Origin of the sequence: Saccharothrix deserti (assembly GCF_009769385.1) — a bacterium.
GTDB lineage: Bacteria > Actinomycetota > Actinomycetes > Mycobacteriales > Pseudonocardiaceae > Actinosynnema > Actinosynnema deserti.
Genome location: NZ_VKAB01000016.1, coordinates 172,084 through 229,214, shown reverse-complemented (window position 1 = coordinate 229,214; position 57,131 = coordinate 172,084). Strand labels below are relative to the sequence as shown.

Below are 57,131 nucleotides of genomic sequence, written 5' to 3'. Positions count from 1 at the left end.
CAGTGCCGCGATGTCACGGCCGGTGATCACGCCGTCGTGCCGTTCACCGACCCCCTTCAGCTCACCGACCACGCCGGCCACCACCAGGAGACAGCCCAGCGCGGCGTCGACGACCAGCGGGTGGTGGCACATCCACCCGCGGATCCCCGACGTCTTCGTCGACTCCATGGCGGTCACCGTACGTGCATGGTGACCGGGACGCCGACGAGGACACCGGCGGACGTGTCGTCGTACCGGCGGTTCGGTTCCTCCCGGTAGGACGGTGACGCGGCGCCGGACCCGGCCGACGCGACGGACAGCAGGTGGACCCCGATCACGGCGGCGAGCGCGGCGACGAGGGCGAGCAGCACGCTGTTGACGTCGGTGCCCAACCGCTCACCGAGCAGCACCACGCCGATCGCCGCGGCGGACACCGGGTTGGCGATGTTGCTGATCGCCAGCGGAGCACCGAGGCCGCTGCGGTAGGAGCGCTGGGTGAAGAACACCCCCGCCGTGGCGAGCGCGGCGATGGCCACGACCGCCGCGAGGACGTCGAGCCGGAGCAGGGCGTCGAGGCCGTCGGTGGTCACGTGCACGGCGACGGTCTGGCTGACCGCCGACGAGACACCGAACGCCGTGCCGCCCGCCACCGCGGACCAGAGGCCGGACGCGCCGGCGGCTCGGCCGCGGTAGCCCAGGAGGATCAGCGCGGCAGCGGTCACCGACAGCAGACCGGACAACTGGCCGCCGGACAGCGCCACGGCGCCGTGCCCGGAACCGGTCGACAGCAGCAGCCCGAGCAGGCCAGCCACGACCAGCGTCGTGGCGACGGACTCGGTGCCGGTGATCCGACGCCGTTGTGCCACCGCACCCATCGGCACCGCCAGCGCCAGCGTCAGCACACCGAAGGACTGCACGAGCACCAGCGGGCCGTACGGCAGGGCGACGACGTGCAGGACCGCGCCCAGACCGTTGAGCCCGATCGCACCCCACCACAACGGCGTGCGGACCAGGGTCCGCGTCGGCCGGTCGGCCAACCTCTGCTGCACCACCGCGCCGAGCGCGTAGGCGAACGCCGAAGCCACGCACAGCGTCACGGCCAGTGCCGTCCCGGTCGGATCCATGCGGATCACGCTAGGCATTCGAGCCGGCGGACACGTCCTCCAGCGACGGTAAGCGCGGCACCGCCGACCTACCACGAACGCAGTACTCCGATTGTCGCAGCTGTCTGCCGCCGGACGACGCGGACGAGCCGCCCTGTCGAGCATCGTTGAGGCCGTCAAGCGCTACCGCGGCGGAACAACGCCGCCGGCACAACCGCGAGGACCAGGATGATCGAACTCCAGCAACTCACCAAGAAGTACGGCGACAAGGTGGCCGTGGACGGCATCAGCGCCACGGTCCGGCCCGGTGTCGTCACCGGCTTCCTCGGACCCAACGGGGCGGGCAAGTCCACCACCATGCGGATGATCGTCGGCCTCGACCGGCCGACCTCCGGCACCGCGCTGGTCAACGGGAGGCCCTATGCCGCGTCCCGCGCACCCCTCGCCGAGGTCGGCGCGCTGCTCGACGCCAAAGCGGCCGACGGCGGACGCACCGCCCGCAACCACCTGCTCGCGCTCGGCGCCACGGTGGGCATCGGCAAGCGACGGGTGGACGAGGTACTGGCCTCGGTCGGCCTTACCGAGGTCGCGCACAAGTCGGCGGGTTCGTTCTCGCTCGGCATGGGGCAGCGCCTCGGCATCGCCGCCGCGTTGCTGGCCGACCCGGAAGTCCTGATCCTCGACGAACCCGTCAACGGTCTCGACCTCGACGGCATCCAGTGGATCCGCGCCCTGCTCACCGAACTCGCGGACGAGGGCCGCACGGTGCTGCTGTCCTCCCACCTCATGAGCGAGATGCAGCTGGTCGCCGACCACCTGCTGGTCATCGGCCAGGGCCGCATCCTGGCCGACACCTCGATCGAGGGCTTCATCGAGGAGTCCTCGGGCGGCAGCAGGGTCGTCGTCGCCTCGCCGGACGCCGGCGCGCTGGCGCGGCTGCTCACCGGGGACGGGGTCGTCCTGACCACCCGGGAGCCGGGCCGGTTCGAGGTGCGGGACCTGACGGCGGCCGAGATCGGCGATGTCGCCGCCGAACACGGACTCAGGATCCACGAGCTGACCCCCGTCACGGCCTCGCTGGAGTCCGCGTACCTCGAACTCACCCGAGACCGGGTCGAGTTCACCGCGACCGCCCAGCACCCCGCTCGCACCGATCGCACCGCTCGCACCGCGCGCCCCGCCACCGACGACACCACGAAGGCCGCCTGATGACCACCACACTGGAGATGCCGCCCCGTCCGGCGGAGACGACTTCGACCGCCACCCCCACCACCGCGCACCGCCAGACCCTGGGCCGGGCGATCCACTCGGAGTGGATCAAGATCCGCAGCCTGCGCAGCACCTGGATCGGCATGGCCACCGTCGTCCTGGTGATGATCGGCCTCGGCTCGCTGTCCGCGGCCGTGTCGACCGGGTCCGTTGCGGCGCCGGGGGACGGCGGCGGCCCGCTCGGCGGCGGCGGTCCTCTCTCGACCGTCCTGGCCGGAGCCGACTTCGCGGTGCTCCTGATCGGTGTGCTGGGTTCCCTGGCCGGCGCCCGCGAGTACAGCTCGCGGATGATCTCCGCCACGGTGGCGGCCGTGCCACGGCGTTGGCAGGTCGTCGCGGCCAAGGCGATCGTCCTCGCGGCCGTGGTGATCCCGACGGCGCTGATCGGCGTCATGGGCGCGTTCGGCGCGGGCATGGGCATCCTGTCCGCCAGTGACGCCGCCACCGTGGCCCTCACCGACGACGGTGTGCTGAGGTCGGTGCTCGGCATGGCCGGGTACGTCACCGCGATCGCCCTGCTCGGCCTGGGCCTGGGCATCCTGCTGCGCAGCACGGCGGGCAGCATCGGCGCCGTGGTCGGCGGGATCATGGTCCTGCCCACCGTGGCCGGGGCGTTGTTGCCCGACAGTTGGGACACTGTCCTGCGGTTCCTCCCCAGTTCCGCCGCATCGTCGTTCACCACCGTGATGTCCGCGGGGGACAGCACCCTCAGCGCGGGCGCCGGAGTCGCGGTCCTCGCCGCGTGGGTCGCGGCGGCGCTCGGCGCGGCCGCCTTCGCCATCACCCGCCGCGACGTGTGACACACCCCCGAGTCGATCCGGACAGCACCGTGGAAGAGGAGCTCCATGCGCGGCGACGACCTGGACCGCTGGGTCTTCAGCGCCCTCTACAGCGACACCGGCATGGTGGTCGCCGCGCTCGAAATCCTGGTGCACGACGAGTACACCAAGGCGCCGTCGACCTCCGGGAAGGTCGGACTCGTCGCCGCTGCCCGGCGACACCGCGGTCCACCGGGTGCGCGGTCCCGTGAACGGCGGGGTCCACTCGTCGAACGGCGAGAAGGCGGCATCGAGCCGGTCCAGCGCTCTGGAACGGGTGTTCGAAGCGGCGGCGATCCTCGGCTGACGCTTTCCCGGATGTCCGCTCACCGGTGGACGGTAGGGTCGCCTCACGGTAGCGAACCGTGAGGGTTTTCCATGCGAATCGACCACATCATCTACGCCGCACCGGATCTCGAGGCCGCGGTGGCCGACCTCGGGACGCGCCTTGGTGTTCACGCGGCCGGCGGCGGACAGCACCCTGGCCAAGGCACTCACAACAAGCTGCTCGCCCTGGGGCCCGAGACGTATCTGGAGATCGTCGCCCCTGATCCCGACCAACCCGAACCCGCCGGTCCGCGGCCGTACGGCGTCGACGGCGTCACCCGCGGCGGCCTGGTGGGTTGGGCTCTCGGTTGCGACGACATCGCGGACGCTCTCGGCAAAGCCCGCGCCGACGGCTTCGACCCGGGCGACGTGATCGAGGGCCACCGATCCGCACCGACCGGCACCCTGCTGCGATGGCACCTCACGCGCAATGCGCTGACCGCCGGCGTCATCCCGTTCCTGATCAGCTGGGGCGACACCCCACACCCGGCGGCCTCGGCACCCGCGGGGCTCGTTCTGGAGTCCCTGCACGTAGAGCATCCGGACCCGGCGTCGGTCACGGGGCCGCTGCACGCCCTCGGCGCCCGGGTGGAGGTCCGTCCGGCGCCGAAGCCCGCGCTCGTCGTCCGAGTCCAGGGGCCGAGTGGCAGTACCGAGCTTCGATGAAGGACACCAACGCAGGGTGACGACTTCGCCACTCCGGCTAGTCCACTTCGGACCGACAGCGCGGCGGCCGGCCGGCGGTCACGTTCGCCGGGACGCGAGCCCGTTCGGGCGCCGTAGGTGCGACCTTGAGCCGGAAGGCGCACCCTGATGGGTCGAGGGGGTCCACCGCGGACGGGAGACGGTCATGAAGTTCATCCAGCTGATCGAGTACGAGACCCACAAGCCCGAGGAGATCAGCCGCCTGCTGGACCGCTGGCGCGAGGAGAGCGGCGACGAGTCGACCGTGACGAGGACGGTGCTGACCGCCGACCACGACCGCCCGAACCGCTACATCTCGATCGTCGAGTTCCCCTCCTACGAGGAGGCGATGCGCAACTCCAACCGGCCCGAGACCGACCGGTTCGCCAAGGAGATGGCCGCGCTCTGTGACGGCCCGGTCCAGTTCCGCAACCTGGACGTGAACCGGGAGGAACTGGTCTAGGCGGCCACCGGCACGCGCCGTCGGCCACCGAGCCGCAGCGCGGTCACCCACGGTGACCGCCCGCAGGGCCGGCGGCGCACCGCTCACACCTGGTGCGCGCCAGGCCTGCCCGACTCGACGACGAACGACGCGAAAACCGATTCCGGGGCGTCACGGCGGCTGACGGTCGAGACGGTCCTGAGATCGGCGCGCAGCTGCGAACCGTCCACCTGGCAGCGGACGTAACCTCGGCGGTCGCCGTCGAAGAACTTGATGTGGGGGTTGTGCTTGATCATCGGACCGTAGTACGGCCCGTACACCTCACCGTCCCCATTGGACGAGATCGACGTGCCGACGAACTCGGTGCCGACGACCGGCGACGAGGGCCGGTCGAAGTCCCGGTGGATGTCGTTGACGAACGTCGAGTGCCAGTCCCCGGTGACCACGACCGGGTTGTCGACCCGGTGCCGGACCCAGGTCTCGGTCAGCCGGTTGCGAGCGGCCGGGTAGCCGTCCCACGCGTCGTGCCACAACCGGTTGCCGGTCGCGCCGTCGTGGTCGAGGCGGCCCAGCATCACGTTGCTGCCCAGGATGTTCCACCGCGCGCGCGAAGCGGCCAGCCCGTCGAAGAGCCACTTCTCCTGCGGGAAGCCGAGCATCGTCACGTTCGGGTCGTAGCCGCCGGTGCACGCGTCGGCCTCACCCCAACCGCAGGGCGGCACGCTTCGGTACTGCCTGCCGTCGACGATGTCCAGCTGCGCGAGCCTGCCCCAGTGCAGACGTCGGTAGATCCGTGCCTCGTCGAACGCGGCCAGGCGAACGGGCTGGTGTTCGTACCACGCCTGATATGCCGCGGCCCGCAACGCGGTGATGTCGCCCGCGTGCTCCTGACGCGTGCCCGCGTAGTCGTTCTTGACCTCGTGGTCGTCCCACGTGACGGCCCACGGGAACCGGGCGTGCGCCAGCTGGAGATCCGGGTCGCTCTTGTAGAGGGCGTACTGCATCCGCCAGCGTTCCAGATCCTGCGGCGCCGACCTCAGCACGTCCGGCGTGCTGGTTCGCCGGTAGCCGCCGTCCGCGGGGATGCCGCCCTCGTAGACGTAGTCGCCCAGGTGCACCACGAGATCGAGGTCGTCGCGGGCCATGTGCTGGTACGACGGGTAGTAGCCGCTCGCCCAGTCCTGGCACGAGGCGAACGCGAAGGCCAGCGAGCCCCCGGAGGCGCCGGGAACGGGCGCGGTGCGCGTGCGCCCGACCGGTGAGACGTCGTCGCGGTACCGGAAGCGGTAGAACCACTCCCGGTCCGGCGCCAGGCCGTCGACCTCGACGTGGACGGAGTGCGCCAGCTCCGGCACCGCCCACGCGATGCCACTGGCGGCGATCCGGCGGAACCCCTCGTCCTTGGCGACCTGCCACTCGACCGGCACCTTGGTGCGCGGCATACCCCCGCCGGGCTCGAACGGCTCCGGTACGAGCCGCGTCCACAGCACGGCGCCCGTCGACGTCGGATCCCCGCTGGCGACGCCGAGCCGGAACGGGTGGTTCCCGCCGCCGGGCCGCGGTGACCCGGCCGCGCGGTCGGCGGGCACCTGGGACAACGCGGCCGCCCCGGCCACAGTCGAAACCGCGGCGAGGAACTGCCGCCTACCCATGGAGGTCGTCACGGCGCAATGTCTAACCTGCGCCAATGGACAACAGGGAAGCGCCAGGTGAACAGGTGCGATGAGGACACCGCGGAAGTGGTCAGCGACGTGCTTCCTCCAGCACGGCACGCTCCAGCACGGCAAGTCCCTCGTCCAGCAGCGCGTCCGGGATCACCAGCGGCGGCAGCAACCGGATGACGTTCCCGTAGGTCCCGCAGGTCAGCACGACCACCCCCGCCCGGTGGCACGCGGCGGCGACCCGTGCGGTGAGGTCCGCGTCGGGCTCCGTCGAGCCGGGCCGGACGAACTCGACGGCGAGCATGGCGCCACGACCGCGCACGTCGCCGATGACGTTCGTGACCTCGGCGAGCGCACGCAGCCGTGCCACGGCGAACGCCTCGATGCGTGCCGCCGCACCGGCCAGGTCGCGCGACCGCATGGTGTCGATCGCCGCCAGCGCGGCCACGGCGGCGACCGGGTTGCCCCCGTACGTGCCGCCCAGCCCACCGGCGTGCACCGCGTCCATCACGTCGGCCCGACCGGTCACCGCGGCCAGCGGCAGACCGCCCGCCATGCCCTTCGCGGTGGTGATCAGGTCCGGCACCACACCCTCGTGCTCGGCGGCGAACCACGCGCCGGTGCGGCAGAACCCGGTCTGGATCTCGTCGGCCACCAGCAGCACGTCGTTCGCGGCGCACCAGTCGGCCAGCGCGCGCAGGAAGCCCGGCGCGGGCACCACGAACCCGCCCTCGCCCTGGATCGGCTCGATCAGCACGGCCGCCACGTTCTCCGCGCCGACCTGCTGCTCGATCCGGCTCGTCGCGCGCTCCGCCGCCTGCGGCCCGGTCATCCCGGCCGGGTCGCGGAACGGGTAGGACATCGGCACCCGGTGGACCTCGCCCGCGAACGGGCCGAAGCGGTGCTTGTACGGCATGTTCTTCGCCGTCAGCGCCATCGTCAGGTTGGTGCGCCCGTGGTAGGCGTGGTCGAACACCACGACCGCGGGACGGCCGGTCGCGTGCCGGGCGATCTTCACCGCGTTCTCCACCGCCTCGGCGCCCGAGTTGAACAGCGCCGACTTCTTGGCGTGGTCGCCGGGGGTGAGGGCGTTGAGCTGCTCGCACACCGCCACGTACTCCTCGTACGGCGTCACCATGAAACACGTGTGGGTGAAGCGCTCCACCTGCCGCCGGACGGCGTCGGCCACCGCGGGCGCCGGGTTGCCGACGGAGGTGACGGCGATGCCCGACCCGAGGTCGATCAGCTCGTTGCCGTCCACGTCGACCAGCAGTCCGTCGGCGCCGTGGTCGACGAAGGCGGGCAACGTGCTGCCGACACCGGCGGCCACCGCGTCCGAGCGGCGGGATTGCAGGGCGCGCGAGACGGGCCCCGGGATCTCGGTGCGCAGCCGGTTCACAGCGGTTGTCGTGGTCATGGGCCCAGCATCGGCCCCGCCGGCCGGGTGGCCCAATGGCGTAATCGGCTAGATTGAGCCCTCAACCTGGCCGGATCGGCGGTGGTGCGGATGCCGATGACGCTCGGCGGGCTCGTGCGGGAACGGGCGCTCGGCCTGCGGGTGGTCGCGGGTCACGACCTGCTGGACCGCCCGGTCGGGTGGGTCCACGTCAGCGAGCTCGACGACCCGACGCCGTTCCTGGAGGGCGGCGAGCTGCTGCTCACCACCGGTCTGCGGGTCGACGCGGACACCGACTTCCCGACGTTCGTGGCACGGCTGGTCACCCGTGGTATCGCCGGGTTGGGCTTCGGGACGGGACTCGGCCACGACACCGTGCCGTCGCCGCTGGTCAAGGCCGCCGACGAGGCCGGGTTGCCGCTGCTCGACGTGCCGAGGCGCACGCCGTTCATCGCCATCAGCAAGGCCGTGTCCGCCGCCGTGGCCGCGGACGCGTACGCGACGGTCACGGCGACGAACGCGGCGCAGCGGGAGCTGACGACCGCGGCGCTGTCCGGTCCGGAACGGGTCGTGCGGCGCCTGTCCCGGCTCCTGGAGGGCTGGGTGCTGCTGCTGGAGCGGTCGGGGGCGGTGCTGGCCGCCGCACCCGCCGCCGCCACGAACCGGGTCACCGCGCTGTCGGCCGAGCTGGACCGGCTGGGCCGCGGCGTCGCCAGCGCCGGGTTCACGCTCGGCGAGGACCACGTCGCCGTCCACGTCCTGGGCAACCGCAGCGTTCTCGTCGCGGGGCGCGCGGCGCCGCTGGACCGGGTGGGGCAGCAGGTCCTGGCCGCCGCCGCGTCGGTGCTCACGCTGACGATCGCGCGGGCGGGCGACCTCGACACGGCCCGACGCCGGCTGCGCGGCGCGGTGCTGCGCCTGCTGGTGGCCGGTCACCGCGACCTCGCCGCCGACCTGCTGCCGCTGCCCGACGAGCCGGTCGTGGTGCAGGTGTTCACCGGTCAGGCGGAGCACCGCGCGCGTGGGCTGGAACTGCTGGAGGGCCGTGAGGTGTTCTGCGCCGAACTGGACGACCAGCTGGTCGTCGTGACCTCGGGCGAGACCGCCGAGGCGGTGACCGGTCTGCGCGGCGGCGTGTCGGGGCCCGTCGGCTACCGGGACTTCGATCACGCGCACCGGCAGGCCGTCCAGGCCGCGGAATCGGCGCACGCCGGCGGACTCGTCCGGTTCGGCGACGTGGTGGGCGCCGGGATGCTCGGCCTGCTGCGCCCCGAGGCCGCGCACGCGTACGCGCTGTCGCTGCTGGCCCCGGTCATCGAGCACGATCGCAACGGCCGCGGCGACCTCATCGTGTCGCTCACCGAGTGGCTGCGCCGGCACGGGCAGTGGGACCCGGCGGCGGCGCGGCTGGGGGTGCACCGGCACACCCTGCGCAACCGCATCGGCAGGATCGCCGAACTCACCGGCCGGGACCTGGACTCGCCGGGCACCCGGGCGGAGTTCTGGTTCGCCCTGCAACTCCTCGACGACCCGGCGGACCGGCCCGGTGACATGCCGGAAACACGGCCCTGACCTGCACCGAGCCGAACTGTCCGGTTCGGACAACGGCCCGGCGCGACTTCGACGGAATGTCCACTGTCACCCCGGCGACGGCCCTCCCAGACTGATCGGCAACCAACCGGTCGCTCTCAACGCGGGAAGGAGGGCCGATGTCGCAGGACCTGCAACCCTCGCTGCGCAAACGGCACCTCAGCATGATCGCCATCGCCGGGGTCATCGGCGCCGGGCTGTTCGTCGGCAGCGGTGCCGCGATCGGCACGGCGGGCCCCGGTGTGCTCGTCTCCTACGCCGCCGCCGGCCTGCTCGTCGTGCTCGTGATGCGGATGCTGGGGGAGATGTCCGCGGCCAACCCGGACACCGGCAGCTTCTCCGCCTACGCCGAACGCGCCATCGGCCCGTGGGCCGGGTTCACGATCGGCTGGCTGTACTGGTGGTTCTGGGTCGTCGTGGTCGGCATCGAGGCCACCGCGGGCGCGGCCATCGTGCACCGCTGGGTCCCCGCCGTCCCGCAGTGGACGTGGGCGCTCGCGTTGACGGTCGTGCTGACGTTGACCAACCTTTACTCGGTCCGGTCGTTCGGCGAGTTCGAGTTCTGGTTCGCCGGCATCAAGGTCGCCGCGATCACCGTGTTCCTCGTCCTGGGCGTGGCGGCGATCGTCGGCCTGATGCCGAACGTCGACTCGCCGGGTCTCGACAACCTCACCGGTCACGGCGGCTTCTTCCCCCACGGCACCGGTCCGGTCGCCGCCGCGATGCTCGTCGTGGTCTTCTCCTTCTTCGGCGCGGAGATCGCCACCGTCGCGGCGGGGGAGTCGGCCAACCCCGTGCAGGCCGTGCGCACCGCGGTGCGGTCGGTGGTGTGGCGCGTCCTCGTCTTCTACATCGGTTCCATCGCCGTCGTCGTCACGCTGATCCCGTGGAACGACGCCGGTGTCGCCAAGAGCCCGTACGTCGCGGTGCTGGACGCCATCGGTCTGCCCTCGGCCGCGGTGGTCATGGACGTCGTCGTGTTGACCTCGGTGCTGTCCTGCCTGAACTCCGGCCTGTTCACCGCCTCCCGGATGGTGTTCTCGCTCGCCCGCCGCGGTGAGGCCCCCACCGCGTTGGGCCGGGTCTCGCGGCGCGGGGTGCCGACCGCCGCGGTGCTGGCGTCCACTGTGGTCGGTTTCGTGACGGTGGTGCTGAACTACCTCTCGCCGGACACGGTGTTCCTGTTCCTGGTGAACTCCTCGGGCGCGGTGGCGGTGTTCGTGTGGCTGGCCATCGCGGTGTCCCAGCTGCGGATGCGGCGGCGCCTGGAGCAGGAGACGCCCGATCGGCTGACGTTGCGCATGTGGGGCTACCCGTACCTGACGTGGGCGACGATCGTCGGCATGGTGGGTCTGCTGGTGGGCATGCTGTTCGACGCCGGGACCCGTTCCCAGCTGTTGCTGAGCCTGCTCGTCGCGGCGGTCGTGGTGGTGGTCGGCGTCGTCCGCGGCCGTCGCGGCGCGCCACGGCCGGTGGAGGTGCCGGAAACCGTGTGACCACGGGTCCGACGGAAATCTCGTTCAGGGGTCGGCGGGCTCGGTGAGAACCAGGCCCGCCGGCCCCTGAAACGACGACCCTCCCGCCACGCTCGGCGGGCCACCCGCCAGGACAGTCCACTATGGACTTCCGGGGGATTCGAGCACAACGCTGTCCGAGGACCTCGGTTGAGCGCCCTGTGGCGACACGACCGGTCGGGTGGCGTCACGGGTGATCCCCCTGCCTGTCGACGTGAACGGGACGGGCAGAATCCGAGCATGATCCGTCGATCAAGAACGACCCCCCTGCTCCTCTCCCTGTCACTCGTTCTCGGTCTCGCCGCCGGAGCCGCCGCCGACGTCGCGGACCCGCTCACGACGGACCTCGACCGCATCCTCGGTGACCCCAGGCTCGCCGCCTCCGCGGTGGGCCTGGTGGTGCGCGACGCCGGCACCGGCGACCTGCTGTACAGCCGTTCGGGGCGCACGCGCTTCCAGCCGGCGTCGACCGCGAAGGTGGTCACCAGCGCGGTCGCGTTGGACGGTCTCGGGCCCGACTACCGCTGGAACACCTATCTCGCCACCACCGCGGCCGTGCAGGGCACGGAACTCACCGGCGACCTCTACCTGCGCGGCACCGGCGACCCCACCATGCTCGCCACCGACTACGACGACCTGGCCGCGCAGCTGGCCGCCACCGGCGTGCGGACCGTTCGCGGCGGGCTCGTCGCGGACGACAGCTGGTTCGACTCCGTCCCGTTGGGCACCGGCTGGGCCTGGGACGACGAGCCCTACTACTACAGCGCCCAGACCTCGGCGCTGACGATCGCGCCGGACACCGACTACGACTCCGGTTCCGTCATCGTCAACGTCTCGCCCGGTGTCGCGGGCGGCCCGGCGCAGGTGCGCGTCGACCCGCCGGTGGAACTCGACATCCGCAACACCGCCACCACGACGGCGGGCGGCGACGGCGTGTACGTGCAGCGCGCGCACGGCTCCAACGTCGTGTACGTGGGCGGCTCGATCGCGCCGGGCTCTTGGCCCCACGCCTCCTACATCTCCGTGGACGACCCGACCACGCTGGTCGCCGGCCTGTTCCGCAAGTCCTTGGCGGCCAAGGGCATCACGGTGACCGGCGGGACCGCGTTCCGGGCGACCCCCGCGTCGGCGCGGGTGCTGGCGACCCACCGGTCGATGACGCTGCGCGAGCTGCTGGTGCCGTTCTTGAAGCTCAGCAACAACATGCACGCCGAGGCGCTGATCAAGTCGCTGGGGCGTGAGATCAACGGGGAGGGCACGTGGCCGGCGGGCGTGCGGGCGCTGGAGTCCCTGCTGCCCGGTCTGGGTGCGGACCCGCTGACCATGAACATGTTCGACGGGTCCGGCATCTCCAGGATGGACGTCCTCTCACCTGACCTGTTCGTGGCGGTCCTGAGGTCGGCGCGCACCAAGCCGTGGTTCCAGAGCTGGTACGACGCCCTGCCGATCGCCGGCAAGTCGGCTCGGCTGGAAGGCGGCACCCTGCGCAACCGGATGGCGGGCACGGCGGCGGCGGGCAACGTGCACGCCAAGACCGGCTCGATGTCCGGGATATCCGGCCTCTCGGGCTACGTGACGAACGCCGACGGCCGCAAGCTGGTGTTCTCGCTGATGATGAACAACTTCGTGTCGTCCGTGCCGAGGGACATCGAGGACGCCATCGCGGTCCGCCTGGCCTCCGACCGCGCGGGTCAGGCGCAGCCGGGCGTCCAGGCCAGGCGTCTGAACACGGACAAAGCGGATCCGAGGCAGGACTTGGAGTGCTCTTGGACGAAGTCGTGCTGACCTGAGGTCCGACCGGCTCCACGTGGGGGCCCATCCGGGCGTCGACCGGATGGGCCACCGCGCAGAGCGGCGAACGCCGACCTGGTCAGCGACACCGTGGATTGGTACTTTCGACCTGCCATGCCGACGGTTCGGTCGATGCCCGGTAGCGGGGCGTTCCGGCGGTCCGCGGCCACTGCCGGCCCGATGAAGGACCGACATGACACCACGTTCGGCACGCGTCGCGGCGATCATCGCCTGCGTTCCACTGCTCACGAGTTGGGCGCTCGTCTCCCCGGGAGCCGTCGCCGCACCCGTGGCACCCGCCTTCCCGGGAGCGGTCGGGTTCGGCGCGCAGGCCACCGGAGGGCGCGGCGGGCAGGTTTACCACGTGACCAACCTCAACGACTCCGGCCCGGGGTCGCTGCGTGACGCGGTGAGCACCGGCCCCCGGATCGTCGTCTTCGACGTCGGCGGGTACATCGAGCTGCGGTCGCCGTTGGGCATCAAGAGCAACATCACGATCGCGGGGCAGACGGCGCCGGGCGAGGGCATCGCCACCCGCGGCTACCAGGTGTCGACGTCGAGCGCTACCAACGTCGTCATCCGGTACATGCGCTTCCGGCACGGCCTGACGCCCGAGCAGAACCGCGACGGCGTGACGATCAACGAGGGCCGCGACCAGATCTTCGACCACGTGTCCGTGTCGTGGGGGCGCGACGAGAACTTCTCCATCAACAACAGCAGCAACATCACGGTGCAGAACTCGATCATCTCGGAGGGCCTGGACCCGCACTCGTGCGGCGGCCTGGTGCAGAGCGACGGCGTGACGATCTACCGCAGCCTCTACGCCCACAACAAGACCCGCAACCCCAAGGTCAAGGGCCGCAACCAGTTCGTCAACAACGTCGTCTACAACTGGGGCTCCGACGCCTACATCGAGGGCGACTCCGCCGGACGCAGCGACGCGAACGTGGTGAACAACTACTTCGTCAAGGGCCCGTCGACCGGATCGGGCAGCCCGTTCACGCGGGGGAACCTCAACTTCCACATCTACGCGGCGGGCAACTACCACGACGGCAACAAGAACAAGGTGCTCGACGGCGTGCCGGTGACAACGGCGGACCTCGGCAACGTCGTGGTGGAACCCACCCCGTTCCCGTTCCCCGCGATCAAGGACGCGCCCGCCGCGGAGGCGTACCGCACCGTGCTCGCCCAATCCGGGGCGTCGCTGCGCCGGGACACCATCGACCGACGCGTCGTCGCCGGTGTGGCCAACGAGACCGGTGCGATCATCACCGACCCGGCGAGTGTCGGCGGGTTCGGCAGTCTCATCGGCGGCACAGCCCCGGCCGACACCGATCGCGACGGCATGGCGGACGCGTGGGAGCGGGTGAACGGCCTCGACCCCGCCGACGCGGGCGACGGCGACGACCTCGGCCCGGACGGCTACACCAACGTCGAGAAGTACCTCAACAGCCTGGCCCCGTGACCGCGAGCCGTCCGCGACGGTGCAGCGCGGCGCGCCGCACTACTGCGTGGGTGTAGGTCAGCTCTCCGTTGCCGACCTGGAGCATGTCGGGGTCGTTGAAAGCGCCGGGGCGGGCGTACCCGTCCAGGCCGACCTGCCCGGTCGAGGGTGGACAGCACGGACGCCCACGTGGGCACCAGGTCATCGGTGGTGCGCCACAGGTGCGCGATGCCGGGGCCCACTCCCAGGGCTTGAAGTGCCCGTACTCGGAGATCGAGTACACCACGGGCACGCCGGTCGCCCGCAGCGCCTGCCGCATACGGCGGAAGGCGGGTTCGGGGCGGAGCCCGTCGTTGATGTGGGCGCGGCACCAGTCGTACTTGAGGTAGTCCACGCCCCACTCCGCGAACGTCTCCGCGTCGGTGGTCTCGAAGCCCGGTGTCGCTCGTCCCAGCCCTTTCATCGGGTCGTCGTAGGAGTCCTGAATGGATTGTCTTCCGGCGATCGGTGTCACGAGAAGTTGCGCGAAAAGCCTCCGTGGGGCCTGCGGCGGCGTTTATCCACTCCACCGCCGGTGTGTGTCCGGCGTGAGGTCCTGCGGTCGGGATCGTGGTGAACCCACCCGCGTGCCGGGCCGTATGAATCGTTGCACGCCTTTCCAGTCGAGTCGAGGGGCCGGTGATCCGATGCCCGACGGAAAACCAGGTGTGATCATTAGCACACACCGGGTGGCGCCGGGTCGGATGGAGGGTTTCTCGACATCGGTAAAGGGCCTGCTCGGCGCCGCGTCCAGATCACCGGGTTATCTCGAAGGCAGAATGGAGAAAGCATCGGGCGATTCCGCGACGTGGCTGGTCATCTGCTGGTTCGACAGCGTGGAGAACGTCACCGCGTGGGGGCAGTCGCGGTTGCACGAGACCTGGCGCGAATACATCGGGCGCTTCGCGACCCCCGGCGGCGTGGGCGTGTCCACGACGGCACCCCCGGCGGACGTGCCGGCTCCACCCGTCCCACCGGCGGCGCCGAGCCCACCACCGCGGTGGAAGATGGCGCTGATGACGCTGACCGGGGTGTTCCCGGCGGTGCTCCTGGTCAACGTCACCGTCATCCCGCAGGTGGCCGGCCTGCCGCTCGTCGCGCGCACGTTCGTGCTGTGCGTGTGCGTGACGGTGCTGATGACCTGGGTGCTCATGCCGCAGGTGCAGAAGCTGCTCGGCCCGTGGCTGCGCCGGGGCACCGCTCCCGTGGCCCCGCCCAGTGGTGACGACCAGCCCGACCTCGACGTCGCACCCACCTCGACCTCACACGGACTCCGACCCGTGGCGGTGCCTGCCGACAACGGCGCCCGATCGGGTTCACGACCACCCAGAGCCGCGCGGGCACGGCACGCCGCCCCCGCGACCTCCCCTGGCGGACAGCAGTCCCGATCGCGTCGCCGCTGACGCGATCGCCGGACGACCCCGCCACCACGAACACCGGAGCGTGATCTGTGCGGACCCTCCTCATCGACAACCACGACTCGTACACGTACAACCTGTTCCACCTCGTCGCGGGCGTGAACGGGGAAGAACCCCTCGTGCTGCGCAACGACGACCCGGAGTTGTCCAGGCTGTCGTTCGACGAGGTGGACAACGTGGTGATCTCCCCGGGACCCGGTCGACCGGGCCGGGACCGGGACCTCGCCGGGGCGAACCGCTTCCTGGACCAGGACGTGTTGCCGGTGCTCGGGGTGTGCCTCGGCCACCAGGGGTTGGGGTTCCAGGCCGGCGCGCAGGTCGCGTTCGCGCCGCAGGCCCGCCACGGTCATCCGACCACCGTCACCCACGACGGGCGCGACCTGTTCGCGGGAATGCCCCAAGGGTTCACCGCGGTGCGCTACCACTCGTTGTGCGTGCGCGAACCGCTGCCACCGGAACTGGAGGCCACCGCCTGGGCGGAGGACGGCGTGCTGATGGGGCTGCGCCACCGCTCCCGTCCCCAGTGGGGGGTGCAGTTCCACCCCGAATCGATCCTCACCGAGTGGGGAACCCGGCTGGTCGCCAACTTCCGGGCGCTCTCCGAGGTGGCGAGACCGTCCATCACGGTGCCCGGTTCCCACCCCACACCTGCGGAAACGATGAACGACACGCCCGTCCGGCACACCGGCCACCGGCTGCACACCGCGGTGCACCGCGGAGTCGTCGACCCGGAGCAGGTGTTCGCGAAACTCCACTCTGCATCGCCACGCGCGTTCTGGCTGGACGGCGCCGGAGCGGGGGACCGGGGGGCGCGCTTCTCCTACCTGGGCGACGACACCGGTCCGCTCGCCGAGTACCTCAGCTACGACGTGGATGCCGGTGTGCTGACGGTGGAGCGCGCGGGTCGACCGGCGATCAGGCTGCGCGAAGACGTGTTCGCCTACCTGCGGCGTGGTCTCGAGCAACGCGCACACCCGCGGCCGGACCTCCCCTTCGACTTCACGTGCGGCTGGGTCGGGTACTTCGGGTACGAACTCAAGGCCGTCCTCGGTGGCCGGGCCGCGCACCGCAGCAGTACCCCCGACGCCGCCTGGTTGTTCGCCGACCGGGTCGTCGTCATCGACCACCACGAGCACACGGCGTACCTGCTCTGCCTCGCCGAGGACACACCGGCCGCCGCCGAGGAGGCCACCGCCTGGCTCGACGCGACACTCCGCGTCCTGTCCTCCCTGTCGTCGCACCAGACACCTCCCGCCAAAGCCCGGCTGTACTCGTCGACCCGGCAGGCCGACGACGCCGTGGAGATCACCGAACGCTGGCTGCTGCGCGAGGCGGAGGACTACCGCACGGATGTCGTTTCCTGCCAGGAGCAACTGCACGCGGGCGAGAGCTACGAGATCTGCCTGACCACGGCGGTGGAACTGCCCGCGACGTCCGGCTCCGCCGACTACTACCGGGTGCTGCGCCGGGTCAACCCCGCGCCGTTCTCCGCCTACCTGCGCTTCGGCGAGGTCGACGTGGCCAGTTCGTCACCCGAGCGGTTCCTCCGGGTCGGCGCGGACGGGGTCGTGCAGGCCGAACCGATCAAGGGCACGGCCGCACGCGGGGTGACCCCCGAACAGGACGCCGCGCTGCGCGACGGCCTGGCCGAGGACCCGAAGACGCGCGCGGAGAACCTGATGATCGTCGACCTGCTGCGCAACGACCTGGGCCGGGTGTGCCGGGTGGGCACGGTGGAAGTGCCGGAACTGATGGCGACCCGCTCCTACCAGACCGTGCACCAACTCGTCTCGACGGTGCGCGGCGAGCTGAGGCCGGGGCTGGACGCGCTGGACTGCGTGCGGGCCTGCTTCCCCGGCGGGTCCATGACCGGTGCGCCCAAGGAACGCACGATGGAGATCATCGACGAACTGGAGTCCGGCGCCCGCGGCGTGTACTCCGGCGCACTGGGCTTCCTGAGCTGCAACGGGTCCGCCGACCTCAGCATCGTCATCCGCACCGCGGTCTTCGCCTCCGGACGGGTGCGGATCGGAGCCGGCGGTGCGGTCGTGCTGGACTCCGATCCCGAGGCGGAATACCGGGAGATGCTGCTCAAGCTGGCCGCGCCGATGCGGGCGTACTGGGATTCCGGCGCGCACCAACCGGCCGCGGTGCTGCCCGCCGAGCCGCGCGTGTCCAGGGGCAGGCACGCCCGCCGCCGACGTGCCGCCGCACGGCGCACCGAGGTGGAGGCCGGCTGATGGGCGGGGTCGACAACGCGGCGCACGTGCTGGCCGCACGCGCCGAGCGGTTCGGCTGGTCGTCGCAGCCCGCCTACCTGGTGGGCGACGACGTGTGGACGCACGGTCGGGTGCACGACTGCGCCGCGCGGGCCGCGGGCGTGCTGCGCGACCGCGGCGTGAGCCGGGGTGACCACGTGCTGCTGGCCGCGCCGGACGGTGTCGCGTGGGTGGTCGCCTTCCTCGCGATCGCGCGGCTGGGTGCGGTGGCCGTCCTGGTGAACCCCGAGCTCACCCCGGCCGACCACGAACTGCTGCTGGAGGACTGCGGCGCACGTGCCTGCGTGACGGGTGCGGCGTTGGAGGACCGCTTCGCGGGCCGCACGTGGATCGACGTCGACCGCCTGATCGGCCGGGCCTGGGCGTCCGCGGTCGTGCCCGCGGCCGACGTCACCGCGACGAGCCCGCTCTACGTGCAGTACACGTCCGGGACCACGGGTCACCCGAAAGGCGTCGTGCACGCCCACAAGGACCTCGACCTGTACGGCACATCCGTGGCACGCGACGTGCTGCGCATCGGGCCCGACGACATCGCGCTGTCGGTGTCGAAGATGTTCTGGGCGTACGGCTTCGGCAACGCGCTGGTCTTCCCGCTGCACTCGGGTTCGGCCGCGGTCCTCGCACCGCACCGCCCCGGACCGGAGGAGATCGTCGACATGGTGGCCCGGCACCGGGTGAGCGTCCTGTACTCGGTGCCTTCCTCCTACGGGGCGCTGGCGTCCGCCGACACGCGCGGTGCGCTGACATCCCTGCGTGTCGCGGTGTCCGCCGGCGAACCACTGCCCGACTCGCTCGGCGCTCGGCTGAAGGACCTGGGCGTCGAGGTGTTGGAGCAGATCGGCTCCACCGAGGCCGGACACGCGTTCTGCGCCAACCGGATCGACGACAACACACCCGGCACGCTGGGCCGCCCGGTGCCCGGCTGGGACGTGCAGGTGCGTGATCGGCACGGCCGACCCGTAGACACCGGCGCCGAGGGCGAACTGTGGGTCCGCGGCCCGACGCTGTTCTCCCACTACCTCAACCAGCCGGAACTCAGCGGGAGAACACTCGTCGACGGCTGGCTGGCCACCCACGACCGGGTCCGCCACAACGCCGACGGCACGGTGAGCCACCTCGGCCGCACCGACGACATGGAGATGGTCGGCGGGATATCCCTGTCGCCACTGGAGGTCGAACGGGTGCTGGCCGCGCACCCCGTGGTCCGCGAGGCCGCGGTGGCCGCCGTGCTCGACCACCAGCACGCCTCACGGCTGCGGGCGTTCGTGGTCCCCGAAGGCGGGACCGAACCCACACCGGAGCTGGAGGCCGAACTGCTCGCCTGGACCCGGTCCCGGCTACCCGCGTTCAAGGTCCCTCGCACGGTGCGGCTCGTGCACCGGTTACCGAGGACCGCCACCGGCAAGTTGCGTCGGCACGTCGTGCGCACGGGTTCCTGGTGACCTGTCCGCCCACTATCCACAGAGGAGTTACCGTGCAGCAGAAGATCTTCTCCGGCAGTGGTTTCTACATCGGGCAGATGTTCCGCGAGGCGGCGGACCGCCACGGCGACGTGCCGGTCGTCCTGGACCGTCCGCTGGACGTGGCTCCCGAGGACGGGCTCCAGCACACGTACCGGTCCATGGCCGATCTGGTGGACCGGCTGGCGGACAAGCTGTGGGCGGCCGGGGTCAGGCCCGCGAGCCACGTCGCGGTCCACAAGAGCGACAACGCGGACATCGCGCTGCTCGCCTGTGCCGCGTCCCGCATCGGTGCGGTGCCCGTCCTGTTGTCGCCCGGTCTGGACGCCGTCGCGGCGGGCATCCTGCTCGGCAGGCTCGACCGGCCGTTGCTGGTCACCGACGAGACGACGTTGTCGCGGCTGATGGCGCACACCGACATCTCCGGGCTGACCAGCAGGCGGATCCTGGTGAGCGGGTCGAGCCGCGATGCCGTGGCACTCGCCGACATCCTCGTGACCAGACCGGCCAAGCCGGTTCGGCTGTACCCCGACGAGCCCGCGCTGATCACGCACAGCTCGGGCACCACCGACGTGCCCAAGCTCGCCGTGCACTGCCCCCGGGCGCTGTGGAACAGGTTGGTGCCGCAGAAGGTCATGGCGCTCCCCGTGCGCGGGGAGACGGCGGCCTTCTGCATGTCGTTCGTCCACTCGCGCTTCTACCACGCTCTCGGCACGTTCCTGTCCGGCGGCAGCCCGTTGCTCCTGCTCGTGAACCACGACCCCGCCTCGGTCGGCCCGCTGCTGACCCGGTGGAGGCCGGGTGTGGTGGAGACGCACCCCAACACGTTCGTGCTGTGGGAAGACCTGGTGGACGCCCCGGGAGAACCGTTGCGCGACGTCCGCTGCTTCAGCAGCACGTTCGACGCCATCCACCCGCGCACCGTGCAACGGCTGCTCGGCGCGTCCCAGCGGCGCGGGAAGTACCTCGTGCAGCTCTACGGGCAGAGCGAGACCGGGCCGGTGGCCGTGCGCGTCTTCACCGAGCGAGGCGCGTTGCGCGGCAACGGACGGCTGGTGGGCATGGGCATCCCCGGCTTCACCAAGGTCCGGATCACCGACGATTCCGGCGCCCCGGCGCCACGCGGAACGGTCGGGCACATCGAGGCGCGCACCCGTGGCCGGATCCTCACCTACCAGGGAGCGCAGGACAGGTTCGACGCGCAGCTCAACAGGCGCTGGTGGCGCATGGGCGACATGGGCACCCGCAGCTGGTGGGGCGGACTGCACCTGATCGACCGCGAGATCGACCGGATCGACGACGTGGACAGCAACCTGCGGATCGAGGACGTGCTGATGTCCCGGCTGGACGAGCTGCGCGAGGTGGTCGTGGTTCCCGGCGCGGGCGGGGTGGCGGTGCCGGTGGTGTGCACCCGCACCGGGGCGCCGCTGGGGCCGGCCCGGTGGCGGCGGGCGACGGCCGACCTGCCGAACCTGGGCGCACCGCAGCAGTGGGCGTTCGACGACCTGCCCAGGACGTCGACGTGGAAGATCAAGCGCGTGGCGCTCGCCCAGTTGATCGCCGCGGGGGACAGCGCGGTGGCCCGTGGCTGAGGCGGCGGGGCCGGTGATCGTCGTGGGCGCGGGCCCGGTGGGGCTCTTCGCGGCGCTGGCCCTGCGCGCCCGGCGGATTCCCGTGGTCCTGCTCGAAGCCGACCCCGCCGACCGGGTCCGCACCGGCAGCCGTGCCCTCTACGTGCACGGCGAGTCGCTGGCGCTGCTGGAAACCACCAGCCCGGGTCTGGGAGCCGAGGTCGCGGCACACGGCGTGCTCTGGAACGTCCGGCGCACCCTGTACCGAGGGCGGCAGGTGTACGCGCGGGAGTACCCGGCGCGCGACGCCTCCCGCGGCCTGCCGCCGTTCACCAGCCTGCGGCAGAGCGAGACCGAGCGCATCCTGCGCCACGCCTGTGAACGGGCAGGGGTGGAGATCCGGTGGAACCACCCGGTCACCGAGGTGTCCGCGGACTCCGACGGGGTCATCGTCACCACCGCCGGTGGTGAGACCTGCTGGGGCAGCCACGTCGTGGGAGCCGACGGTGCCAGGTCGACGGTGCGCAAGAGCACGGGCGTGCCGTTGACCGGCTCGGCCGCCTCGGACGGCTTCCACGTGGTCGTCGACGTCGCCGACGAGCCCGGCGGCACACCGAGCCTGGAGCGGGTGATGCACTACGAACACCCAGCCGCGGACGGCCGCGGCGTGCTGATCGTGCCCTACGCGTCGGGCTTCCAGGTCGACGTGCAGAGCCGTGCCGGTGACGACCCGGACGTCATCGCCTCGCCGGCGGAGGTGCGGCGGTGGCTGCCCGACCTGATCGGACCGACGCCGACCGCGCGCATCACCGCGATCTCGGTGTACCGGTTCCTCCAGCTCATCGCGGACGACTTCACCGACCCGCACCGGCGGGTGCTGCTCGTGGGGGAGGCCGCCCACCTGTTCCCGCCCTTCGGCGCACGCGGCATGAACAGCGGTTTCGTCGACGCACGGGCGGCGGCGGACGCCATCGCGACCGGCCGCCGTTCCCCCGGGGCGAACGCCGACGCCGTCTCCGAGTTCGTCACCGCCAGGCGTGCGGCGGCGCAGGTCAACAGCGCCGCCGCGGGTGCGGCACTGCGGCACCTGCGTCCGCCCAGCGCGGCGGCCCGGCTGCGGCGGACGGCGGCGGCACGCCTGGCACCGGTGGTGCCGAGGTTCGGTGAGTGGCTGGAGCGCGCACCCTACGGGCCGCGACCAGGGGTTTTGACGAGCGGGACGGGTATCTGAATGAGAATCGACGACGGGTCTCTGCTGGTGGCCGACTCCTGGCTGGTGCTGAACGGGGCGGTGCGGTCGCTGGATCGGCACGTCGTCAGGTTCACCCGGGCCTGTCTGGAGCTCGGTGCCGTCACACCGGACGAGTTGCACGCGTTCTGGCGCGATGCGATCGCCGTGCTGCCCCGCTCGGGCGCGTGGTTCCCGCGGGCGGAGCTCATCGGTGATCCGCCGGCGCTGCGCCTGCGGATCCGCCGGGCGCCCGCGCGCGGCGGATCCGTGCGGGTGTGGGTGCCGGACGCGGCCGATCACCGGCGCAGTCCGACCCGCAAGGGACCCGACCTCCTCGCGATGGGCCGACTGCGTGCCGAGGCGGCGAACCACCAGGCCCAGGAAGCGCTGCTGCGGACGGCGGACGGCATCGTGGTCGAAGCGGCGACGTCGTCGATCCTGTGGTGGGAGGACGACGTGCTGTGCTCGCCTCCCGAGGAGATCCCGGCGCTGGTCGGCACCACCGCCGAGCTGGTGAAGGACCTGGCCAGGGCGAACGGGATCCGGACGGATCGCCGTGCCCGCCGGGTCGAGGAGTTGGCCGACCGGGAGGTGTGGCTGCTCAACGCCCTGCACGGCATCCGGTTGGTGAGCGGGTGGGTCGGGTGCGACGTCCCGGCCGGCCGCGGCACGCGCGTGCGGCAGTGGCGGGAGCGGGTCGAACGGCTGCGCACGCCGCTGGACCCGCTCTCCGCCACGCTGCCGTGTCAGCTTGAGGTCGTCGTGGACGGCTGAGCGGCGGGGACCATGCGAGTGCTGATCGCGATGCGGTTGTAGGAGTTGATCACGGTGCTGACCCAGATGAGCGCGGCGAGCGCCTGCTCGTCGAACTCGCCGGCGGCGGCCCGGTACACCCCGTCCGGCACCCGTCCGTCGTGCACGAGGGTGATCGCCTCGGCCAGCGCGAGCGCGGCCTTCTCCCGCGCGTCGAACAGCGGCGACTCCGACCAGCCGCTCAGGGCGGCCAGCCGCTGCTCCGACTCGCCACCGGTCCGGGCGTCGCGGGCGTGCAGGTCGATGCAGAACTCGCACCCGTTGATCTGCGAGACGCGCAGGCGCACCAGCTCCAGCAGCGCGGCGGGCACCCCGGCACGCGCCGCGGCGTCCGCGGCCGAGAGGTGCAGCGCCCGCATGGCGGCGGACACGTCGGAGGTGACCGTCTTCAGGTTCACCCGCGGCTCACTCGAAATGGTTGACATGCCTCGATACTAGCGAAACCCGCCCGACATTTCCCTTAGCTGACAACAGGAATCCCCACTACGTCCACAATGGACGTAGTGGGTGGAAGGCTGCCTGTCGAGCCGAGCGATCAGCGGAAGTAGCCGTCGAACATGATCCTGCTGATCCCGGTCGTGGTTTCCATGCCCACGTCGTAACCGTTCTCGACCACCTGCGTGTTGTTCATGACCGCGAGGGTGTAGCGCTCGTCGGGGCCGACGAAGCCCACCGAGTTCATCAGCCACGAGCCGTCGTCGTTGTCGTCGGACCAGCCGTTCTTGTTGCCCGGTCGGGCCGCGGAGCCGGCTCCCCACACTCCCCACTGCTGGTTGACGTCGACCGAGCGCATCTCGTTGACGATGTAGTCGCGGTGGGCGGCCGGGAGTTTGGTCAACACGTAGTTCATCAGCCGGTCGAGGTCGTCGGCCGTGGTGAGGATCCAGCCCCAGTGGTGCGGGTGCTCATCGGTGAACCGCATGTCGGTCATCCCGTAGGAGGGGAAGCGGGCCGCGAACTCCTGCTCGCCGCCGTATCGGGTCCACAGCGCGTGCGCCGCGTTGTCGTCGCTGGAATTCAGCATCCGGTGCATCAGGTCGCGGTCCTCGGCCGTCAGCGTGATGGCACCGGCGTCGTTGCGCAGCAGCAGGTCGACGACCATGGCGAGTTTGGGGGTGGAACAGGCCCAGACCAGCGTGTCCGAGTCGGTGTTGCGCCAGACCGCACCGGTCTTCCGGTCCCGCACCACGATTCCGGCGAAACCGGGGCGGCTTTCCGCATAGGCGTTCGCCCGGAGGATCCGGCCCAGCAGCTTCGGGTCGAAGCGGCCTTTGTGCTCGCCCTGGCCGGCGTAGTCGTCCTGGCCTGCCGAAACCGCGGCGGCGGCAGCAGGCGCGGCACCGGCCACCGGAGCGGCTACCGGGACGGAACAGGCGGCCACGAGAAGCGCGGCCGTGATCCCTCGTTTGTTGATCACACTCATAGCGGCGAAACGTAGCAGGATCGCGCACATACCAGATGGAAAAGACGGGTGATGATGGTCATCATAACAAAACAAAGACGATGACAACCTTTTCTCGTGCACCCCTGGTTATCAGTGGATATATCGCGGAACCCGCCGCGCCGCGGTCCTCGACCGGTGCTCACCCCTTGACCGAGCCCATGGTGAAACCGGCGACGAACCGGTCCAGGAACAGGTTGAACACGAACGCGATGGGCACCGCGACCGCCACGGTGGCGGCCTGGAGCGACTGCCAGAAGAACACGTCGCCGCGCACCAACTGGGTGGGCACGCCCGTGCTCACCGGCATCTCCTCGGTAGGCGCCACGAACGCCAGCGCGTAGATGAACTCGCTGGCGGTCAACGTGAAGGCGAACACCACGACCGCCACGATCCCGGGGAACACGAGGGGGATCACCGCTCGCACGAACGCGCCCAGTCGGCTGTACCCGTCGACCATCGCCTGCTCCTCGATGTCGCGCGGAATCCCCTTGAGGAACCCCATCAGCAGCCAGACCGACACCGGGATGGTGATCGTCGGGTACACCAGCACCAACGACCACGTCGAGTCCTGCAGGCCGATCGCGACGACCACCCGCGACAGGGACAGGAACAGCAGGCTCGGCGGCACCAGGTAGACGAGGAAGATGGCGACGGCCAGCGGCCCGGACCACGGCCGGTCCAGGCGCGCGAGCGCGTACGCGGCGGGCAGGGCGAGCACCAGCGTGATCAGCACGACCAGGACGCCCACCCACAGCGTGTTCCAGGTGAAGGTGAGGAACGCGGTGTCGGTGAACAGGTAGGTCACGTGGTCGGGAGTGGCCGGGCGGTTGAACACGAACGGGTTGTTCGTCGGGTCGTAGAGGTCCCGGTTCTGCTTGAACGCCGTGACCAGGCTCCACAGGAACGGTCCGGCGCACAGCAGGGCCGCGACGATCGCGGCGACGTACACGCCGATCCGCGCCGAGACGCGCCGGACCGCGTACCTGTTCATCACCACACCTCGATCCGGCGCACCACGCGGAGGATCGCGATCGCGGCGGCCAACAGCAGTGGGAAGAGGAACAGCGCGATGGCCGCGCCCTGCCCCACGTCGCCGCCCTCGATGCCCCGGTAGAACGCCCAACTGGCCAGCACCTGCGTGGCGTCGTTGGGACCGCCCCTGGTCAGCACGCGCACCACCGCCATGTCGGTGAACGTGAAGACGGCGCCGAACAGCGCGGCGACCGCCGCCACCGGCAGCACGAGCGGGATCTTGATCTCGAACATCCGGCGCCAGTACCCCGCGCCGTCGACCATCGCCTGCTCTTCGATGTCACGGGGTATCGCGACCAGCCCCGCCATCATGATCACCGCCGCCAACGGGGTGAGCCGCCACACGTGCACGGCGATCACCGACGTCATCGCCAGACCCGGTTGGCCGAGCCAGTACAGGTTCTCGCCCGGACCGAGGAAACCGAAGAAGCGCAGTACCCAGTCGATCGGCGAGTAGATGGAGTCCAGCAGCCACAGCCAGGAGATCGACGACAGCGCGACCGGCGTGGTCCACGGCAGCAGGACCAGGAACCGCACCAGCCACTTGCCGCGGAAGTCGGCCACCAGGATGTTCGCCAGCACCTTGCCCAGCACCACGATCAGCACCATGGAGATCCCGGTGAAGACGAACGTGTTGCCCAGTGAGCGCCAGAACACCGGGTCGTCGAAGACCCGTTCGAAGTTGCGGCCGCCGACGTAGTCGTAGGACGGGTCGCCGGCGCTCACGTCGGACAGCGCGAACGCGATCGCCAGCGCGAACGGCACCGCGACCAGCGCGACGATGTAGAGCACGCTGGGCAGCAGGAAGAGCCAGGCGAGCAGCCCCGCCCGGTCCGCGAGCCTGGTCGCCACGTCAACCCTCCAACCGGACGGGTTCCGCGCGCAGTCCCGTTTCGGCGTCGAAGAACCGCAGTCGACGGGCGTCCACCGCGAAGTCGTGCGTCTCCCCGGCCGCGATCGGCGTGTCCACCGTGGCGGGCAGGCGGGCGACGACCCTGGTCTCCTCGCCGATCCGGGACGCCACGCCGTACACGTGCCGGTCGCCGGACAGGTACTCGATGCGGTCCACGGCCAGCGGCACGCTCACCCGATCCGGCGAGCGCACGTCCTCCACGGGCAGCAGGTGTTCGGGCCGGAACCCGACGAGCCGGCCTTCGCGGGTGACGAGGTTCATCGGCGGCGAGCCGATGAACGTCGCGACGAACGTGTCGGCCGGGTCGTCGTAGACCTCCACCGGCGGCCCGACCTGGCGCACCTTCCCCGCGGCCAGCACGACGATGCGGTCACCCAGGCCCATCGCCTCGACCTGGTCGTGGGTCACGTAGATCGTCGTGGTCCCGATCTCGGCCTGGAACCGCTTGAGCTCGTCCCGCGCGCTGGCGCGCAGCTTCGCGTCCAGGTTGGACAGCGGCTCGTCGAGCAGGAACACCTGCGGCTCGCGCACCAGCGCCCGCGCCAGCGCCACCCGCTGCCGCTCGCCGCCGGAGAGCTGTCTGGGCTTGCGGCCCAGCAGCGGCCCGATGTCCAGCAGCTCGGCCGCCCACCGCACCTTGCGGTGGCGCTCCTCGGGCGGCACGCCCTGGGCCCGCAGCGGGAAGATGATGTTCGCGAACACCGTCTTGTGCGGGTAGAGCGCGTAGCTCTGGAACACCATGGCGATCTTGCGGGCGCGCGGCGGCAGCCGGGTCACCACCCGGCCGCCGATCAGCACGTCGCCGCTCGTCGGCACCTCCAGGCCCGCGAGGGTGCGCAGCAGCGTGGTCTTGCCGCAGCCCGACGGCCCGAGCAGCACCAGGTACTCGCCGTCGCCGGCGGACAGGTCCACGCCGTCGATCGCGTGCACCCGTCCACCGTCGTAGTGCTTGACCAGCTCGCGCACCTCGACGACGGCCATCAGCCACCGACCAGTCCGGCGGCCCGCCACTTGTCGAAGATCGCGGTGACCTGCTTCTCGGCGTCGGCGACGGACTGCTGGGGTGTCGCCTCGCCCTTGACCGCCCTGGCGAACATGTTGGGGATCACGAACGTGTTGAACACCTCGCCGATCGCGGTGCTCGCCGGTCCCGGGTGCCCGATGTTCGCGCTCCACGGGATCGCGTCGGCCAGGAACGCCAGCTTGTCGGCCGGTTGGGCGCCGAACGGGTCGCTGGTGAGCCACGCGTTCCGGTTCGGGGTCAGGCCGTCCCACGCGCAGAAGTCGTACAGCTTCGAGTGGTAGGTCGCGGACGCGAAGTTCGCCGTGTAGTGCAGCAGGAACTCCTTGGCCGCGTCGACCGCCGTGACGTGCTTGGGGATGATCCAGTTGTAGAGCACGTGCTGGGCGGCGAGCGCGGTCTTCGGGCCGCGCAGCGCGGGCACGAAGAACACGTCGTCGGCCACGGCGGGGTTGGAGCCCTGGGCGGTGCGCCACGCCGAGATCGAGTTGACGATGTACGACAGCTTCCCGGACACCAGCCCCTGGTTGTTGCTCGCCGCGTTCCAGGAGAAGACCTCCGGTGTCATGGCCTGCTGGTAGAGCCTGGTCATGTACTCGACGGCCGCGACCGTCTCCGGGGAGTTGATCACCACCTTCTCGTTCTCGTCCTGCTCGGACGCCCCGTAGGACCACATCAGGGCGCGCAGCACCATGTTGGAGTCGATCTCCTGCGACATGCCGAGTCCGAGCTGGACGCCTTTGTCCGACTTGATCCGGGCCGCGCCTTCGAGCAGCTCGTCCCACGTCGTGGGGCCGTTGGGCAACCCGACCGGCTCCCACAGCGACTTGCGGAAGTTGCCCGGATCGGGCACCCACCCCGGCGAGTAGGCGTAGAACCGGTTGGTCGCCGGGTTGAAGCTGGACTTGCGGCACAGGTCGAGCTGCGCGCCCCAGCGGTCGTTCGCCTCGTCCACGAGGTCCTTCAGGTCGTGCACGCTGGGCTCGTACTGGGACAACGTCGCGATGTACTGGATGACGTCGTGGCCCTGGCCCGCCTGGACCTCGGCGGCGATGCGGGTCGGGATCTGCGCCTGGTCGATGTGGTCGACGGTCACCGCGACCCCGACCTTGCCGCCCCAGTCCTTGGCGAACTTGTCGAACCACTCGTCGTGGCTGGGCACGAAGTGGCTCCAGAGCAGGATCTTCAACTCACCCGAAAGCTTGGTCCGCGGGTCGCTGAACGTCTCCTGTGGTGCTCCGGTGGACGGTGGCTGGATCGGCCCGCCGCTCTCCTCCCGTGCACACGCTGTGCCCAACGACGCGGCCACCGCCGTCATCGCGGCGGCCCGCAGCACGTCTCTCCGGGTGCGAGGCGTGTCGAACAGCCCATCGTTCATCGCTCGCTCCTCCCGCGGGGGAACTCCATGAAAGGTATCCTCTTTGTGAGCTGAATCACAACTGGCGAGAGGGGTGGGCATGGTCGCCACCAGTACCCACTTCACCAGCGAAAAGGCACCTTGCGGGCGGTTGAAGGACGGGGAGCACCACCGCGAGGACGACGGCGACGGCTTCATCGTCGACCACGTCGACTACGCCTGCGGCTGCCGTCGTTCCCGGCACGAGTTCCACGACGGCAGCGTCCGGATCAGAGTCGTCCGGCACGACGGGAAGGTGCTGAGCGATGAGCGCAGCGCCGACCACGAAGCGTGACACATGAGCACATTTCACAATGTGGTCGTGGTCGGCGGTGGCGGTGCGGGTCTGCGCGCCGCCATCGCCGTCGCGGAGGCGAACCCGCGGCTGACCGTGGCGGTCGTGTCCAAGGTGTACCCGATGCGCAGCCACACCGTCTCCGCCGAGGGTGGCGCCGCCGCGGTCGCGGGCCCCGACGACAGCCTGGAGGAACACCTCTACGACACGATCTCCGGCGGCGACTGGCTGGTGGACCAGGACGCCGCCGAGGCGTTCGTGCAGGAGGCGCCCCGCGAGCTGCTGAGGCTGGAGCACTGGGGCTGCCCGTGGAGCCGGCAGCGCGACGGGCGCATCGCCGTGCGCGCGTTCGGCGGGATGAAGAAGAAGCGGACCTGGTTCGCCGCCGACAAGACCGGCTTCCACATGCTGCACACGCTGTTCCAGACCACGCTGTCCAACCCGGACGTCGTCCGGTACGACGAGTGGTTCGTCACCTCGCTGCTGGTCGACGACGGCCAGGTCTACGGCGTCGTGGCGATCGAGCTGGCCACCGGCCGGGTCGAGACGGTGATCGCCAACGCCGTCATCCTGTGCACCGGTGGCTGCGGGCGGGTCTTCCCGTTCACCACCAACGCCAACATCAAGACCGGCGACGGCATGGCGCTGGCCTACCGCGCGGGCGCGCCGCTCAAGGACATGGAGTTCGTCCAGTATCACCCGACCGGGTTGCCGTTCACCGGGATCCTGATCACCGAGGCCGCCCGCGCCGAGGGCGGTTGGCTGCTGAACAAGGACGGCTACCGCTACCTCCAGGACTACGACCTGGGCACACCCACACCGCACCCCGTCCTGCGCAGCATGGAACTGGGGCCGCGCGACCGGCTGTCGCAGGCGTTCGTCCACGAGCACGACAAGGGCCGCACGACCGACACGCCCTACGGGCCGATCGTCCACCTCGACCTGCGCCACCTCGGGGCCGAGGTGATCGACGCCAAGCTGCCCTTCGTGCGCGAGCTGTGCTCGAAGTACGAGAACATCGACCCCGTCAAGGAGCTGATCCCGGTCCGCCCGGTGGTCCACTACATGATGGGCGGCGTCCACACCGACATCCACGGCGCGACCTCGTTGACCGGGCTCTACGCGGCGGGCGAGGTCGCCTGCGTGAGCATCAACGGAGCCAACCGGCTGGGGTCGAACTCGCTGCCCGAGTGCCTGGTCTTCGGGGCACGGGCCGGACAGGCGGCGGCCGAGTTCGTCACCTCGACCCGGACCGCGCCCGGTGCCGCGGTCTACGCGCAGGCACGTGACGCGCAACGGCTGCTGGAGCGGGAGTTCGCCCGGCACGCCGAGGGCTCGCACATCGGGGGACGGGAGCGCATCGCCGACATCCGCACCGAGATGCAGACCGCGATGGAGAACGGCGCCGGCATCTACCGCGACGGCGAGTCGCTGGCCAAAGCCGCCGACCGGCTGCGGGACCTGCGCGAACGGTTCGGCCGCGCGACCGTCGACGACCGCAGCAGGACGTTCAACACCGAGGCGGTCGCCCTGCTCGAACTGTCGTTCATGCTCGACGTCGCCGAGAGCATCGTGGTGTCCGCGCTGCACCGCGGGGAATCGCGCGGCGCGCACCAGCGCACCGACTTCCCCGGCCGGGACGACGAGCGGTTCCTGGCGCACTCGCTGGTCCGCCGCACGCCCGACGGTGGCGGCCTCGTCGACTACATGCCGGTGAAGATCACCCAGTGGCCGCCGGGCGAGCGCGTGTACGGGAGGTAGCAGCCATGGCCGACACGATCACCATGCAGGTGGCGCGCTACCGGCCGGGGCAGGAGGCGGAGCCCGTCTTCCAGTCCTACGACGTGCCGCTGCGCAAGGAGTGGGCGGTGCTCGACGGGCTCAACCACATCAAGGACCACGTGGACGGGACGCTGTCCTACCGCTGGTCGTGCCGGATGGGCATCTGCGGCAGCTGCGGGATGACGGTGAACGGCTCGCCGGTGCTGTCGTGCGCCACGTTCCTGACCGACTACGCGCCCGGCCCCGTGCGCGTCGAGCCGCTGCGCAACTTCCCGGTGGTGCGGGACCTGGTCGTGGACATCGGCGATTTCATGGCCAAGCTGCCGTCGGTGAAGCCGTGGTTGATCCGTGACGACGAGCCGCCCGAGGGCGAGTACCTGCAGACACCGGACGAGTTGGACGACTACAAGAAGTTCAGCATGTGCATCAACTGCATGCTCTGCTACTCGGCGTGCCCCGTCTACGCCCTCGACCCGGCGTTCGTCGGGCCCGCGGCGATCGCGTTGGCCCAGCGCTACAACCTCGACTCACGCGACGAGGGGGCCGCGGACCGGAGGGACGTGCTGTCCTCCGCCGAGGGTGTGTGGGCGTGCACGTTCGTCGGCGAGTGCAGCACCGCGTGCCCGAAGGGCGTCGACCCCGCCGGCGCGATCCAGCGCTACAAGCTCACCGCGGCGACCCACGCTCTGAAGGACTTCCTCCTGCCGCGAGGCGCGCGATGACCTACGTGAAGCCGATCTCCACCTTGTGGTGGCTGCGGCGTCCGTCGTACTTCCTCTTCGCGCTGCGTGAGCTGAGCAGCGTCTTCGTCGCGTGGTTCGTCGTCTACCTGCTGATGCTCGTCTCCGCGATCAGTGCCGGACCCGAGGCGTACCACCGGTTCCTGGACTGGAGCACGGGCCGGGTGCTCGTGCTGAACGTGGTCGCGCTGCTGTTCGTCCTGCTGCACGCCGTCACGTGGTTCAACCTGGCGCCGCGGGCGATGGTCGTGCCGCACGTCCCGCCGGTCGTGGTCCTGGTGCTGCACTACCTGCTGTGGCTGGGACTGTCCGCTGCCCTGGCGTGGGTGGTGCTGCGATGAGGAGGCGATCGCCGGAACCGCTGGTGTGGCTGCTCTTCAGCGCGGGCGGGATGGCCGCGGCGCTGTCGGTGCCGGTGCTGCTGTTCCTGTTCGGCGTCGCGATCCCGCTCGGCTGGCTGCCCCGCCCAGACCACGCCCACCTGCTGACGGTGCTGCGCAGCCCGATCACGAAGCTCGTCCTGTTCGGACTGTGCGTGCTGGCGCTGTTCCACTGGGCGCACCGCTTCCGCTACACGCTCTACGACGGTCTGCGGCTCAAGAAGCTCAGCGGCCTGATCATCGTGTTCTGCTACGGCGGCGCGCTGGCCGGGTCGGCCGTTGCCGGCTACGTGCTGCTGCGCGCCTGAACGTCGGGACAGCGGTTCGACCGGCCGGTGGCGGGTGTCGCCGGACCGGGCGGCACCCGCCACCGCGGCGGGATCAGGTGCCGCGGGATCAGGCGCCTGCGACGGCCGCGCGGAGCCAGTCCGGGACGTGCTCGTCGGTGCGCGGGAAGATCTCCAGCTCCCGGGCGTGTGCCTGCGGGGGCGGCGGGGTGCGGAAGCGGGGCTCGTCCTGGCGGTTGTACTCGATCGAGTAGGAGTCCGGGTAGTCGAGCCAGTAGGTGGCGAGCAGCCACGTGCCGCGCTCCGGGCGGGCCATGCCGGCGCGCAGCCGGGAGAACAGGTCGACCACCTCGTCGGGCAGGTCCCAGCCGAACATGCCGCCGTTCGCCATGCGCAGCAGGCCACCCGCCTCGACGTGGTCGCCGAGGGCCTTGTGCTCGATCTGGAGGTGGTTCCACCCCGCCGGCAGGTCAAGCACGAGGCGTTGGGTGATCTGCTGGAGCAGTTCGTCCTGCTGGACCGGGTTGAGTGGTTCCGTCATGTCGTCAGTATCCCGCAGTCGGCTGGTCGTCGTTCGGCAGCTTGGCCCGCAGCCAGTCCGGGACGTGCTCCGGGGCGCGCGGGAAGTGCTCCAGGTCGAGCGCCCACTCGTGCGGGCTCAGGTCCGGGGACCACTTCGGGTCGAAGTCGTGGTTGTAGACCACGTGGTACTCGGCCGGCGGGTCCATTGTGTACCGCAGCGAGAACCACGTGCCGCGTCCCTCCGCGTACATCAGCTCGCGCAGTTCCCGCAGCGCCCGGCCCACCGACAGCGGCGGGTCCACCGGCGGGCTGGAGTGGTCGGGCATCAGCACGGTGAGCGCCATCCAGTCCGAGGTCACGGCCACCGACGCGCGCAGGTCCACCCGGAACCAGCCCTTCGGGCACGCCTCGACGAGGTCGCGGCCGATCTCCTGGAGCAGCTCCCGCTGCCGATCAAGGGGTTGGTGGTGGGAGGACGACACGGTTGTTCCTCGCTGGCTCGGGGACATTGTGGAAGCTCCTGATCTCCTGCACGGTCCTGGGCGGCGGCGGGTCGGACACCGTGAAGTGGTAGCGCACGTGCAGCTTGTCCGGCGTGTGCACGTCCGGCGTGGTGCGCTCGGCGTAGAAGTCCACCCGGTCGACGGTCGTGCCGTCGACCGCCGCGCGGCGCGCGATGTCCTCCTCCATCCTCCTCCACGTGTCGTCCGTCGACCCGCCGTCGATCCGCATGGGCCGGTTCTCGTAGGCCCACTGGGGGATGTGGTTGATCCGCTCACCGGGACCGCCGCCCTCGAACGGCGTGATGTGGCCGCCGTCGAACTTGAACAGCTCCGGCTTGTTCCCGTAGTAGTTGAACGGCGCGTACTCGCCCGCCGTCGGGTCCTTGTAGCCCTCCTTGCCGCCGCTGGCGATCCGACCGGTCTCGGGCTGGACACCCTCAGCGTAAGAGCCCGGCGTGACACCGCGCCGCGGACCCCAGAAGTCCTCCGCCGTGGTGCCGCTGGGCGGGTAGACCGGGCGCCCGCTGGCAACGATCGTGTCGCCGTGCACGTCGGTCCGGTACATCTGCTGCGGCACGGTCGGCTCCATGCCTTCCACGTACCGCGGTCCCACTGCGAACGTCGTGTTCGGCGCCGGGACCGGCATGCCCGCGTCCCACGTCTCCTTGGTGCCCAGTTCCGGGTTGAAGCCCTGGGTGCTGTTGCCCGACCACGTCTGGACGTGCGACACCCGGCCGTCGGCGTCGGTGTAGAACGTGCCGTGCCAGTCGCCGTTGTCGTTGTAGACGTCGTAGCGGGCGTGCGGCTCCAGCGGGTTGTCGGGGTCGTTGCCGCGCAACGAGAACGGGCCGTCGCCGTCCGGTGGGGGAGACGGGTTGTAGTTCTCGTGCGGCGGCATCGTCCGGTAGTTGCCGTCAGGGCCGCCGGGCGGGTTCCACTCCACGGCGGGGTCGGTCCCGGCCCGGTCGAACTCGTCGAAGCGGTCGGCGGGGCGGTGGTCCGGGCTCTGGTCCGGGGTTTGGTCCGCGCTCTGGTCCGGGCTTTGGCCTGGGCTTTGGTCCGGGCTTCGGTCCGGCGAGGTCTCCGGGGTGTTCGTCCGGTTCGCCGGGGTGTCCGCGTCGGTGGTGCTGCCGTCCGTCCGGGGCGGGGTGGTGTCGGGGATCTCCTGGCCGCGGAACGTGAGCGTGCTGACCCCGGTGTCCACCTGGTACACGACGCCCGGTTCGGGGTGGGCGGTGTCCGGGTTGACCGGCACGCCCGCGCTGTTGCGGGTGTTCGGCACGCTGGTGTCGACGTGCGTGACGTTGCGGTTCGCGTCGGTGTAGTACGTGCCGCGCACCGAGCCGTCCGGGTTGTGGACGACGACGCGCGAGTTCGGCTCCAGCGGCGGCCCGCCGTTGAAGTCGAGGACGCGCTGGTTCGGGTCGACCTCCACGTCCACCCGCGGCAGGTCCTGGGGCGGGTCCCAGGTCACGGCCCGCTGCGGCGTCGGGTCGCGGCCTTCCGGCGGGTCGGTGATCGAGTTGTCCCGCGCGGCGCGGTCGCGTGCGTCGTCCGGGGTGAGGTCGTGCTTGTCGGCGTCGTGCGTGCCGGGGACGAAGCCGTCTTCGCTCGCCTTGGTGCGGGTGCCGTCGGGTCGGTGGGTTTCCCATTCGCCGTTGGGCGGGATCTTGGGTTGGCGGTTGCCGTCGGGGCCGATTTCGGCGTCGCTGGTGTAGACGCGGCCTTGGGTGTCGGTCCAGGCGGGTTTGGTGGGGGCGAGGACGTCGGCGCCGGTGTGGGTGGAGAGGCGGTTGGCGAAGTTGTTGCTGCCGGCGTCGCAGCCGATCAGGCGGATGGGGGTTTTGCCGTCCCAGCCGTTGCGTCGGAGCAGGTCGCCGTATTCCTCGGGGCTGTAGGTGTGGTTGCCGATGCGCGCTCGGCCGTCGGGGGTGATGTGGACGTCGGCGGTGAAGTAGCGCGGGTCGTGGGGCACGCGCTGCGGCAAGTCGCCCATGTCCGAGTCACCCCGGTGGTGCGAGATGCCCGCCGGGGTCGTCTCGCCGTGGCGGGTGTGGGCCTCGTCGATGTTCGGCCGGTCCGCGTCCGGGCCGTCGGGGTCGCGGTGCGGCGGTGACCAGGCGTCCGAGTCAGGGCGCTGGTGGGGGACGGGGGGCTCGGCGTGCCGGGGAGGTGCGTTGTCCGGGGCGTGGCGCGGTGACGGGGTCTGCGCGTCCGGGTGGCGTTGGGGTGGCGGGCCGTCGAACGGCCTGTTCGGGGTGTGCGGGGGCGTGGGCTGGTGCGGTACGCCGGAAGGGGCCGTGTTGGAGGGGCCCCGGTTCGGCGGACCGCTGTTGGGCGGGCCGCCGTGGGACGGCCCTGCCTGCGACGGGCCGGTGTGGGACGGACCCGGGTTGCCCGGGCCGCTGTGGGGCTGGTTGCCGTGCGGCGGGCCGCCGTGGGACGGGTTCGCGTGGGACGGACTGGTGTGGGACGGCCCTGCCTGAGACGGGCTCGTGTGCGAAGGCCCAGCCTGGGACGGACTCGTGTGCGACGGCCCGTTGTGCGGCGGGCCGCTCTGCGTGGGGCCGGGGCCGCTGTGCGGGCGGTTGTTGGCGGGGTCGGTGTTGAACGGGCCGTTGTGCGCGGGACCGGGCTGGACCGGGCCGTTGCCGCGTGGGACAGGTCCGTTGCCGGGGTTCGCGTGGGACGGACCCGGACCCGCGTGCGGCGGACCGCCGTGGGGTGCGTTGCTGGGGGATGGGCCGCCGTGGGGTGTGTTGCCGGAGGGTGGACCGCCGTGGGGTGTGTTGCCGGAGGGTGGACCGCCGTGGGGCGTGTTGCCGGGGATCGGACCGCCGTGGGACGGACCGGGAGTGCCGGGTCCGCTGGGCGACGGGCCGTACGAGGAAGGTCGCGGGCCTTCCGGACCTCGGGCCGCCGGGATGCCGGAGCCGAGGTCGCCCCGGTTTCCGGGTGTTCCGGTCCAGCCGCCGCCCGAGCCGGGCCGTGCGCCGCCACCACCGGGAGCGCCACCACCAGGAGCGCCGCCGCCCGGCGCACCACCGGGTGCGCCACCGCCTGGCATGCCGCCACCGGCGGGAGGCGTGCCGCCCGGGTTGGGTTGGCCGCCCTGCGGGCCGGTGTTCGGGCCGCCGGTGTGGGGCTGGTCTGGGCGTGCGGGCGCGTCGGGCGTGGCCGCTGTGGCTGCGGAGGTCTGGTCGAACCGCGCAGGGGGTGGTGCCGAGTCCCCGCCGCCGCCCGTGCCGCCACCACCGCTGGGCGAACCGCCGCCGCTCGGCCCACCGGTGCCGCCACCACCGCCCGTGCCGCCACCACTGCCGCCGGTGTAGGAGCCGCCACCGGTGCCGCCGCCTCCTGGCTGGCCGCCCGGCCCGCCTCGGTGTTCGCCGAGCGGGGTGTTGCTGCTGGGTGCGGGTTGGCCGCCTGGTCCGCCTCGGTGTTCACCGACCGGCGTGTTGCCGCTGGGTGCGTTGCCGCCCGGTCCGCCCCGGTGCTCGCCCAGCGGGGTGTTGCCGCCGGGGGCGGGGCTGCTGGTGGGGGTGTTGCCGCCGGGGCCGCCTCGGTGTTCGCCCAGGGGCCTGTCGCCGGGGCTCGGGCTGTTGCCGGAGCCGGGCGGGGTGACGCCTCGGGGTGGGGCGTCGCTGTCCGGGCTGCTCGGGTCGCGGCCAGGGCGCGGGGACGGCGGGGGCACATCGGCCGGGTCGCCCCGGCCCGGCCTCGACGTCGGCGTGTCGGTGGGTGTGGTGCTGCTGGAGGTGGAGGTGGCGTCGTTGCCCGGGCGGGTCGACGACGGTGAATCCGAGGACGGTGAGTTCGAAGAGGGCGAGTCCGAAGAGGACGAAGAGGACGAAGAGGAAGGCGAGTTGCTGCTTCCGGTGCCGCCGGACGGCATGTCGACGTCGGTGTTCCCGGTCTGCAGGAACCCGCCCCGCTTGATGTTCTTCGGGTCCAGAACGTCCAGCCCGGTGGCCTTGCCGGCGAGTTTGCCGACCACCTTCATGATCTTCTCGAAGACCTCGACCAGGCGCTTCAGCATCGGCGAGACCCGCTTGATCGTGTTCAGCAGGTCCTGGATGATCTTCGCGATCTTCGCGGCCCACTTCGAGATCGCCGTCACCGCCTGCGCGACGATCACCGGCGTCCCGAAGCCCAGCGAGAACACCGCCTCCAGCACCCACGCGATCAGCTTGCCCACCAGGTCGGCGATCAGGTCGCGCACCATCTCGCGCACGAACCCGACGACCATCCCCATCAGGCCCACGACCGTGCCGACCGTGCCGGCGGCGGACGCCGCACCGGTCAGGGCGTCACCGTGCACAGTGGAGTTGGTCAGGTACGCCTCGGCCGCCGCACCCGTCCAGCCCTCGGTGCCGGATTTGACCGACGCGTTGTAGTCCTCGGCGATCTTCCCCAACTCGGTGGACACGTTGTTCCACGTCGTGGAATACGACTCGATCACCGGCGGGTTCCCGGCCAGCCAGTCGAGCATGTCCTTCAACGGCTGCATGTGTTCCATCAGGAACGACGCCGCCGACGACAACAACGTCCCGAACGGATCGATCGCCATGGCCGCCGCGTCCGCGGCCAACCCGACCATCCCCAGGCCGGCCTCGACCCAGTTGCCGTCCTTGATCCCGTTGAACGTGTCCATCGCCGACTCGGCGATGGAGATGCCCGTCGCCCACCCGTTGTCCCCGGTACCGGCGTTCATGAACCCGCCCGGCTCGGCGGGCGGCGCGGCGACCAGCGGGTTCTCGCCCGCCATCAGGCACCCACCCCGGTGGTGGACACGACTGCGCCTTGATCGACCGGCCCGACGGACACGGCGACACCTCCCCTGACTCGCCTGTCTCCTACAGATGATGACGCATTGATGTCCTGCGCGGTTCCGAAAGGACACATCACGGCGTTCAGCGCGTCACCGCGGAGAACACGCCGTCAGGCCGTCGCACCCGGGAACGCCCGCACGGCCGCCACCCGGCGGTGCGCCGGCTCCTCGGCCAGGCCCAGTTTGCCGAAGATCGCGTTGACGTGTTTCTCCACGGTCGACGCGGACAGGTACAGGGCCTGTTCGATACCGGCGTTCGTCTTGCCCCGGGCCATCTCACGCAGGACGTCCAGCTCACGGGAGGTCAACGTCGCCAAAGGGGAACGTGCGGTGCGGGTGCGTCGGCTCACCAGCGCCTCGACGCCGAGGGGCTTCGGCTGGTGACGCGTGACGGATTAGATTCGCGCACATCCTGAATCACCCGGGGAGCCGCATTGACACCCGACCCGCCGCCTACCCATGACGATCTGACCGGCTGGGCCGAGCACGTCACCCGGGCCACCCGCGACGTGGTGGCCACGTGGCGATTGCCCGAGGACCAGAAGTCGATGCTGGTGAGCGTCGGGGTGCCGGTCGTCGAGGGGCTGATCGAGTGTGCGGCCTTCCAAGCCGAACCGGACCCCGCACTTCGCACCGCATCGGGAATCCCGCTCTACCGGATGACGGTGAACCGCCAGGGCGATCCCGATTCCGGCCTGGAGTGGGTCTTCGGCGTCGTGCCGGACACCGGAACGGTGTACTACGTCCTGCCCGACGGGGAAGCGTGGTTCGCGAACTCCTCGGTCGAGCTCTGGCTCCGGGCACTGCACCACTACGGACTTTCCGTGAGCCGGTCCCCGGTGCTCGCCGATCCGGACGACTTCGAGGACGAGGCACTGGCCGAACTCGGCGAAATCGCGGCCGACTTGAAGCGGATCGACCCGCCGGCGTTCGACGGCCACCAGGGCTTGATCTGGCCGGAATTCCTCGATCGCTGGCTCTGGTGACCGGCGCCACCACGGCCGGAATCCATTCGGCCGTGGTGGCGGGTGCAATTCCTCCGATTACCCGGTCACCGGGTTCAGACGCAGACGTAGCCGCCGTTGATGATCGGCGTGTAGTTCGGCGGCGGACCGGTCATGATCTGCCCGTGGTAACAGCCGTTGACCAGCCACACGCGGCGCCAGATGTAACCGCGCACCTCGCCCGCCGAAATGGTGAACGCCCCCTCGTCGTAGCCGACGCGCGCCCCGCCGTAGCGCAGCCGGATCGTGGCCGGGGGGCCGGCGTGCTTGTCGTACCAGACCGTGATGTCGACGTTGAGACCCTCGTAGGGGTCGCTGATCCTGATGCAGACGTCGCCGTTGCCGATGTTCGCGCAGTTCTCACCGATCTGCGCGGTGCTGATCGGCGCCTCGGAGATCGGTTGCGCGACGGCCTGGCCGGCGCCGACCGCGGTGAGGGCGGCCAGCGCCAGGAAAATGGCGGATAGCATTCGGATGAATCGCACTGGTTTCCTTCCGGCGTTCGTTTCCACGGTTGATCGGGGAGGCGCGCGCCATCGACGTGGCGGTGTGATCGCCACGTCGATGTTCGTGGAGGAAGCCTCACCGCTGGTGGAAAGCGGTGAGGGCGCGTTGTCGGCGCGTCAGCCCGGGAAGCGCTCGCTCCGACGTTTGAAAGCGGCAGCGCCCGACGAAGAATTCATCAGACCCCCCTGATACCGGCGCTCCGCAGCGCCGGGTCGCCACAGTAAAACCGGGGGACCACCGTGTGTCAACGGATCGACATCGCCTGCTGTCGAAAGGCCCGACACCTTCGGGTGCGCGGCGACGTCCTGCGGCGGGACAGCCCTGCCTGCTTGTGCATTTCCGAGCACGGGCTCACGCCGGAGGATGTGCGGGAGTGAGGTTTCCAACTGCTCCAACTGCCGGCCAGTCGGTGGGCGCGGCCCCTGCCGTTGGGGAGGAGCCGCGCCCACCTCCGGGTCAGCCGGTTCCCCGCACGAACGCCCACGCGGTGCGGTTGACGGTGTCCTCGATCCCGGTGAAGCCCTCGGAGGGGCTCAGCTCCTCCTCGATGAAGTCGAGGTCCGGGTCGTCGGCCGTGCCGCCGACACCGTCGGGGCCCACCGCGAACATCACGGCCGGGTTGCCGCCCGGGTCCATGACGCCCTGGAGGTCGTTGAGCCTGTTCGTGTACCAGCTGCCCGACATGTGCCCGGCCTCGTGGCTGGTGATGTTGCCGACCGCGCGGCCGATGAACGCGATCCGGTCGCTCTCCGGCCTGATGTACGAGTTGAGCGACCACGCCGGTCCGGCCGGTGCGCTGATCTCGTCCAGCAGCACCAGCGCGGTCTCCTCACGGCCGAAGTTGCCGGCGTCGATGGACTGCGCGATGCCGATGGTCCCGATACCCGTCTCGGCTACGCTGCCGCCGACGACGACCCGGCTGACGTTCGGCTGTCCCCAGGGGTCGGCGTGGTCGCGGCTGTTGAGGATGCGCACCGCGAACCTCGGATTGGTGCCCTTGGCGACCATGTCCCGCTCGATGTTCTCACGCACGGTAGCGATGATCGCGGTGATCAACGCGCGTTCGTCACCCGCGGTGAGCCCCCACCTCGGCAGGAAGCTCGACAGCGGGGAGAGGTCGCGTATGCCACCACCGCTGCCGTAGATCGCCGTGTTCACCCTGGCGCCGTCGAAGTCCAGGAAGATCGTGTGCACGGAGCCGCGGGGAGCGGTCTCCGTGCCAGGGCGGAACGCTTCGAGCTTGATGTCGTACGGACCACCTTCGCCCGCCTCGACACCGAGTCGGTACCGGCCGTCCCGCGGGGCCACGAAGTCCACCACGGCGTTGCCCCCGCCGGGCATCGGTGAGTCGACGGCGAAGATGCTGGTGAGGTCCTGCATGGAGCCGAACACCTCGCGGCCGGCCGGGTCGTACACCGCGAGCCGCGTCCCACCTCCGGCGACGGACGCGCCGAGCACGTCGCCCGCGCGCAGGTCGAACGAGTAGTAGTCGAGGTCGCCGCGGCTCCGGCCGCTGGTGATCCCCAACTCGTACGGGCCTTCAGTGGCGACGCCGTCACCGGTGCCCGGTGTCTTCGGGTCACGCGGCACACCGAACGGGTCCGAGCCCACCATGAGGTAGAAGTCCCTGCCCGGTGGGATCGTGAACGTGATGGCGGAATCCGTCGAGCCACCCGCATCGCCGCTGACCGCCCACATGCCGCCGTCGGCGTCGAAGAGCGCGAGGAACGTGTTGAGGTCGCCGGTCGGGGTCGACGTCCGAGCCGTGAACGTCACCCCGGAGGCGCCGCCGGCAATCCGGTAGAAGTCGACGTCGCCGGTACCGTCGCCGGCGCTGCCGTGCGGGCCGTCGCCGATCGTGCCGCTGGTGCGGACGGCTTGACGGTCGCCCCCGACACCGGTGTCGCTCGCCAGGCCGATCGCGTCGTTGGTCTCGGCGAACGGCGGCAGGGTCGGGATCGTGTCGTCGGGCTTGAGGTCACCGGTCAGCACGACCTTCGGGTTGGCGTTCCCGCGGGTGCCGAAACCCGCGATGTGCTCGGCTGTCGCCGGGGTGTTGTTGGCGCCGCTGGTACCGGCCGCCTCCTTTTCCTGATACGGCAAGGCCGCCTGTGCGCCGACGCCCTGTTGTCGTGCCTGCGCCCGCACCTGCGCCTTGGCCTCGCGATCGCGGGCGACCGCGGCCCAGTCGGCCTGCGCCGGGTTCGACGGGAACATCAGCAGCGGATCGGGCTGGATCCGTTGGACGGCTTGCTGCTCCGGTGCGGCGACGGACTGCCCGCCCAGTAAGAGCGAGACAGCCACCCCCGCCGCCAGCACGCCGAGTACGCGCTTTTCCATGTGTTCTCCCCCTGATCTCCGGATCTCAAGGAAACCGCCGGAGAGGAGGTGGGGGTCGGTGTTCGACCGAGGTTGACCCGTTCACGCCAACCGGTGGCGCGGATCGCGCACCAGCGGATCCGACGTTCGGCTGCTGCGCCCGTGTTGATCAGGCCACCGAGTCGGCGCGGAACATCGCGCGGAACATTGCGCGGAAGATTGACTGGCGCGGAGGGCCTCGGACAGCCTGGGGACGTGCGGGGGTTGTGGAGGGGGTTGTTCGGCGGGCGCTCCGGGACACCGGCAGACGTCGTCGAAGAGCCGGCGGCGGAAGTGGTGCCGGAGGCCGTCGAGTGGAGGTCCGGCGAGGTGGTCGCCGGGCTGTACCGAGTCGAGGGCGTGCTCGGCACCGGGGGGATGGGACAGGTCCACCTCGTCCGCCACCTCGGGTGGAACCGGGACCTGGCGGTGAAGAGTCCTCGGCCTGAGCTGTGGGGCGGGGCCGAGGCGTTCTTCGACGAGGCGAGGGTGTGGGTCGACCTCGCGCCGCACCCGCACGTCTGCGCTTGTCACTACGTGCGCGTGCTCGGCGGTGTACCGCTGATCTTCACCGAGTTCGCCGAGAACGGCAGTGTCGCCGACGCCCTGCGCGACGGGCGTGTCGTGACGACGGCCGACGTGCTCGACATCGCCATCCAGATGGCTTGGGGGCTGCGGGCCGCGCACGAGGCCGGGGTCGTGCACCAGGACGTCAAGCCCGCCAACGTCCTGCTGTCCGCGGACGGGCGGGCGATGCTGACCGACTTCGGGCTGGCGCGGGCGCGGGCACGGGCTGCCGAAGGGCTCGACGTGCCGGGGGAGTCGATCCTCGTCACCCACGGGGGCATGACGCCCGCCTACGCCTCCCCCGAGCAGGTGGCGGGGCAGCGGGTCGGCCGCCGCAGCGACATCTACTCGTGGGCGGTGTCGGTACTGGAGTTGTTCATCGGCGAGGTGGTGTGGCTGTCGGGTCCCTCGGCCGCCAAGGTGCTGCGGGCGGCGGTCGGCGGTGCGGACGGGACCGGGCTCGCGATCCCCGGCCCGGTCGCCGACCTGCTGGCCGAGTGCCTGTCCGCCGACCCTGATGACCGGCCCCCGGGCATGGCCGACGTCGCCGCCCGGTTGATCGACGCCTACCCGAGCGTCATCGGCAGGCCCTACCCGCGGTCGGCCGCGACCACGGCCACGCTCATGGCCGACGGCTGGAACAACAAGGCGTTGTCCATGCTGGACCTCGACCGGCGGTCGGAGGCCGAGCTGTGCTGGCAGCGTGCGCTGGAGAACGACCCCCGGCACCCCGACGCCACCTTCAACCGGGGCCTCGCGCGGTGGCGCGCCGGCGCCGTCAGCGACGCCGGGCTGCTCGGTGAACTGGCGGTGGTCCGGGCGGCGCACCCCGGCGACGACCGGCCCGCGTACCTGCAAGGGCTCGTGCACCTGGAACGAGGTGACGTGCGCTCGGCGGCCGAGGTGCTCGCCGAGGCCGCGCGGCAGGCACCGCACGATCCCGCCATCACCGACGCGGTGCGTGCCGCGGAAGCGCAGCCCGTCCCGCCTGGCCTGACGCTGGCCGGGCACGGCAGCAGAGGGGTGCTGTCGCTGGCGGTCACGCCCGACGGGCGGTACGCCGTGTCGGGTGGCTGGGACGGCAAGCTGCGCAAGTGGGACCTGGCCACGGGTGACTGCCTCGCGACGATCGACAGCGGCAACGAGAACGTGGTGTTCGCCGCGATCACGCCGGATGCCCGGTTCACGCTGTGCAGCGGTGGACTGGGGCGCGAGCCCGGCTGGTGGGACCTGCGCGGCGGGCGCCTGGTCAGCCGGCTGCGCGGTCACACCGAGATGATCGACGCCGCGGCGGTGACCTCGGACGGTCGGCACGCCGTCACCACGTCGCGGGACAAGACGCTGCGGTTGTGGAGGTTGCCGCGCGGCCGTTGCCGCCGCGTCCTCACCGGCCACACCGAGTGGGTCCTGTCGGTTGCCGTCACCGCCGACGGCAGGTTCGCGCTGAGCGGCAGTCGTGACACCACACTGCGGTGGTGGGACCTCGCCACCGGGCGGTGCCTGGACGTCCTGACCGGTCACACCGGGTGGGTGCAGGCGGTCGCGGTGTCCGCGGACGGACGGCTCGGCCTGTCCGGTGGCACCGACGGCACCGTGCGGCTGTGGGACCTGACCACCGGCCGCTGCCTGCGCGTGCTCGAAGGCGGTCACGGCGACAGCGTCCAGTCGGTGGCCATCAGCGCCGACGGCCGTTACGGGCTCAGCGGGGCGGTGGGGCACACGGTGTGCTGGTGGGACCTGACCGCCGGTCGCTGCCTGCGCACTTTCACCACCCCTCGGCGCGATGTCCGCGTCGTGGCCCTGGCGGGCTCCGACCGCGCTCTCGTCGGCTACGGCGATGGAGCGACCGACGTCTTCGGGCTCGCAGCGGGGGAGGCGGCGCCGTGGAGCTACAGCGTGCCCAGCGCGGCCGACGTGCTCGCCGCCCGGCAGGCGACGTTCCGCGAGCACCTGTCGCGGGCCCGGCGGTCGGTGGAATCGCGCGACTTCGCCGGCACCGCGGCGGCGCTGCGCGCGGCGGAGGCGGTGCCGGGGTTCGCCCGCAACGCCGACGTCGTCGACCTGTGGCGGCGGATCGGCCCGTCCGGCACCCGGACCGGTATCCGCGACACCCGCCTGCTGCTGACGCTGGGCGGTGACGAGATCGGCCACCTGACCGGTGCCGCCCTCACCGCCGACGGCCGGTTCGCGTTGTCGGCGGGTTGGGACAACCGGGTGCGCCTGTGGGACCTCACCACCCGCGAGTGCGTGCGCGAGTTCGCGGGACGGGGCCCCGTCCTCGACCGACCGTCGGAAGCGCTGGGCGGGCGTCGCAACCTCTACACCGTCGAGGCGGTGGCGATCACCCCGGACGGCCGCTTCGGCGTCGCGGCCAGCAGGGAAGGCGCCATCCAGACCTGGGACCTCACCAGCGGCGAGGAGTTGCCGCCGCTCATCGGCCACAACAGCGCCGACGCGGTGGCGATCACCCCGGATGGACGTCGTGTCCTCAGCGGCGGCCTGGACCGGAGCGTGCGGCTGTGGGATCCCACCACCGGTCGGTGCCTGCACGTGCTCACCGGCCACACCAGCACGGTCCAAGGGGTCGCGATCACCCCGGACGGCCGAGTCGGGGTGTCCGGTGGGTGGGACCACGAGATCAGGGTGTGGGAGCTCGCCTCCGGTCGTTGCCGGCACGTCCTCACCGGTCCCGAGGAGCCCGTCACCGCGGTGGCGGTCACCCCGGACGGGCGTGGAGCGCTCGTCGGTGGCTGGGAACGCGAAGCGCGGTGGTACGACCTGTCCAGTGGCCGTTGCGTGCACGTCCTCGCCGGGCACACCCGGCAGATCACCTCGGTCGCCGTGACCCCGGACGGTCGCCACGGGCTCACCGCCGCGGGGGACGGCACCATGCGGTGGTGGGACCTGAACACCGGCACGTGCCTGCGCGACATCCCGCTCACCGGCCACGTCGGACCCGTCTCGACCGTCAGCCCCACCCCGGACGCCGGACTGGCCCTGTCCGCCGGGTGGGACGGCACCCTGCGGCTGTGGCAGTTCGACTGGGACTTCGACTTCCGCCGTGCCTAGCTCGCGGTTCCGACCCGACAGCTGATCAGTCGAGCAGGGCGACGAACAGGGGAGTCGCCAGCGTCGCCGGGCGGCTCTTGTGCTTGGCGGTGCGCAGGCGCTTGGCCAGGAACTCGCACTCGCCGAGCCGGACCGGGGGCGAGACGCGGAAGCCCAGCGTCCGGGGCGGCTCGGCGGGTCGTCCGTCGTTCGCCCTGATCCACTCCGCCAGCCCGGCGATCACGCGCCCGTGACCGGCATCGTCGGATGAGGCCGGTATCTCCAGGTCGTCGGCGAGGGCGGCGAGCGTGGCCGACATGGAGACCGGCGAGGAGTGGGACCGCAACTGGGGCGGCAGCGGCATGTCCGGGTAGGCGCGGCTCGACGACGAGTTCCGCGACGATCCGCCCATCAGCAGGTCCGTGCCCTCGCCTGCGGACGGGGTGAACAGCACGGGGCCGGGATCATCCGACTCGTCGGTCAGCGTCAGCGTGGTCGCGAGCAGGTCCGCGCGGCCGTAGATCCAGACGTCGGGCTCGTCGGGGGTGCCCACCGGCTCGTGGGCGTAGATCCACTCCTCGACGGCGGTGAGCTTGTCGTGGACCGTCAAGGGCCTGATGCCGTCGGTCTTGCGGGTCGCCTTGAACACCGTCAAGTCGATGCCGACCTCACCACCCGTCGCGCGCGACGTCCGGTCGATCTGCGGGTAAAGCATCTCGACCTTCGTGGTCGACAGGTACTCGTAGTACCGCATCGTCATCCCCGTGCCGTGATCGAACACCGGCGGCGACTGTATCCGACTGCATCCGACTTGTCAGAGCGCCCTGTGACGCTAGCGATCGCGCGCGCCGACCTGCGGCCCGGCGACCTGCTCAACGACCGGGTGAACGACGACGGCGGGCGCTGCCCGTACCACGCGATCCTGTTCGGCGGCCGGGAGAACGCGGCCAAGACGACCAGCGGCGGCGAACTGCTCTCGTACGAGATCCGCGGTGCCGGCGACTGGACGCGGTACGAGCTGCGGTCGAGCACGTGGCAGGTCTTCCGCCACTCGTGTCGGCCGGGGGTGGAGTCTACTTCGGACACACGCCCGAGGGCGGGTTCCTGCGTTACACCGACGCCAACCCCTACGACGGCAGCGGCGCGGACCTGCGCGGCCCGGACACCGTGGACGCGCAGGGCTGGACCCAGGTCCTGCTGTCCGCCCGACCCGGCACGGTCGGCTGACCGCACCCCCGGCCGCGGATCCCACCCCGCGGCCGGGGCGTTCGTCGCTACTGTGGGTCGCGTGCCGTGGAACCGGCGACCGGATCCGAACGGCCGGCGCGCGGGAGGATGGGCGGCGAAGGGGGAGTTGACATGACGGAGCAGGACGGGCGTCAGGTGCCGGGCGTCGAGGCGTTGACGGACAAGATCAAGCAGCTGGTGCACGAGGGAAACACGCGGCGGGTGGTCGTGCGCAACGGCAAGGGCGAGCCGGTGCTGGACATCCCGGTGACGGCCGGCGTGGTAGCCGCCGTCGCCGCGCCGATGGTGACGGCCGTGGCGGCGTTCGCCGCGCTCGCGGGGCCGTGGTCGCTGAACGTGGAGCGCCCCGACGACACCCCGCCGACCGACGACAAGCCGCAGGACACCCCGCCGGCCGACACCGCGCCAACGGAAGGCTGACGAGGACGAGGACAGGCAGCCCCGCCCGCACGATCGCCTTGGGGGCTGTTCGTTCACCAGCAGCGCAGCGGGCAGTGCCCGGTCAACCCGCGCCGTAGCAGACGAAACCGATGGTGGCGACGCGGTTGGCGGGCGGGCCTTGGCCGGACAGGGCGCGTTGGGCTTCGGCCAGTGCCCGGGACGGGCTCAGGCCGTCGTCCAGCAGGCGGTGGAAGCGGAGCATCAGGGGGCGGCTCGCGCGGTCCGGTACCGGGACGGCGGTGGCGATCAGGGTTGTCGTGCCCAGCGCCAGCAGCACCGAGGCCAGGCCCAGCACCTCGTCTCCCGGGTGCACGGCCGATCGGCCCGAGTCGCACGCGGACAGCACGATCCGGCGCGGCGGTCTGGCGAGGCGTTCCAGGTCGTAGGCGGTCAGCGGGCCGTCGGCCAGGCGCAGTTCGGAGAACAGCGGGTTGTCGGCGCGGAACCGGCCGTGGGCCGCGATGTGGCCGAGTTCCGCGCCGTCCAAGGCCGTGATCACGTCGTCCACCCGCGCGGTCCGGCCGGTGAAGCGTCGCGCCTCGGGGTAACGCCGGGCCAACGCCGCCACCTCGGCGGCCGCGTGGGGCAGGTCCGGGCCGGACACGACCACGCGCCTGCCGTCGCAGGTGGGCTCGGCGGTCGCCGCGCGGTGCCACAGGGCGGCGGAGGGTGCCACCGACACGGGACGGCCCAGGCAGCTCGGCAGGATCGGCCACGGCATCTCGTGCAACGGACCCGTCGGCACGATCACCAGCGGCCGATCGCCGATGAACGGCCGCAACGGCTCCAGCAGCTCCGCGTCGAGCCGGTGCGCGGCCCGGTCGACCAGCGCGGTGAACGACGCCGCGGAACCCAGCTCGTAGGCGAGGCGGCGCAGTCCGAACCGCAGTTCGCCCAGGCGGCGCTCGACGTCGGAGACCGCGGTGAGCTCGTGCAACCGGACCCTCCCGTCCACGACCACCACGGCGTACAGACGACCGGCCACGTCCAGGTACTCCACCAGGGCCGCCCGACCCAGCGCCGCACCGAGCGAGGCCGCGGACGGCAGCGCGTCCGCACCGGGCATGAGCACACCGGCCGCGTGCCGGGCCCGGTCGCGGACCGCCTCCTCCAACTCGGCTTGTCGGCGCAGCAGGGGAAGCGGGTCGCGGCTCGTGGCCGTCGCGAGGTCGACCACGACCTGGCGCAGCCGGGCCAGGTCCGCCGCCAGCTCGACGTCGTCCGGCGGCCGTGCCGGGGGCAGCCGCAACGCGCACGCACGCCTGCGTTCCACCCAACGCAGCACCGACTCGGCACGTCCCGACTCCACCGCGAGCCGGAGCCCCAGCCCGGTCAGCTCGTCCGCGTGCCCGGAGGCGTGGGCGCGCAGCTCGGTCGCGCCCAGACCCGCGCGGAACCGGTCGAGCACCCGGACGCCTGCCCGCAACGCGGAGTCGGCGCCGTGCCGGTCGTCGGCGTTCAGCCGCAGCAACGCCAAGGCGTGCCAGGCCCGCGCCCGCACCTCGGCGGGACCCGCGCGGCCCGCCCGCGTCGCCGCCGTCAGCTCACGCCGGGCCACCGCCTGCCGACCCAGCTCCATCGCCAGCCGCGCGACGATCAACCGCGCGTCCAACGCCGCGACGACCCAGCCGGTCGCGGTCAACGCGGCGACCGTGCGCGTGCCCGACCGGAGGGTGGCGGCGTCGCGGAGCCCGAGGTCCCAGCGGGCCCGGAGCACCAGGTACCCCGCCAGCGCCGCCCAGCCCGGCCGACCCTGCCTCGACGCCGATCGCCCGGCCCGCCGCGCCTCCCGCAACGCGGCCTTCGGGTCGCCTTCCACCAACGCGATCTTGGCCAGCAACAGCCGCGCCTGCACGAGGTCGACGGCGTTGCGCCGGCGCGCGTAGTCGGCCACCGCCGCGGTCGTCGCCTGCCGCGCCTCGGCGACCAGGCGCACCGACAGCAGCACCTCGGCCCGTTCGATCGGCAGCAGCCCCTGGTCGGTGCCCGCCGCCCGGTACCGCCGTGCCGCCTCGTCGTACGCGGACAGCGCCGCCGGGATGTCACCGCGCACCGTCGCCGCCAGACCGCGGTTCTGGTACACCATCGCCGTCCGTCCACTGTGGCCGGTCGCGGTGAAGACCTCCTCGGCCCGGCGCAGGTCCTCTTCCGCACCACGCCAGTCACCCAGCCGGGCGAGCAGGATGCTGCGGTTGTTGCGGATGGTGGCCTCGATCAGGTCGTCGCCACCCGCCCGGCGCAACGTGTCCAACGCGTCGGAGAACCCCGCGGCCGCGTCGTCGAACCGACCGGTCTCGGTGAGCACGACCGCGCGTTGCATCAGCAGGCGGGCGGCTGCCGGTCCGCGCAGCAGCGGCATCGCCCGGTCCATCTCGCGCAGCCCTTCGGAGATGCGCCCGGTCAGGGTCAGCACGTAGCCGAGCACCCCTCGCGCCTTGGCCGCGCTCGCGTCCAGGCCCGCACCGTCGGCGGTGCCGATCGCCGCCCGGAGGTGGCGTTCCGCGTCGGTCAGCCGCCCGACCGAGAGCGACGCCAGCCCGAGCGCCTGCTCGGCGACGGCGACCGGCTCGACGTCCCCGTTCGCCGACGCGCGGGCGGCCTCGGCCAGCGCGCGGGCCCGGACCGGGTCGCTGAACGCCAGGTCCGCCGCCTCGTTCGCGGTGGCGAGGGCGGGTGATTCCATTTGCGCTCCGACCTAGCGTGGTATCAGCTTGCGGTGCCCTGGCATCTGGACTGGGAACCGATCACCCACGACCCTGTTCGAGGGAGGCAGCGGATGAGCCGCTACCAGTACCGCGCCGACGAACTGCTGGTCCATGTCGACGATTGTGGCCTGATCAAATCGGAACTGGCCGGTCACGGATATCGGGCTGCCGATCGCCGGGGCCCGCTGCTCCGGTTCGTCGGGGAGCCCGCCCGGCGTGCCGTGCCGGAACTGCTGGCCGAACTGCGCGCACGCCACGGCACGGGCCTGCGCGTGAGCCCGAACCACGTGTTCGGCTGCGACCGCATCATCTGGGGTTCACTGCGTCCACGGCCGACCGGCAGATCCTTCCCGGAACCGCCCCCGATCGGCCCCGGCGAACGGGTGAAGGTGGGCGTGGTCGACACGGGGATCGTGCAGCGCAACGGCGAGCCGCACCCGTACATCAAGGGACGCGTGGTGTACGGCCCGGACGACGTCGACGCCGTCGCCAAGGACGTCGACGGGTACCCGACCGGCTCCGCCGGGCACGGCACGTTCGTCACCGGCCTGATCGTCCGGGAGGCTCCGAACGCCGTCGTGCACATGAAGGGGGTCGTCGACAAGAGCTCCGGCCAGGTCGAGGACCTGGCGGTCGCGGACGCCATCGACTCGCTGCGCGCGGAGGGCGTCGAACTGATCAACCTGTCGTTCTCGGGCAGCACCTGGGAGGACGTCCCGCCGAAGGCGATCGAGAACGCCCTGCTCAGGCTGGACTCCAGCGTGGTCGTCGTCTGCGCGGCGGGCAACCGGGGCACGTCGGGCGTGCTGTACCCGGCGGGGATCCGGCTGCGGAAGGAACCGGAGAAGGGCGTGGAACCGGCACTCGTCATCGCGGTGGGTGCCGCCGTGGAGGAGCGGGCCACGCCGGAGGTCGCGGCCTTCAGCGGTCACGGGCCCTGGGTTTCGGCCTATGCCGGCGGTGTGGACGTGATCGGTCCGTACTTCGAGACCGGATACCCGGAGGGCTACAACGGCTGGGCGATCTGGAGCGGCACGTCGTTCGCCGCCGCGACCCTCACCGGGTGGATCGCCGCGCGCGTGGACGCGGGCCGGAGCGCGCGCGCCGTCGCGGACGAGCTGATCACGAACAAAGAAACCCGGCCGGCCGAGATCGCGGTCTGGGACGTCAACGGGTCGAGGGACGTGCCCTACATCCAGGGTCTCGGGATCGGCTGACCACTACAGCGACGTCCAGCGGGTCACGACCGCCGTCCCGTCGACGGCGGTCACCCGCACGCGGGTGGCGCCACGGGGCAGCCCCGTCGCGACGAACCAGCCCTCCTCGTCGATCGGCACCGCGTGGCGTTCCCCCGCCACCTCCACCACGGCCTCACCGGACGCCCCGGACACCAGTCCGCGCATGGACACCAGGCCGCCCGCGTACTCGACCTGCAACTCCACCGACACCCCGGCCGTCTCGAACGACAGCAGCCGCACGTCGTCGTCCGGCGCGCGGACCCGACCGGCGGCGAGCAGCTCCGAGTCCGCCACCAGCTCCGCCAACTCCTCGTCCACCCGCCGGGTGGACAGGGCGGCCTGCGCGCTCCGCGTGACGAGGTCCGGCACGGGGTCGACCGCGGCCGCGGCGTGCCGCAGGCGCTCCAGGATGTCGTCGTCGTTCATGACCGGTCCTCCTTCCAGTCGACGCCGAGCAACTCGTCGTCCCGCACCACTTCGCGCAACCGCCCCAGGCACCGCTGGCGCGTCGGACCGATGCTGCCGATCGGCATGTCGAGCGCGTCGGCCACCTCGGCGTACGCCGGCGGCGGTGAGGCCATCAGCACCCGCAGCAGGCGTTGGCAGCGTTCGGACAGCGCCGCCAACGCCCGCCACAACGCGGCGTCCCGCTCCTCGACCAGGAGCGACTCGTCGAGTGCGGGTCCGGGATCGGGCAGCTGCTCCAGCGGCTCGCCGTCCGGAGCGCGCCGCTGCCGGGCCGTGCGCCTGATCAGCTGGAGGGACTCCCGGCGGACCGTCGTGGCCAGCCACGATGCGAGCCGTTCCGGATCCTCGACCCGGTCGAGGTGCTCGACCAGCTTGACCCAGGTCGCCTGCACCACGTCCGCGGCGTCGTCCGTGGACAGCCGGTAGCCGCGGGCGATCGACCACACCAGGCCGTTGTACCGCTCGACCAGGGTGTTCCACGCTCCTTGGTCCCCGCGCGCGGCCGCCGCCAGCAATGCCGTGATATCCACATCGCCTCCGCTCGACCGGCCCAGATTACTGACCGGCGTCGCGGAGGGCAGCGTGATCGGTGAGGTGTCGCGTCAGTGCGCGTCGAGACTTCCGGCGGGCAGCACGACCGGGGTGGTCCGGGCGATGTCGTGTGCCGGCGGGGCCACGGCCAGGAGCGCCGCGACGGTCGACGCCTGGTAGAGCTCGTAGTCGGCCATGGTTCGGTCCTCCACAAAGGTTCGGCAACTCCAGTACTCGATGCCGGACGGCGAACGGGTGATACGTGCATCAGGCGCGAACGCCGTGGCATCACGTTCCCGACCAGCGCGTCGCCGCCGGGCGGCGCCGCTACAAGGGGAGGGGGGACCATGGTCCACAGCGGACGACGTGGGCGCCTGCGTCGCCGACTGGCCGGCTGCGCGCTCGCGGTGGGACTGCTCGTGGCCTGCGACGAGGGCGTCGAACCGGCGCCGTTCGGTCAGGCGGGGGACGCGCCGGCGCCGCGGCCCGACCGTGACGGCACGGGCGGGAAGGACGGCACGGGCGGGACGGACGGCTTCGCCTGGGTCCCGTTCGGCGCGGGCGACCCACAGGACCCGACGCCGGACTGGCCGTTCTACAACGCCCTGGCGAGCCACGACTGCGCGGCGTTGCGGGACAACCAGATCAGCGACGACCCGCTGTCGGCGGCTGCTGTCGCGGTGTGCGCCGCCGCGGTGGACGGCGAGGAAGGCCAGTGGGAACGGGCGCGGGCCGCGCTCGCGTCGGGCGGTTCTTCGGGGTTCTCGATCCAGTGCATCGAGGACTCGGTGCGGGACCTCGTGCGGCGTGCGATCGCTTGGCACGACAGCCATCCCGGTGTCCGGCCGGTGCTGCAATACCGGTCGGTCTCGGGCACCACCGAGTGCGGGCAGCCGGAGACGACGACCTCGGAGACCACCACCTCGGAGACCACGACTTCCGAGACGACGACCTCCGAGACCACCACCTCCGAGACCACGACGACCGGGCCGACAACATCCTCGTCGACAACGTCCTCGTCGTGACGTCAGCGGGAGAACTGCCAGCGAACGGCCTTGTCGTCGGCGAGCACGACAACCGTGCCCCCTCCGGGAGCCCAACCGTCGTGCAGGAGGAACAGATGACCACCGGACTGCACGAGCAGGCGCAGTCCGGTGGTCCGGTAATAGGTCTTGCCGCCGTCCTCGAACCGCTCCACCTTCACGCCGGGCGCGACGATGCCGAGCGGGTGCTCGCTGATCGCGGTGGCCCGTGGCAGCGCGGTGACCGACCCCGCGATCTGCACGGCGTAGCCGCGACCGACGACATCGGCGTAGTTCTTCAACTCCCAGAACAGGGCCAGGCTGATCACCGTGCCGATGACGAGCGCGCGCAACACCTTCTGCCACACCGCGACGACCTCGACCCGCCGCTCACCGCTCGCGGCGTCGGCGAGCCAGCGGCCGTAGACCGCGGTCGCGGTGCCCAGCGCGATGACCAGGGGAGGCAGCAGCGGAACCCAGGTGCGGTCGACGGCCGTGACGGCGAGCGCGCAGCCGACCCCGACCAGCCCCACCCCGAACGCCGTCGTGCCGACGGTCCGCAGCCTGCGGTCGCCCGCGTGCACTCTCGCGACGAGCCGGCGGTGCAGTGCCAGCCAGCCCAGCGCGAGGCCGCCGGCGGCCAGCAGCGGGATGAACAACGTGGTGACGCTGCGCAGGACGTAGTCCTGGGCGGAGTAGCCGAACAGGCTCACGTCCAGCCCCATCGACTTGGCTTGCTTGTCGCTGCGGGCCCAGCCGAAGTAGAGCATCAGCGCGGTCACCATCGTCAACGGCGGGCCGAGCGTCGTCAGCACCGACAGGACGGACTGGACCGACGACGGCTGCTCGTCGGCCGCCGCCGGGGTTTCGGGCAGGGAAGGCATGGTCGGGTCCGATCTCGGGGCGATGTCGCCTGCGAGATGCGGCCGGCGTCGCTTTTGATACGTCCCGGACCGAGCAGCCCCGCCGGCCGGCGCCGACGCGGAGTTCATTTCCCTCGAGGACCTTGCCGGCTGCGTGCGATCCGAGCTTTGCTGCGGCACTGATCGCGATGCGCCTCGCTGCTCACGTGCAAGGCTAAACTCGCTGCCGTGAAGGTTGAGCGTAGTGCTCGTGGCGTCCTGCTGGCCGGGATCCTGACCAATGCCACTGGTATTGTCATCAACTACTCGACATCGCAGGTTCCCGGATTCATCGCGGCGAACATCCGGATAGCGTGGGTCTCACTGGGTGTCCTGACGGTCGCGCTGTTCGCGGTCCAGGTCAAGCCGTGGAGTCGCGAGGTCGATCGCTACGAGCCGAGCGATTCGGTGAGGCGTCGCTATATCTGCACGCCGACCACGATCGACAACCTGCCGGTCTCCGGCGACGTCCGCATAGATCGCTTGGAGTACGGCGAGGGGCCTCAGAAAGTCGTGATCGACGACCTTCGCGCCTACGAACTGGACGAGATTTCGTCCCAGCCGACGGAGCGATCATCGATCTCCAACGGTGGTGAGCCGGTCAGACTTCCGCATCGCTTCGTGCTGACCGGTTCGAAGCGTCGGGGGAGGGCGTCGGTGGTCTACATCATCACCGATCTCGCATATGTCCAGGCGGTCCGCCCGCTGCTACTCCGTTCCACCTTCGTGGCCCGTTGCAAGTTGGACCGCGGTGGCATACTGCCCTTCGTCGACATATCCGCGTACCACAAGGGGCGCGTTGTCGTCCGGTCGGACGTCGGCGCGCACGGGATGATCGTCGCGGTCGAGTACTTCATGGGGCAGCCCGTGGCCCGGAGCAGGTACATCGCCGCGGTGCGTGCGGGAATCCGCTATCCCGACGATGTCTGGCGGTCGAAACGGACGGGATCGCCACTGTTGTCCACGCGCGACCGGGAGACCGCCAGGGTGGCGTTCCAAAGCCGTCAAGAGGGTGGCCTCGGGTCCGATGTCTTCGTCTGCGACGTGGACGGCGGCGCCATGGTCAACCTGACGCGCAAATCGCAGGACAGCTATGACGGCCTCTTCCGTGGTTCTGAAGAGGTGGCGAAGTGGGTGGACCGCAGTCATCTGCGAATCGCCTCGCACCTTGCCCCGCAGAACGGCATGAGGATCGTGGAGGACGCGGCACCGTGAGGGACCAATGAGCCTTTTCCGTCGTTGACGGCGGCTGGTCTCGATGCGGTGCAGGCAGAGGATTCCCTAGGCCCAGTGGATCGTGCCGTCGAGGACCTCCGGGCGGACACCCGCGATGTCCGTGCCGTGTTCGAGAGCGTCGGCGATCTCGGCGAGCATGGTGGCGACGTCGGGCCACTTCGGCTCCATGCTCGCACCCTCGGTCTCGTACCACTGCATGACGCAGCCCCGCTCCGGACCGGGGCGCAGGTCGACGAACAGGTGGTCGCCGCTGGTGTCGCCGGCGATGGGCACCCACATCGGCAACCAGTTCCGGCACGGGGAGCCGGCGGGTTCGGCCGACAGCTCCGCCAGTTCCGCGTCGTCCTCGCACGCCGCGATCCTCAACATCATGGTGCGGCAGTCCACGGCCTGGTCGATCGAGTACGGGGCGTACCCGGTCAGCAGGCCGGCGGCGGAGATGTCGGTCGTCCCGCACGAGCGGCGCCACCACGCGATCAGGTCGTCCGGCAGCTCGCCCACCAGCGTCGCCACGGGCGGGATCTCGGCCCTGCGCGCCGGCACGCCGAGGTGCTCGTCGGTGGTGGGCGCGTTGGTCCGCAACCAGGCCTCGATGCGGTCCCAGGTGTCATCGACGTCGTGTGGCATCGGGGCAGTGTGCCGACCGGTCGTCAGCCGGTGGTGGGTGGGGTCGACCCGTGCACCTCCGGGCACGTTCACCGCCGAACCGGCGAAGATGCAGCTCACCGCGCTGAACGCCGATCCGGTCGCCTGCGCGTCCACGGGGATTTCCCAGCCGACGCTCGTGGGTGCCCTCGCCGTGGGCGCCTGAACGCTCGTCGAGGCGCTTCGCCTTCCCGAAGATCTCAACTGGTCGGGTACCGCACGGAGTCGGTGGCGCGGCAGTTAGTCGTTTCGCGGAGACCGTTCAGAGTAGTGACTGTTGTAGTGAACGGCTCATGCCGGCGTGGGTCCGCCGTGGCAGTGTCCTTGACGAGGGTTCAGGGGCTGTTCGGGGAGGAAGCAAGAGCATGACGTCTCAGGAGGACCTTTCACGCCGCGAGGTGTTGGCGCGCACCGGTCGGATCGCCGTCGCGCTGGGCGCCACGAGTGCGGTGGCCACGGGGGTGGCACCGAGCGCGCAAGCGGACGACGACCCGGCCGTCGCGTCCGGTGGCGCAGCCGTGCTGCGCGAAGGCACCAACACCTCGGTCGCCCTGTCGCCTGACGGCCAGTGGCTCGCGATGGACCTGGTGACCGCGATCTGGGTGCTGCCGGTGAGCGGCGGCACGGCCCGCAGGCTGACCGGCGACCTCCAGGACGCCACGCTGCCGTCGTGGTCGCCGGACGGCCGGTCGATCGTGTTCCAGTCCTTCCGCGACGGGAACTTCCACCTCCACGTCGTCGACGTCGGCGGCGGTGAGCCCCGGCAGCTCACCCGCGGCCGGTTCGACCACCGGGAACCCGCGTTCTCACCGGACGGCAGGCGCATCGCGTTCACCAGCGACCGCGGCGGCTCCTACGGGGTCTGGCTCCTCGACGTCGCGTCCGGCGAGGTCACCGCGCTCACCGGACCGCCGGACGAGGCCGCGGCCCCGCGCTGGTCCCCGGACGGCGAGCGGATCGTCGTCACCGTCAACGAGAACGCCGTGGACGTCGTCACGGTCGCCACCGCCGAACGCGTCCGCGTGGCGACAGCCCCGACGGGCAGTCGCATCCACGGCGCCACCTTCGGACCGGACGGCCGCACGCCCAGCTACACCCTCGTGCGCGGTGGCCGTGCGGACCTCGTCCTCGGCGACCGGCAACTCACCACCGGCGAGGACGTCTTCGGCTTCGCCGCCACCTGGATCGGTGAGTCCGTCCTCTACACCGCCGACGGCAGGATCCGCCGCCGTGAGC

General features: G+C 71.2%; 52 protein-coding genes (2 of these 52 only partly in view). 28 read left to right on the top strand and 24 right to left on the bottom strand.

The genetic code is table 11. The features are described from left to right. Both FM051_RS26275 and FM051_RS26270 read right to left on the bottom strand, forming a co-directional pair. Positions 1-168, bottom strand: partial view of a sensor histidine kinase gene (locus FM051_RS26275; RefSeq protein ID WP_158847825.1) — the beginning only. Its footprint begins 1,026 nt before the window's first position; 168 of the gene's 1,194 nt are visible here — the first part of the coding sequence; the start codon lies at positions 166-168; its stop codon lies beyond the left edge, outside the window. Positions 169-173: 5 nt separating this feature from the next. Beyond that, entirely contained in the window at positions 174-1,103 is a 930-nt protein-coding gene (locus FM051_RS26270) for a DMT family transporter (RefSeq protein ID WP_158847823.1), read from the bottom strand. A gap of 207 nt (positions 1,104-1,310) precedes the next feature. Between FM051_RS26270 and FM051_RS26265 the strand changes: the two genes are divergently transcribed. From FM051_RS26265 to FM051_RS26250, 4 genes are all read left to right on the top strand, one after another. Beyond that, on the top strand, positions 1,311-2,291 hold the full coding sequence (locus tag FM051_RS26265; protein ID WP_158847821.1) for an ATP-binding cassette domain-containing protein: 981 nt from the start codon (positions 1,311-1,313) through the stop codon (positions 2,289-2,291). After that, positions 2,291-3,151 carry an ABC transporter permease gene (locus FM051_RS26260; protein ID WP_158847819.1) on the top strand — a complete coding sequence of 287 codons (861 nt, stop codon included), beginning with the start codon at positions 2,291-2,293 and terminating at the stop codon, positions 3,149-3,151. The genes FM051_RS26265 and FM051_RS26260 overlap by 1 nt, the downstream gene beginning before the upstream one ends. Positions 3,152-3,547: 396 nt before the next feature. Continuing rightward, entirely contained in the window at positions 3,548-4,162 is a 615-nt protein-coding gene (locus FM051_RS26255) for a VOC family protein (RefSeq protein ID WP_158847817.1), read from the top strand. 184 nt (positions 4,163-4,346) lie between these two features. Then, on the top strand, positions 4,347-4,643 hold the full coding sequence (locus FM051_RS26250) for a hypothetical protein (protein ID WP_158847815.1): 297 nt from the start codon (positions 4,347-4,349) through the stop codon (positions 4,641-4,643). 83 nt (positions 4,644-4,726) lie between these two features. Here FM051_RS26250 and FM051_RS26245 read toward each other — a convergent pair whose 3' ends face one another. Then, positions 4,727-6,286: an alkaline phosphatase D family protein gene (locus tag FM051_RS26245; protein WP_202919031.1), complete on the bottom strand. Its 1,560-nt coding sequence runs from the start codon at positions 6,284-6,286 to the stop codon at positions 4,727-4,729. A gap of 79 nt (positions 6,287-6,365) precedes the next feature. Next, complete coding sequence (gene gabT / locus FM051_RS26240; protein ID WP_158847813.1) at positions 6,366-7,700, bottom strand: 4-aminobutyrate--2-oxoglutarate transaminase; 1,335 nt, start codon at positions 7,698-7,700, stop codon at positions 6,366-6,368. A gap of 90 nt (positions 7,701-7,790) precedes the next feature. Here gabT and FM051_RS26235 point away from each other — a divergent pair, with 90 nt between their 5' ends. The 4 genes from FM051_RS26235 (at position 7,791) to FM051_RS26220 (ending at position 14,039) form a co-directional block, all read left to right on the top strand. Next, entirely contained in the window at positions 7,791-9,251 is a 1,461-nt protein-coding gene (locus FM051_RS26235; RefSeq protein WP_238412658.1) for a PucR family transcriptional regulator, read from the top strand. 137 nt (positions 9,252-9,388) lie between these two features. Next, positions 9,389-10,765, top strand: a complete 1,377-nt coding sequence (locus tag FM051_RS26230) for an amino acid permease (protein WP_158847809.1) — start codon at positions 9,389-9,391, stop codon at positions 10,763-10,765. A 258-nt stretch (positions 10,766-11,023) separates the two neighbouring features. After that, complete coding sequence (dacB, locus tag FM051_RS26225; RefSeq protein ID WP_158847807.1) at positions 11,024-12,568, top strand: D-alanyl-D-alanine carboxypeptidase/D-alanyl-D-alanine endopeptidase; 1,545 nt, start codon at positions 11,024-11,026, stop codon at positions 12,566-12,568. A 199-nt stretch (positions 12,569-12,767) separates the two neighbouring features. Beyond that, the gene (locus FM051_RS26220; RefSeq protein ID WP_202919030.1) at positions 12,768-14,039 is read left to right on the top strand and encodes a pectate lyase family protein; all 1,272 of its coding nucleotides are present in this window, start codon (positions 12,768-12,770) and stop codon (positions 14,037-14,039) included. Here FM051_RS26220 and FM051_RS26215 read toward each other — a convergent pair. After that, positions 14,020-14,481 (bottom strand): alpha-amylase family protein, encoded by a 462-nt coding sequence (locus tag FM051_RS26215; protein WP_158847805.1) that lies wholly within the window; start codon positions 14,479-14,481, stop codon positions 14,020-14,022. The genes FM051_RS26220 and FM051_RS26215 overlap by 20 nt on opposite strands. 355 nt (positions 14,482-14,836) lie before the next feature. On the opposite strand from FM051_RS26215, the gene FM051_RS26210 reads away from it, so the two are divergent. The 6 genes from FM051_RS26210 to FM051_RS26185 are packed head-to-tail and all read left to right on the top strand — an operon-like array spanning position 14,837 to position 22,790. Beyond that, entirely contained in the window at positions 14,837-15,460 is a 624-nt protein-coding gene (locus tag FM051_RS26210) for a putative antibiotic biosynthesis monooxygenase (RefSeq protein ID WP_158847803.1), read from the top strand. Positions 15,461-15,507: 47 nt separating this feature from the next. Further along, positions 15,508-17,715, top strand: coding sequence for an aminodeoxychorismate synthase component I (gene pabB, locus FM051_RS26205; RefSeq protein ID WP_158847801.1), 2,208 nt, complete (start codon positions 15,508-15,510; stop codon positions 17,713-17,715). Beyond that, entirely contained in the window at positions 17,715-19,196 is a 1,482-nt protein-coding gene (locus tag FM051_RS26200) for an AMP-binding protein (RefSeq protein WP_158847799.1), read from the top strand. Before pabB ends, FM051_RS26200 begins: the two co-directional genes overlap by 1 nt. A gap of 32 nt (positions 19,197-19,228) precedes the next feature. Next, positions 19,229-20,806: an AMP-binding protein gene (locus tag FM051_RS26195; protein ID WP_238412657.1), complete on the top strand. Its 1,578-nt coding sequence runs from the start codon at positions 19,229-19,231 to the stop codon at positions 20,804-20,806. Continuing rightward, positions 20,799-22,016: an FAD-dependent monooxygenase gene (locus FM051_RS26190; RefSeq protein WP_238412656.1), complete on the top strand. Its 1,218-nt coding sequence runs from the start codon at positions 20,799-20,801 to the stop codon at positions 22,014-22,016. The genes FM051_RS26195 and FM051_RS26190 overlap by 8 nt, the downstream gene beginning before the upstream one ends. Then, on the top strand, positions 22,017-22,790 hold the full coding sequence (locus tag FM051_RS26185; RefSeq protein WP_158847797.1) for an aminotransferase class IV: 774 nt from the start codon (positions 22,017-22,019) through the stop codon (positions 22,788-22,790). Here FM051_RS26185 and FM051_RS26180 read toward each other — a convergent pair. The 6 genes from FM051_RS26180 to FM051_RS26155 form a co-directional block, all read right to left on the bottom strand. Next, positions 22,763-23,254, bottom strand: coding sequence for a carboxymuconolactone decarboxylase family protein (locus tag FM051_RS26180; protein WP_158847795.1), 492 nt, complete (start codon positions 23,252-23,254; stop codon positions 22,763-22,765). The two genes, FM051_RS26185 and FM051_RS26180, sit on opposite strands and share 28 nt — an antisense overlap. Before the next feature lie 110 nt (positions 23,255-23,364). Further along, positions 23,365-24,252, bottom strand: coding sequence for a serine hydrolase (locus FM051_RS26175; RefSeq protein WP_158847793.1), 888 nt, complete (start codon positions 24,250-24,252; stop codon positions 23,365-23,367). Positions 24,253-24,412: 160 nt separating this feature from the next. Then, on the bottom strand, positions 24,413-25,264 hold the full coding sequence (locus FM051_RS26170; RefSeq protein ID WP_158847791.1) for a carbohydrate ABC transporter permease: 852 nt from the start codon (positions 25,262-25,264) through the stop codon (positions 24,413-24,415). Further along, complete coding sequence (locus tag FM051_RS26165) at positions 25,264-26,157, bottom strand: carbohydrate ABC transporter permease (RefSeq protein ID WP_158847789.1); 894 nt, start codon at positions 26,155-26,157, stop codon at positions 25,264-25,266. Before FM051_RS26165 ends, FM051_RS26170 begins: the two co-directional genes overlap by 1 nt. Before the next feature lies 1 nt (position 26,158). Next, positions 26,159-27,199 carry an ABC transporter ATP-binding protein gene (locus FM051_RS26160; RefSeq protein ID WP_158847788.1) on the bottom strand — a complete coding sequence of 347 codons (1,041 nt, stop codon included), beginning with the start codon at positions 27,197-27,199 and terminating at the stop codon, positions 26,159-26,161. Further along, positions 27,199-28,617 carry an ABC transporter substrate-binding protein gene (locus FM051_RS26155; RefSeq protein ID WP_158847786.1) on the bottom strand — a complete coding sequence of 473 codons (1,419 nt, stop codon included), beginning with the start codon at positions 28,615-28,617 and terminating at the stop codon, positions 27,199-27,201. Before FM051_RS26155 ends, FM051_RS26160 begins: the two co-directional genes overlap by 1 nt. Before the next feature lie 79 nt (positions 28,618-28,696). Between FM051_RS26155 and FM051_RS26150 the strand changes: the two genes are divergently transcribed. The 5 genes from FM051_RS26150 to frdD are packed head-to-tail and all read left to right on the top strand — an operon-like array spanning position 28,697 to position 32,140. After that, positions 28,697-28,930: a hypothetical protein gene (locus tag FM051_RS26150; protein ID WP_158847784.1), complete on the top strand. Its 234-nt coding sequence runs from the start codon at positions 28,697-28,699 to the stop codon at positions 28,928-28,930. A 3-nt stretch (positions 28,931-28,933) separates the two neighbouring features. Beyond that, positions 28,934-30,691, top strand: a complete 1,758-nt coding sequence (frdA, locus tag FM051_RS26145) for a fumarate reductase (quinol) flavoprotein subunit (protein WP_158847782.1) — start codon at positions 28,934-28,936, stop codon at positions 30,689-30,691. A gap of 5 nt (positions 30,692-30,696) precedes the next feature. Beyond that, positions 30,697-31,434 (top strand): succinate dehydrogenase iron-sulfur subunit, encoded by a 738-nt coding sequence (gene sdhB, locus FM051_RS26140; protein WP_158847780.1) that lies wholly within the window; start codon positions 30,697-30,699, stop codon positions 31,432-31,434. After that, entirely contained in the window at positions 31,431-31,793 is a 363-nt protein-coding gene (locus tag FM051_RS26135) for a succinate dehydrogenase/fumarate reductase transmembrane subunit (protein WP_158847778.1), read from the top strand. The genes sdhB and FM051_RS26135 overlap by 4 nt, the downstream gene beginning before the upstream one ends. Further along, complete coding sequence (gene frdD / locus FM051_RS26130) at positions 31,790-32,140, top strand: fumarate reductase subunit FrdD (protein WP_158847776.1); 351 nt, start codon at positions 31,790-31,792, stop codon at positions 32,138-32,140. Before FM051_RS26135 ends, frdD begins: the two co-directional genes overlap by 4 nt. Positions 32,141-32,228: 88 nt before the next feature. On the opposite strand, the gene FM051_RS26125 is transcribed toward frdD, so the two are convergent. The 4 genes from FM051_RS26125 to FM051_RS26105 form a co-directional block, all read right to left on the bottom strand. Next, the gene (locus tag FM051_RS26125; RefSeq protein ID WP_158847774.1) at positions 32,229-32,660 is read right to left on the bottom strand and encodes a hypothetical protein; all 432 of its coding nucleotides are present in this window, start codon (positions 32,658-32,660) and stop codon (positions 32,229-32,231) included. Between the two features lie 4 nt (positions 32,661-32,664). Further along, on the bottom strand, positions 32,665-33,123 hold the full coding sequence (locus tag FM051_RS26120) for a hypothetical protein (RefSeq protein ID WP_158847772.1): 459 nt from the start codon (positions 33,121-33,123) through the stop codon (positions 32,665-32,667). Continuing rightward, entirely contained in the window at positions 33,095-37,912 is a 4,818-nt protein-coding gene (locus FM051_RS50755; RefSeq protein WP_202919029.1) for a hypothetical protein, read from the bottom strand. Before FM051_RS50755 ends, FM051_RS26120 begins: the two co-directional genes overlap by 29 nt. Before the next feature lie 173 nt (positions 37,913-38,085). Continuing rightward, a complete protein-coding gene (locus FM051_RS26105) occupies positions 38,086-38,325 on the bottom strand; it encodes a response regulator transcription factor (RefSeq protein WP_238412655.1) in 240 nt (79 codons plus the stop codon). Between the two features lie 84 nt (positions 38,326-38,409). Here FM051_RS26105 and FM051_RS26100 point away from each other — a divergent pair, with 84 nt between their 5' ends. Continuing rightward, complete coding sequence (locus tag FM051_RS26100; RefSeq protein WP_202919028.1) at positions 38,410-38,961, top strand: SUKH-4 family immunity protein; 552 nt, start codon at positions 38,410-38,412, stop codon at positions 38,959-38,961. Positions 38,962-39,035: 74 nt separating this feature from the next. Here FM051_RS26100 and FM051_RS26095 read toward each other — a convergent pair whose 3' ends face one another. Both FM051_RS26095 and FM051_RS26090 read right to left on the bottom strand, forming a co-directional pair. Continuing rightward, positions 39,036-39,449, bottom strand: a complete 414-nt coding sequence (locus FM051_RS26095) for a hypothetical protein (protein ID WP_158847770.1) — start codon at positions 39,447-39,449, stop codon at positions 39,036-39,038. 493 nt (positions 39,450-39,942) lie between these two features. Continuing rightward, on the bottom strand, positions 39,943-41,826 hold the full coding sequence (locus FM051_RS26090) for a PPC domain-containing protein (protein ID WP_158847768.1): 1,884 nt from the start codon (positions 41,824-41,826) through the stop codon (positions 39,943-39,945). Positions 41,827-42,060: 234 nt separating this feature from the next. Here FM051_RS26090 and FM051_RS26085 point away from each other — a divergent pair, with 234 nt between their 5' ends. Continuing rightward, on the top strand, positions 42,061-45,480 hold the full coding sequence (locus tag FM051_RS26085; RefSeq protein WP_158847766.1) for a serine/threonine-protein kinase: 3,420 nt from the start codon (positions 42,061-42,063) through the stop codon (positions 45,478-45,480). A 25-nt stretch (positions 45,481-45,505) separates the two neighbouring features. Here FM051_RS26085 and FM051_RS26080 read toward each other — a convergent pair whose 3' ends face one another. Beyond that, entirely contained in the window at positions 45,506-46,240 is a 735-nt protein-coding gene (locus FM051_RS26080; RefSeq protein ID WP_158847764.1) for a DUF7019 family protein, read from the bottom strand. A gap of 251 nt (positions 46,241-46,491) precedes the next feature. Here FM051_RS26080 and FM051_RS26075 point away from each other — a divergent pair, with 251 nt between their 5' ends. Beyond that, positions 46,492-46,686 (top strand): hypothetical protein, encoded by a 195-nt coding sequence (locus tag FM051_RS26075; protein ID WP_158847762.1) that lies wholly within the window; start codon positions 46,492-46,494, stop codon positions 46,684-46,686. A gap of 132 nt (positions 46,687-46,818) precedes the next feature. Continuing rightward, positions 46,819-47,127, top strand: coding sequence for a DUF4342 domain-containing protein (locus FM051_RS26070; protein ID WP_158847760.1), 309 nt, complete (start codon positions 46,819-46,821; stop codon positions 47,125-47,127). 82 nt (positions 47,128-47,209) lie between these two features. Here the strand turns inward: FM051_RS26070 and FM051_RS53290 are convergent, their stop codons facing one another. Then, positions 47,210-49,831, bottom strand: a complete 2,622-nt coding sequence (locus FM051_RS53290; protein WP_158847759.1) for a CHAT domain-containing protein — start codon at positions 49,829-49,831, stop codon at positions 47,210-47,212. Positions 49,832-49,924: 93 nt separating this feature from the next. Here FM051_RS53290 and FM051_RS26060 point away from each other — a divergent pair, with 93 nt between their 5' ends. Then, entirely contained in the window at positions 49,925-51,070 is a 1,146-nt protein-coding gene (locus tag FM051_RS26060; RefSeq protein ID WP_158847757.1) for a S8 family peptidase, read from the top strand. 3 nt (positions 51,071-51,073) lie between these two features. On the opposite strand, the gene FM051_RS26055 is transcribed toward FM051_RS26060, so the two are convergent. The 3 genes from FM051_RS26055 to FM051_RS53285 form a co-directional block, all read right to left on the bottom strand. Next, positions 51,074-51,517, bottom strand: a complete 444-nt coding sequence (locus FM051_RS26055) for a hypothetical protein (protein ID WP_158847755.1) — start codon at positions 51,515-51,517, stop codon at positions 51,074-51,076. After that, the gene (locus FM051_RS26050) at positions 51,514-52,089 is read right to left on the bottom strand and encodes an RNA polymerase sigma factor (protein WP_158847753.1); all 576 of its coding nucleotides are present in this window, start codon (positions 52,087-52,089) and stop codon (positions 51,514-51,516) included. The genes FM051_RS26055 and FM051_RS26050 overlap by 4 nt, the downstream gene beginning before the upstream one ends. 72 nt (positions 52,090-52,161) lie before the next feature. Next, positions 52,162-52,287: a hypothetical protein gene (locus tag FM051_RS53285; protein ID WP_274383719.1), complete on the bottom strand. Its 126-nt coding sequence runs from the start codon at positions 52,285-52,287 to the stop codon at positions 52,162-52,164. Between the two features lie 150 nt (positions 52,288-52,437). Here FM051_RS53285 and FM051_RS26045 point away from each other — a divergent pair, with 150 nt between their 5' ends. Continuing rightward, positions 52,438-53,115: a hypothetical protein gene (locus tag FM051_RS26045; protein WP_158847751.1), complete on the top strand. Its 678-nt coding sequence runs from the start codon at positions 52,438-52,440 to the stop codon at positions 53,113-53,115. Positions 53,116-53,117: 2 nt separating this feature from the next. Here the strand turns inward: FM051_RS26045 and FM051_RS26040 are convergent, their stop codons facing one another. Next, positions 53,118-53,996: a hypothetical protein gene (locus FM051_RS26040; protein WP_158847749.1), complete on the bottom strand. Its 879-nt coding sequence runs from the start codon at positions 53,994-53,996 to the stop codon at positions 53,118-53,120. 207 nt (positions 53,997-54,203) lie between these two features. Here FM051_RS26040 and FM051_RS26035 point away from each other — a divergent pair, with 207 nt between their 5' ends. Then, positions 54,204-55,229: a hypothetical protein gene (locus tag FM051_RS26035; protein WP_158847747.1), complete on the top strand. Its 1,026-nt coding sequence runs from the start codon at positions 54,204-54,206 to the stop codon at positions 55,227-55,229. Positions 55,230-55,295: 66 nt separating this feature from the next. Here the strand turns inward: FM051_RS26035 and FM051_RS26030 are convergent, their stop codons facing one another. Continuing rightward, positions 55,296-55,877 carry an SMI1/KNR4 family protein gene (locus tag FM051_RS26030; RefSeq protein WP_158847745.1) on the bottom strand — a complete coding sequence of 194 codons (582 nt, stop codon included), beginning with the start codon at positions 55,875-55,877 and terminating at the stop codon, positions 55,296-55,298. Between the two features lie 37 nt (positions 55,878-55,914). Here FM051_RS26030 and FM051_RS26025 point away from each other — a divergent pair, with 37 nt between their 5' ends. Continuing rightward, positions 55,915-56,061, top strand: coding sequence for a hypothetical protein (locus FM051_RS26025; protein ID WP_158847743.1), 147 nt, complete (start codon positions 55,915-55,917; stop codon positions 56,059-56,061). A 199-nt stretch (positions 56,062-56,260) separates the two neighbouring features. After that, a protein-coding gene (locus tag FM051_RS26020) for an amidohydrolase family protein (RefSeq protein ID WP_158847741.1) crosses the window boundary here: on the top strand, positions 56,261-57,131 show its 5' end (the start). The gene runs 2,237 nt beyond the window's last position; the window shows 871 of its 3,108 coding nt (coding positions 1-871); it begins with the start codon at positions 56,261-56,263; the stop codon falls past the right edge of the window.

Excerpts from the sequence above, each read along its gene's own strand:
- FM051_RS26270 (WP_158847823.1), bottom strand. The coding sequence starts at position 1,103 with ATGGATCCGACCGGGACGGCACTGGCCGTGACGCTGTGCGTGGCTTCG.
- FM051_RS26265 (WP_158847821.1), top strand. The coding sequence starts at position 1,311 with ATGATCGAACTCCAGCAACTCACCAAGAAGTACGGCGACAAGGTGGCC.
- FM051_RS26260 (WP_158847819.1), top strand. The coding sequence starts at position 2,291 with ATGACCACCACACTGGAGATGCCGCCCCGTCCGGCGGAGACGACTTCG.
- FM051_RS26255 (WP_158847817.1), top strand. The coding sequence starts at position 3,548 with ATGCGAATCGACCACATCATCTACGCCGCACCGGATCTCGAGGCCGCG.
- FM051_RS26250 (WP_158847815.1), top strand. The coding sequence starts at position 4,347 with ATGAAGTTCATCCAGCTGATCGAGTACGAGACCCACAAGCCCGAGGAG.
- gabT (WP_158847813.1), bottom strand. The coding sequence starts at position 7,700 with ATGACCACGACAACCGCTGTGAACCGGCTGCGCACCGAGATCCCGGGG.
- FM051_RS26235 (WP_238412658.1), top strand. The coding sequence starts at position 7,791 with ATGCCGATGACGCTCGGCGGGCTCGTGCGGGAACGGGCGCTCGGCCTG.
- FM051_RS26230 (WP_158847809.1), top strand. The coding sequence starts at position 9,389 with ATGTCGCAGGACCTGCAACCCTCGCTGCGCAAACGGCACCTCAGCATG.
- dacB (WP_158847807.1), top strand. The coding sequence starts at position 11,024 with ATGATCCGTCGATCAAGAACGACCCCCCTGCTCCTCTCCCTGTCACTC.
- FM051_RS26220 (WP_202919030.1), top strand. The coding sequence starts at position 12,768 with ATGACACCACGTTCGGCACGCGTCGCGGCGATCATCGCCTGCGTTCCA.
- FM051_RS26215 (WP_158847805.1), bottom strand. The coding sequence starts at position 14,481 with ATGAAAGGGCTGGGACGAGCGACACCGGGCTTCGAGACCACCGACGCG.
- FM051_RS26210 (WP_158847803.1), top strand. The coding sequence starts at position 14,837 with ATGGAGAAAGCATCGGGCGATTCCGCGACGTGGCTGGTCATCTGCTGG.
- FM051_RS26200 (WP_158847799.1), top strand. The coding sequence starts at position 17,715 with ATGGGCGGGGTCGACAACGCGGCGCACGTGCTGGCCGCACGCGCCGAG.
- FM051_RS26185 (WP_158847797.1), top strand. The coding sequence starts at position 22,017 with ATGAGAATCGACGACGGGTCTCTGCTGGTGGCCGACTCCTGGCTGGTG.
- FM051_RS26180 (WP_158847795.1), bottom strand. The coding sequence starts at position 23,254 with ATGTCAACCATTTCGAGTGAGCCGCGGGTGAACCTGAAGACGGTCACC.
- FM051_RS26175 (WP_158847793.1), bottom strand. The coding sequence starts at position 24,252 with ATGAGTGTGATCAACAAACGAGGGATCACGGCCGCGCTTCTCGTGGCC.
- FM051_RS26170 (WP_158847791.1), bottom strand. The coding sequence starts at position 25,264 with ATGAACAGGTACGCGGTCCGGCGCGTCTCGGCGCGGATCGGCGTGTAC.
- FM051_RS26160 (WP_158847788.1), bottom strand. The coding sequence starts at position 27,199 with ATGGCCGTCGTCGAGGTGCGCGAGCTGGTCAAGCACTACGACGGTGGA.
- FM051_RS26155 (WP_158847786.1), bottom strand. The coding sequence starts at position 28,617 with ATGAACGATGGGCTGTTCGACACGCCTCGCACCCGGAGAGACGTGCTG.
- FM051_RS26150 (WP_158847784.1), top strand. The coding sequence starts at position 28,697 with ATGGTCGCCACCAGTACCCACTTCACCAGCGAAAAGGCACCTTGCGGG.
- frdA (WP_158847782.1), top strand. The coding sequence starts at position 28,934 with ATGAGCACATTTCACAATGTGGTCGTGGTCGGCGGTGGCGGTGCGGGT.
- sdhB (WP_158847780.1), top strand. The coding sequence starts at position 30,697 with ATGGCCGACACGATCACCATGCAGGTGGCGCGCTACCGGCCGGGGCAG.
- FM051_RS26135 (WP_158847778.1), top strand. The coding sequence starts at position 31,431 with ATGACCTACGTGAAGCCGATCTCCACCTTGTGGTGGCTGCGGCGTCCG.
- frdD (WP_158847776.1), top strand. The coding sequence starts at position 31,790 with ATGAGGAGGCGATCGCCGGAACCGCTGGTGTGGCTGCTCTTCAGCGCG.
- FM051_RS26125 (WP_158847774.1), bottom strand. The coding sequence starts at position 32,660 with ATGACGGAACCACTCAACCCGGTCCAGCAGGACGAACTGCTCCAGCAG.
- FM051_RS50755 (WP_202919029.1), bottom strand. The coding sequence starts at position 37,912 with ATGGCGGGCGAGAACCCGCTGGTCGCCGCGCCGCCCGCCGAGCCGGGC.
- FM051_RS26095 (WP_158847770.1), bottom strand. The coding sequence starts at position 39,449 with ATGCTATCCGCCATTTTCCTGGCGCTGGCCGCCCTCACCGCGGTCGGC.
- FM051_RS26090 (WP_158847768.1), bottom strand. The coding sequence starts at position 41,826 with ATGGAAAAGCGCGTACTCGGCGTGCTGGCGGCGGGGGTGGCTGTCTCG.
- FM051_RS26070 (WP_158847760.1), top strand. The coding sequence starts at position 46,819 with ATGACGGAGCAGGACGGGCGTCAGGTGCCGGGCGTCGAGGCGTTGACG.
- FM051_RS53290 (WP_158847759.1), bottom strand. The coding sequence starts at position 49,831 with ATGGAATCACCCGCCCTCGCCACCGCGAACGAGGCGGCGGACCTGGCG.
- FM051_RS26060 (WP_158847757.1), top strand. The coding sequence starts at position 49,925 with ATGAGCCGCTACCAGTACCGCGCCGACGAACTGCTGGTCCATGTCGAC.
- FM051_RS26055 (WP_158847755.1), bottom strand. The coding sequence starts at position 51,517 with ATGAACGACGACGACATCCTGGAGCGCCTGCGGCACGCCGCGGCCGCG.
- FM051_RS53285 (WP_274383719.1), bottom strand. The coding sequence starts at position 52,287 with ATGGCCGACTACGAGCTCTACCAGGCGTCGACCGTCGCGGCGCTCCTG.
- FM051_RS26045 (WP_158847751.1), top strand. The coding sequence starts at position 52,438 with ATGGTCCACAGCGGACGACGTGGGCGCCTGCGTCGCCGACTGGCCGGC.
- FM051_RS26040 (WP_158847749.1), bottom strand. The coding sequence starts at position 53,996 with ATGCCTTCCCTGCCCGAAACCCCGGCGGCGGCCGACGAGCAGCCGTCG.
- FM051_RS26030 (WP_158847745.1), bottom strand. The coding sequence starts at position 55,877 with ATGCCACACGACGTCGATGACACCTGGGACCGCATCGAGGCCTGGTTG.